Origin of the sequence: Clostridium sp. Marseille-Q2269 (assembly GCF_943736985.1) — a bacterium.
GTDB lineage: Bacteria > Bacillota > Clostridia > Clostridiales > Clostridiaceae > Clostridium_F.
Map to the genome: position 1 here is coordinate 1 of NZ_CALSFS010000020.1, position 57,671 is coordinate 57,671.

The following is a 57,671-nucleotide window of genomic DNA, read 5'->3' on the forward strand; positions in this document are numbered from 1 at the left end:
AAAATGTAAAATTTATTACAATGAACATAACGGGAATAGCAGATGTATTTGAAAAAAATGAAATAAGTAAGGTATATATAAATTTCTGTAATCCTTGGCCAAAAGAAAGACATAATAAAAGAAGATTAACACATACAAAATTATTAACAGAATACAAAAAGTTTTTAAAGCCAAATACTGAAATATGGTTTAAAACCGATGATACAGATCTTTTTAATGATTCACAAGAATATTTTAAGGAAAGTGGATTTAATATACAATACATAACATATGATCTTCATAACAGTGACTTTAAAGAGAATATAAAAACAGAATATGAAACGAAATTTCAATCTATGGGAATGAAGATAATGTTTTTAAAGGCTAAATTAATATAACATATTAATAATGAAATAGTTATATTATAAGATTTTTTTAAACTTAAGATAATAACAACGTATATTATAATAAAAGTATTTATACCAATAAAAATAATTTGTAAAAAAATTTAATACAAAAATTAAAATTAATGGTACAAATTTATTAAACAAATTTATTTTGGGTATAGATAAATAAATCTTTATTGGGGAACATAATAACATATCCTTAATTGGAGGTGTTATTATGATTGGTGGTAGCAATAATTTTGGTAAGGACATAGTGGCATTAGTAAAAGATGAAAATGATGCTGTAACTGGTTATAAACTAAATAATGGAGAAGTATTAACCAAAGAACAGGCAATAGAGAGAGCGGCAGAAGGGGAAATAAATGATGTTGTTATAGGCACAGCTAAAAACGGAGAGCAATATTTACATGGTATACCAGAAAGAACTGGTGGAATAGATCTTCAAAGTCTACCAAATATAAAAGAAAATTCCTTTAAATAAAATTTAGAACTTTTTAAAATAATATAAAAACAGGTATTTCTATAAACTAAGAAATACCTGTTTTTATATATAAATGCATAAATATGATTTAGTTTATGTTATTTAGCATTTTTAGCGGCTTCTAATATCTTATCAAAGTTAGGCTGATCTGTAACTTCAGGAACATATTCAACAAAAGTTACTTTATTGTTACTATCAATTACAAATATAGCTCTTGTTAATAAACCTAGTTCTTTTATATATGTGCCATAATTTTTACCAACTAATCTATCTTTAAAATCAGATAAAGTTATAACATTAGTTACTCCATTGGTTCCGCACCATCTAGCTTGGGCAAAAGGTAAATCCATTGATATAGTATAAATAGTTAAATTTGCAATCTCAGAAGCTTTTGAGTTAAAGGTTTTTGTTTCTAAATCACAAACTGGAGTATCTAAAGAAGGTACTACAGAAAGGATTCTTACTCCTTTAGTATCCTTTAAAGAAACTGGGTTCATATTATTGTCTATAGCAGTAAAGTCTGGTGCTGTATCTCCAACTTTTATCTCGTTTCCTTCTAGAGTCATAGTATTTCCCATGAATTTTATTTCCATTTATATCACCTCAAAATAATATATATTAAATAATAGTCAATATCTATAACAATATAATATCATAAAATTTTTTATATTGCAATAAATTTTTCAAGTTTTTAAAATAATCGGAAAACATTTATAGTATATTATAGATTTGCCAGCAAAAGAACTTAATGTTAATATAAATTTAATAAATAATGTAATTAATAGGTTGATTTGAGGACGTTTTTAGTATTATAAATTATATAAAATTAAGATAAAGATATGTTATAAATACAATGATAAAAAAATAATATTTAATTAAATTTAAAATTACACTAAAGAATTGGTGGATTTAATAGATAATTAAAGGAGGGACTATATAGTGAATTTAACAGGAAAAGTAGCAATAGTTACAGGTGGTTCTAGAGGTATTGGGAAAAGTATAGCTTTAGAACTTACAAGAGTTGGAGCTAATGTAATTATAAATTATAATAAAAATGAAGAAGATGCCATAAAAACTTTAAAGCTAATTAAAGATTTAGGGGGATATGGCTACATATACAAGGCAGATGTTTCAAATTATAATAGTTCAAAAGAATTAATGGAATTTGCAATAAGTAAATTTGGCAAGATAGATATTTTAGTTAACAATGCAGGTATAGCTAAGATAGGTTTGTTTATAGATATGGATGAAAATGATTGGAATAATATAGTTAATACAAATTTAAAAGGCGTATTCAATTGTAGTCACAATGTAGTTAAGTATATGTTTGATAAGGGAGAGGGAACTATTATAAATGTATCATCTATGTGGGGAAACGTAGGTGCATCTTGTGAAGTTATTTATTCAGCTTCAAAAGGAGGAATAAATGCTTTTACAAAGGCGCTGGCTAAAGAACTTGGTCCCAATAACATAAGGGTAAATGCTGTAGCCCCTGGAGTTATAAATACAGATATGAATAGTTGTATTTGTGAAGAAGATTTAGATAACCTTAAAAATGAAATTCCACTTATGAGATTAGGCGAAGGTGAAGAAGTAGGTAAGGTTGTAGCATTTTTAAGTAGTAAAGATTCTTCATATATAAATGGACAAATTATAACAATAGATGGAGCTATGTGTTAGTTAGAAATACATATGAAAAGGTTCTTAGGTTCAGGTGGAGTTGTATTATTAGAAATAGCTCTCTAACTGAGTATTATAAGAATTTATTAAAATTTATAGAAATGATTATATATAGTATAAGAATTCTAAATACTTAAAATTTAACAATTATGATATTCCTGAATTAAATATAATAAGGGCATATTGAAGATAGTGTAAAAATTATCAATTATAAAAAATAATTTAAGGTATGAGAGTGATAGATGTGCAAAATATTATAATATTAGATGATATGAGCTATATGCGATATAGAGTTAAAGAGCTTTTAGAAAAAAAAGATATAAGAGTTTATGAGGCTTCTACTTCTTTTGAATTTTTTAATAAGCTTTATGAAAAAAAAGATAACATAGATTTAATAATATTAGAAGTTGGCTTAATTAGAGAAGATGGATTTGAAGTTATAGAAAGAATAAGAGAGAGAAACATAGATATTCCTATAGTTATATTAACTAAGGTTAATACCAGGGATGCTTTTGCAAAGGTAATAAGAGAAGGGATTTCAGACTATATATTAAAGCCTTTCGATAATAGAATTTTATTAGATAGAATACTTAAGACTATAAAAGAAAGTAAATCTGATAAAGAAGAATTAAAAGAAAATAAAACTATAGAAATACATACTAATGAGGATTCTGTAAATGTTGTACAGAATAAAGAGGAGCTTATTAAGAAGAAGGAATCTATACATTTAGATGATAGGGAAAAAGAATTACCACAAGAATTTCAAATTTATTTCCTTGACGAGTTAAATATAGCTAAAAAAGATAATACAAAGATTTCTTCTATTGTATTTACTCTTATAAAAAATACAGATGAAGAAGAAAAAATAGATATAAAGGAAAGTTATATAACCCTTACAAATGTTTTTTATAAGGGAATAAAGGATATTTTTAAATCTCCAAATTTTATAACTAAACATGGTTTTTTAACCTTTGTAACTGTATTGCCAAATTGCAATGAGAAAAGTGTAGAAGAGATGAAAAAAAGAATAGAAGAAAAATATAATGTGCTTTCTTTAATATATCCTCAATTATCAGGATATCATGTGGAATATGGAAATGTAACATATCCAGAGGATGGAGATAATGCAGAAGAACTTTTGAATAAGCTTATGAATAAAATGAGAGAAAATATAAAATAATTTTTATATTTGATAATACCAATGAATTATGTGTAAACAAACAATAAGAAATAAACTTTAGGAAAATTATTTTCCTAAAGTTTATTTCTTAGAGAGTATAAATAAATTTATAAGCTGGTTTATATAAAAAATTATTTATTATCTTATTCGTCTTCCTGCATAAAAGCTCCATATAGAAGATATTTTTACTACGTCACCGCTTTTTGGAGAATGTATCATTTGGCCTCCACCTATATATATGCCTACATGGTGATCACTTGGGAATACCAAATCACCAGGTTGCAATTGATCACGTGAAACTGCAACTCCTTCATTAACTTGTCCATAAGTATCTCTGGCTAATTGTATACCAGCAGCATTTCTATACACATATTGTACAAATCCTGAACAATCAAATCCTTTTGGTGTAGTTCCACCCCAAACATAAGGAGTACCCTTAAACTGCATAGCATAAGATACTACATTTCCGTGTGTTGATGGTGCTACCTTTTTTTGGGCTTCTCTTTCAGCTTGTTGTCTTGCCGCTTCTCTTCTTTGAGCCCCTTCTCTTTCAGCTTGTTGTCTTGCTGCTTCTCTTCTTTGAGTCGCTTCTCTTTCAGCTTGTTGTCTTGCTGCTTCTCTTCTTTGAGCCGCTTCTTTTTCAGCCTGTTGTCTTTCTGCTTCTTTTCTTTGAGCTGCTTCTCTTTCAGTTTGTTGTTTTGCTGCTTCTTGTTTTTCAGTGTCTTGTTTTTTAACTTCATGTTTTACAGCTACTTGTTTTGAAGCTTCTTGATTTTCAGTTTGTTGTCTTTTAGTTTGTTGTTTTTGAATTGCTAATCTTTCTACTTCTCTTCTTTGAGAGGCTTGTTTTTCAGCTTTTTCTTCAGCTTCTTTTCTTTGTTGATCTTTTAAATTATTAGCCGCTATTTTTTGCTCGATTTCTTTGGATTCTGCACTAGCTAATCTTTTTTTGTTTTCTGGTTTAATGCGAACTACTTGGCTATCAGTATTTTTACCAACACCTTGGTTAGATTCCATAACTTTTTTTGATGTATCTGTTAAGTATTTGCTATATACGTAACCTGTAGTGTTATTGAATTTTATTTTGTACCAATCTCCAGAAGAGGATAATATCTCTACTTTACTTCCATAGCCTAAGGATGAAATTACACTACTATTTGTACCAGCATTTTTTCTTACATTTAAAGTAGAATATTTATCTAATAAATGTACAGTGCCAAATCTTTTATTGGTTACTGGAGGTTTAACACTAGTAGTTGAAGCTTTGGAAGTTGTTATATATTGGCCACTTACATAACCAATTTTTGAACCATATCTAACTTTATACCAAGAACCAGTTTTCTCTAGTATGTCAACAGAAGCTCCATTAGAAAGACTTCCTGATATGCTAGATGATAGGCTTGGGCCAGTTCTAAAGTTCAATGCAGAACTTGTATCAGATAGTTTTACAGTTCCTTTACCAGTTACAGTTACATTAGAGCTACTAGTAGGATTAGTTTTAGTACTAATGGTAGTTTTAGAGCTGTTGTTTGATGAAATATAATCTGAATTTACGTAACCAATTTTTGAACCATATTTAATCTTATACCATGATCCAGTTTTACCTAATATTGATACAGAAGATCCATGCTTAAGGGAACCTATTATACTGGCAGATAGACTTCCTGAATTTCTAACATTTAATGATGAATTTGTATTAGATAGTTTAACAAAACCTGGTTGTACAGTTTCATTGCTAGAAGAACCGGAATTGCCAGAAGGCCCACCATTATTGGAAGAACTACTAGTACCACCAGATAAATATTTAGAACTTACATAACCAATACCAGAGCTATATTTTATTTTAGACCAACCATTGCTTTCACTTATTATAGAAACAGTTTGGTTTTTTGAAACTCCACCTATGATAGACGAAGACAAAGATGGATTGTTTCTAACATTAAGGCTTGAACAAGAAACCTTAGATGTTTTTATGATATTATAGTTATTGTTATTATTGTTAGAGTTACTTGAATTACTACCTGGGTTGCCACCAACATAGATGTAGCCTTTTAAAAATAAGTTACCCCTATTTTTTATAGCTTGTTTAGATATGGTTTTTACATAACCATCATAATATCCTCTTTTCTCAACATTTCCTTCATTATAATAAATAGTGTCTCCTACAACTTTTTCTACAAAACCAACATGTCCAAATCCTTTTGGACCGCCACTCCATACTATTATAGAATTAGCTCTAGGTTGTGAATCATAGGAAAATATTCCATATTTTATATTAGAATACCACCAATCTATAGCATTACCATAGAATTGGCTTGGAAGTTTTGTACCTAATTTTTCTAAAACTCTTCCATAGGTAAACCAGGTACATTGTCCTTTATATCCACATTGAGTGAATATATTGTTGGAATTGTATGCACTACTACTTATATTAGGATTCATACTGCTAGCATCTACAATATTTTGAGAAAATAAGATGTTTTGGCCTAATAAGGCGGCGGACACAGCACAAGTAGCAAAAGCCTTTCTTGATTTGTTCAAAGAAAATCCTCCCTTCATATTTAATTTGTGTTTACTTATATTTATCGTTAATTTTCACAAATTTATTATAGTATATAAAGAAATAACATAAGATTTAAGATTAATATAACATATTATGGTAAAAAACTCAAAAAATATTTAATATATTATTAAATATTTTTAAATAAGGGAGATTGTTACTGGTATTTATTTCATAAATTCAATAGTGTATAATTATTGTAGATTAAAGCTTAATTATTATAAAAATTTTAAGGAGGCTCGTATGAATAGTAGTTGTTTTTCATTTCAAGGTAGAGAAAATGTAAAGATAAATGTATATAAATGGGAGCCGGAAAATAAAAAGCACATAAAAGGTGTTATACAGATAGCCCATGGCATGGCGGAAACTGCTAGTAGATATGAAAGGTTTGCTGCATATTTAAATGATAATGGATATATAGTGTATGCTAATGATCATAGAGGCCATGGTAAAAGTGCATTAAGCATAGATAGATTGGGGTATTTGGGAGAAGAAGATGGATTTATGTCTATGGTGGAGGATGTACACACATTAAATAGTAAAATAAAGTATGAGAATAAGGGATTGCCTGTATTTTTATTGGGACATAGTATGGGATCCTTTATAAGCCAAAGATATATACAACTATATGGAAAAGAACTTCAAGGAGTTATATTAGTAGGGACCAATGGTAATCAAGGCTCAATATTAAATCTAGCAATTTTAATATCTAAATTAGAAATGAGATTTAGAGGAAGAGAACATAAAAGTAATCTTTTAAACAACTTATCTTTTGGAGGGTTCAATAAAAGATTTAGACCTAATAGAACAGAATTTGATTGGTTGAGTAGAGATAATAAAGAAGTTGATAAATACATAGATAATAAATACTGTGGAACAGTTTTCCCTACATCATTTTTTCATGATTTTTTTAAAGGACTAAAATCTATATGGAAAGAGGAGAATAAAAGCAATATACCTAAAGATGTACCTATACTAATAGTGTCAGGAGATAAAGATCCTGTAGGAAACTTTGGTAAGGGCATATTGAATTTATATAATTTTTATAAAAATATAGACGTAGAAGATGTAAAGTATAAATTATATAAAGATGGTAGACATGAAATTTTAAATGAAATAAATAGAAAAGAAGTGTTTAAGGATTTGTTGGATTGGATTGAAGATAAATACAAGTTTTATAAAATAAATAAGGGATTATAAAAAAATAGAATAGATATTAAGGTTGTGGTGATTTTGTACAGTATTATGATCATAGAAGACGATAAAAAAATAGCTAATCTTATAAAAAATCATTTAGAAAAATACGGATATAATACATTTCTAATTAAAGATTTCTCAAATATAAAGGACGAGTTTCTAGAGAGTATGCCAGATCTTGTTTTAATGGATATAAATCTTCCTTTTTTTGATGGATTCTATTGGTGTAGCAATATAAGAGTTCATTCAAAAGTACCTATAATTTTTGTATCTGCTAGAGATTCAGACATGGATCAAGTTATGGCAATAGATAATGGGGGCGACGACTTTATAACAAAGCCTTTTTCATATGATGTATTATTGGCAAAGATAAAAAGTGTATTAAGAAGAGTATATGGGAGTTATTCGAAAGGTGACATAGATTTTGTAAGAATTGATGAGTTGATTTTATATACAAATAAGAATTCACTAGAGTTCAAAGGTAAAAAAGTTGAACTTAGCAAAAATGAATTTTCTCTTTTATTATGTCTTACAAAAAATATAAATAAAATTGTTTCAAGAGATGCTTTACTTGAAATTCTTTGGAGCGATACGAATTTTATTGATGATAACACTCTTTCTGTTAATGTTACAAGACTTAGAAAAAGACTAGAGGAAGTGGGTATTATTAATGCTATAGAAACAAAACGAGGACAAGGATATATGTTTATGAAGAATTGGTAAATTTAAAAGTGGGTGAGCAAGGTGAGATTTATAGATTTTCTAAAAGACAGGATAGCTTATATAATAGTGTATTTTGTAGGCATATCTTTATCTATTATAATAATGTATTTAACGTTATCCATAAAATTAATACAAGTTCCTATAGCAAACATATTGTATGCATATCTTATTGCTACAATAATATTTATTATATTTATCATATATGATTATTTAAAGGTAAAGGGCTTCTATAATGGTATTAATAAGGCTTTAAATTCAGAAGATATAATAGATGATATTGTAAGTGTAGGAAATGTTAAAACTATAGAACAAGAAGTTTTGGAAGATCTATTAATAAAGATACATAAGTCCTATAAAAATAGGGTTTATAAGTATGAAGATATTCAAAACCAGTATTCAAATTTTATAAACCAATGGGTACATCAGATGAAAACTCCTGTATCTGTAATTAATTTAATACTTCAGGAAGAAAACACATCTGAACTTAAGGAAGTTTTTGATAGTATTGATGAAGAAAATGAAAAAATATCACAGGGTCTTAATATTATGCTGTATAATGCAAGAATAAATGAATTTAACTATGATTTCAATGTAGATCATATAGATATATTAATAATTTTAAGAAAAGTTATAAATGACAATAAAAAATTGCTTATTAAGCATAAAATATTTCCACAAATAATAGGTGAAAGTGCTTTTGTTCAGACAGATAAAAAGTGGATTTACTTTGTTGTAAATCAAATTGTAATTAATGCAATAAAATATACTACTGTAACAGAAAAAAATAAAAAAATAATAAATTTTAATATAAAAAAACATTCACAAAAGATAATTGTAAGTATAGAAGACAATGGTATTGGTATACCAAAGGAAGATTTAGACCGAGTTTTTAATGCTTTTTTCACAGGGAAAAATGGTAGAAAAACATCAGAGTCCACAGGTATGGGAATGTATTTAGCTAAACGTATTTGCAGTGAACTTGGAAATGAATTATATGTTGAATCAGAACAGGGAAAAGGAACAACATTTTATATTGTTTTTTATAAAGGTAAAAATATATTTAAAATATAATCTTTCTAATTAAGTGATTGTCTTTTATTAAGAGTACAAAGAGAAGTTAAGAACATGTTTAAAATATAATCTTTCAAAATTGTAAGATTTATATTGTAAATGAAAGAGAAATCGATAGCACGATTTCTCTAATTTTTTTATAATAAAAGCATAGTAATTGAGAAAGATATGAGACGGAGGTTTTTAATATGTCAATTTTAAAAGTTGAAAATATAACTAAAATATATGGTGGAAAAAAAGGTGGAATGAAATTTAAAGCTCTAGATAAGTTTAGTTTAGAAATTGAAAAGGGAGAATTTGTTGGAGTAATGGGGCCATCTGGTAGTGGCAAGACTACATTATTAAATATAATGGCAACTATAGATACTCCTACATCAGGAGAATTATTTATAAATGGTACTAATCCTACAAAATTGGATGAGAAAAAAATAGCTATTTTTAGAAGAAAAGAGCTAGGATTTATATTTCAAGATTTTAATTTATTAGATTCTTTATCTGTTAAAGAAAATATAATATTACCACTTATACTAGAAAAGGCTCATGTACATGGAATAGAAAAAAAATTAGATGAAATTACAACTCTTTTAAATATAAAAGATATTTTAAATAAAAAACCATATGAAATTTCAGGAGGACAGCAGCAAAGGGCAGCTTGTGCCAGAGCGCTTATTCATAATCCTTCTATAATTTTGGCAGATGAGCCTACAGGAAACTTAGATTCAAAAGCTTCACAGGATGTTATGGAAACTTTGACAAATCTAAATAATGAGAAAAAGGCAACAATAATGATGGTTACACATGATCCTTTTTCTGCAAGTTTTTGCAAAAGAATAATTATGATAAAAGACGGAAAATACTTTTTAGAAATTGTGAATGGGGGAAATAGACAGGCATTTTTTAAAGAAATTATGGACTCTCTTTCATTATAGGAAGTAGATCAAATAATTATACATTATAGGAGGATTGAGATGACAATTAATAATATAGCTATTAAAAATATTAAAGGAAATCTAAATAAATACATTATGTATTATTTAAGTAATGTAATAGTTGTAACTATATTTTTTATGTTTGCTAATTTTATATATAATCCAGGGGTTGGTAGTGGGAATGTAGCTGATAAGATTATGAGTCAAACTGCCAGCAGGTTAATGTTTCTGTGTGAAATTGTAATTGTAATTTTCACGTTTGTATTTTCAACTTATTCCATATCTAACTTCTTGAAGTATAGAGAAAAAGAATTTGGACTTTTATCCATGTTTGGTTTAACTAAAGCACAAATAAGAAGATATGTTATGTTTGAAAATATAACAATTTCAATTGCTTCTATTATTACAGGATTATTATTTGGAATTCTGTTTTCAAAATTGTTTTTTATGGCTGTATCTTCAATATTAAATTTTAATTTGGAAATTCCATTTTTAATATCAAGTAAAGCTATAAAAGTAACGGCAATAAGCTTTTTAATACTTCTTAATGCAATTAGTTTCGTTACAAGTTTTAAAATAAAGAACAATAATATTGCACAACTATTAAAAGGGGAAAGAATACCTAAAACAATACCAAAATTTTCTAAAATAAAATCTATGCTTTCAATATTACTTATAATTTCTGGATATGTTGTAGGTGTATTATCTGGAACCGCTATTATAATTACAATGATACCTATACTTATAGTTGTAATAATAGGAACTAAATTACTATTTTCTCAATTTAGTGTGTATTTTACAAATAAGCTTCAACATAATAAAAAAGTTTATTATAAAGGTATAAATCTAATAACATTATCTCAAATTATATACAAATTAAAAGATAATGCTAAGGTATTATTTATAACTTCTATACTTAGTGGAATTACTTTAGCATCAGCTATATCAGTTTATTCTCTTCAAAAGGTAAGTCTATCTTCCATGGAACAAAATTGTCCTCAGGATATAGGAGTTATGGAACAAGGTGTGAATTCTCATAAAGTTATAGCTGATGGAAAAGTTGAAGAAATACTAGGAAAACATAAATTTGATATAAAATATAAAAATAAAGTAAATATAATAAAAGCAAAAAATAATAAGTTAATGAACCAAAATAATAAAAAACATAATTACGGCATGAGAGTTAACAAAGTTGACTTTAATATAATATCAGAAGATAGTTTTAATGAACTAGCAAAACAATATAATAAGAATCCTGTAAATATAAAAAATGGAGAAGCAGTAATATATGTATATGATTTTTCTGATGGTTTACTAAATCAAAAAACAGAGTATCCTTTTAAAAATGAGGAAAACTTAAAGTTAAATATTGAAGGCAAAATGAAAAATTTTAGTGTATCATATGGTGTAAAGGGTGGAATTATAAATACTGATGAGAAAAGTACCAATACTATAGTTATTAATAATGGTGATTTTAAGAGATTATGGAATGATGGTTCAGACAATAATAAATATAATTATTATGGATACAATATAAAGCATAATTTAAAAGCTGTTAATGCAGTAAAAGAGATAAAAAACTCAGTCAATAAAGGGCAAGAATCTTTCTTTAATGAAAGAGTAACAAGTGCAGCAGGGCTTATGCAAATGTTATCTGTAATCTTATTTATAGGAACTTTTATTGCAATGATATTCTTTATTGCAACAGGAAGTATATTATATTTTAAGATGTTTAATGAAGTTCAGAAAGATAAACAAGATTTTATAGGACTAAGAAAGATAGGCGTTACACAGGAGGAAATAAAAAAGATTGTCAGTATTCAAAGTTTTATAATGTTCTTTTTACCACTTATAGTAGCAACTCTTCATGCAGCATTTGCTGTTAAATCTATAGGCCTTTTGCATACAAAATATTTTATGCTCATTGGAGGAATATATTTAATTTTGCAAATCATATATTATTTATTTGCTAAATGGATGTATGTAAAGCAAATTAATAGTTGGAGTCTTTAAGAACATTACAATTAAAAAATAAGTTTATTATTGATTTTAATATAAATTTACTATATGAAGTTAATTATTAGAAAGTTATGATATAATTTGTATTAATAAATTATATTGAAAAGGTTGATTTGCATGGAGATCATAGGAGAAGTAAATATATCCGTTAGAAATCTTATAGAGTTTATATTGAGAAGCGGAGATATTGATATTGGATATTTAGGAGGAAGTAGAGCTCAAGAAGGAATAAAGGCACATAAAAAAATACAAAAAATGAGAATGGAAAGTTCTACTCCATTACTTATGATGAAATATGAAAAAGAAGTTTTATTAAAATATGCAGTAGAGTATAAAGATTTTTTATTTAATATAGAGGGAAGAGCTGATGGAATTATTATAGAAAATAATTCTGTTACCATAGAAGAAATAAAAACTACAACTAGAAGCTTAGATGAAATAGAAGATAATTTATTACATTGGGCTCAAGCTAAATGTTATGGATTTATTTATTCTAAAGAAAACAATATTAAAACAATAAATATAAAGTTAACTTATTATAACATTAGAAATGAAAATATAAAAAGTATAGATAAAAGTTTTGAATTTGATGAATTAAAAGAGTTTTTTTATGATGTTATACATAAATACTATGTGTTTATGAATTTTAATATTAAATTTAAAAAGAAAAGGAATAAACAGATTAAATCATTGGTCTTCCCATTTAAAGAATATAGAGAAGGACAAAGAAAATTAGCTGTATCTGTTTATAAAACTATAAGTGAAAATAAAAATATATTTATAGAAGCTCCAACAGGAATAGGTAAAACTATTTCTACTATATTTCCTAGTATAAAGGCTATAGGAGAAGAGAAAATAGATAAAATTTTTTACTTAACTGCAAAGAATACCACAAGAGATTTTGTATTAAGTAATTTTAAAAATATAATAGATAAGAATATTTCTTTTAAAGTTATTACTTTAATTTCTAAGGAGAAAATCTGTCTTAATGATGAGCTGAAATGTAATCCAGATAAATGTGAATTTGCCAAGGGACACTTTGATAGGATAAATGAATCTATATTAGATATTTTGAATAATGAAAATATTATAGATGAAGAGGTTATTAAAAAATATTCTTTAAGGCATAAGGTTTGCCCATTTGAATTTTCTTTAGACATAAGCTTATGGTGTGATGGAATAATTTGTGATTATAATTATGCATTTGATCCAAGGGTGTATTTAAGAAGATTTTTTTCAGAAGGAAAAGGAGATTTTGTATTACTAATAGATGAGGCTCATAATTTGTTGGATAGATCAAGAGAAATGTTTTCTTCTACTATATCAAAAGAGAGTGTTTTAAATGTAAGAAAGTCTATAAAAGATAAAAATAAGAGTTTATATAGAACTTTAGGCAAAATAAATAAAGAACTTTTGGATATAAAGAAATTATATGAAGTAGATAATTATTATATGAACAAAGAGAAACCAGAAAAATTACAGATATTATTAAGTAATTTTACATCAGAGATTGAGATTCTTATGATGAGAGGAAGTTTTCAAATGAATGATGAACTTCTAAATTTTTATTTTGAAGCTCTATACTTTTTAAAGATATGTGATATGTATGGGGAGAATTATATAACTTATGGGGAAGAGTATAATGGGGATTTTTTAATTAAGCTTTTTGCTATAGATACTTCAAAATTATTAAATGAAACTTTGAAAAAGTCAAAGTCTAGTATATTTTTTTCTGGAACGCTGTCTCCTACAAAATATTTTAGAGAAGTTTTAGGTGGAGAGAATGAAGATTATATTTTAAAATTAAATTCTCCATTTTCAATAGAAAATCATAGGATTTTGATAGGAAATAATATATCTACAAAATATAAAAATAGATGTAAAAGTTATGATGATATTTGTAATTATATAAATACAGTGTGCAAAATAAAAAAGGGAAATTACATGGTGTTTTTCCCATCTTATAAATATATGAATGAAGTATGTTTATTGTATAAGGAAAAGTATCCAGAAGAAAATATAATAGTTCAAAATTCTTCTATGGACGACAAAGAAAGAGAACAATTTATAAAGAAATTTGACAAAGAAAGAGAAAATACAATAGGATTTTGTGTATTAGGAGGTATTTTTTCTGAAGGTATAGATTTAACAGGTGATAAAATAATAGGAGCTATAATTGTGGGAGTTGGATTACCACAAATATGTGTGGAAAGAAATTTAATAAAAAATTATTATGATGACAAAGAGAAGTCTGGTTTTGAATATTCATATATTTATCCAGGGATGACTAAAGTTATGCAGGCTGGGGGAAGAGTAATTAGGACGGAGAAAGATAGGGGAATAATATTATTAATTGATGAAAGATTTAATAGTAATTCTTATAAAAAATTATTTCCTAAGCATTGGTTTCCTAATATTAATGTGAAAAACGAGAAAGACTTAGAGAAGATATTAAAAAATTTTTGGGATTAAAAATTCATTAGTGATATTTTTTATTAATAATAGCCTTTAAAGATATTATAATTAAAAATATATTTATAAAAAATAATTAGAATACTTAATTTGTGATCTAATATATAAGCGATAAATAAGAGAGGAATTTTTGCTATTTTATTTTGCTTAAATATTGGTGCATAAATACGAGTATTCTTTATCTTTATAATTAAATGCTATTTAAAAATTTACTGATTTTAATTATTAATTTTTAAAGGCTATTAAAATATAATTTTGTACTATTTATATGTTTTAATAAGAATCATATTTGTCTAATACATTACGAAGTTTTTTTGCTTGAATAGCTTCATTTTCTGCAAATTCTCCAAAAAGATCAGCCACATCTTTGTCATCTATTTTATGAGAATACATTTGATAGTCTCTCACATTTTCTTGAGCGTCTAATATTTTTTTCTTAATAATATCTTTAGTTGTTAAATCCATGTTCATTCCTCCTTTTTTATTAGTTTTCTCTTTTTTGAATTTATTATGTAAATATTTAATTAGTAATAAAATAATAAATAAGTAAAAGAATATAGTAAAAATAAATAAGTAAAAATAAATAAGTAAAAATAGATAAGTAAAAATAGATAAGTAAAAATAGATAAGTAAAAATAGATAAGTAAAAATAGATAACTTTAGTTAGGCAATTTCAAAAGCTAAATTACCTATTGAGACGATATTATACTTATTATGATATATTATCCATATAATATGAAAACACTTGCCCAATTTTATATGATGAATTTTTAAAAACTCTAAGGGATTTTTAGCTCAGATAAAATATCTTTTAGTTCAATATTCTGTTTTGATTTTTCATATATAAAGCACACAAGTGCTTTTGCCGTCAGGCTGTTTAGATATTTCTGAGTTTCACCTATAGTCTTAAAATCTCCGTGGTTGGAACTAACTCTAAATAATTCTAAAAAATTATAGATTAAGAATACTATAAGAAAATATCGTTCTATAGACAAAATGCTACGCATTCTATATTTATCAAAAGCTAAATTGCTTTTTAAATATTTATATGAAGTTTCTATAGTCCATCTGTGAGAATAATATTTAATTATAGTTTCTGCATTTAATAAGATGTCGGTAGACAGCAAATATACTGGGTTCTTGAATCCATCATGGGTGACTTCATAGCAAATAAGTATTTTAGCATAAGGGAATTTAGAAACATTACCTTCATAGGTATATACTCTATAGTCCTTACCTTCAACTGTAACAAGGTCTAAGGTGTTAGGACTAAGGAATTTTTCAAATTTTGATAACTGCATTGAAATTCCTAATGGAGATATTTTTCTGTTAGATTTAATTGCTCCTATTAGGTGGTAGCCCTTTGCTAAAGATGCTTCTATTAAATTATTATTTGTATACCATGAATCCATAAGACAATACATTTTTTCACAATTAGATGGAGTTTTAAAAGAAGTTATAAAATTTTTTGCAATATCAATCTTAGATTTAAAATTTTTATTTAAATCTTTGCAAAATTCCTTTTTATAGTAAGGTTTATATTGTAAAGGAATAGATTTATCATTTACAACAAAATTTGAAGTAACCACACAATGTGACCAAATATTTTTGTCTTCTGTATGAGAGTAATTATAAGATAATCCTTGCATTTTCTTTGCTGATTTCTTGGGATTTACAGTATCATCTATAATCAAAAATCCTACGGATTTAGGTTTAATATTATGCTCAAGGAAAAAGTTTAAATAGCTAATTCTATTGTTGTTCAGAAGACTATGGTCCCATTTAGAATGGCTTAAAAATCTATAAATACAACTTTTATCTTTTGATGACAACACATTTTTAGCAATTTCAGATAAAGTTTTAGTGCCAGGTAAATTAATTAATCCATTGGCAATATTGGTTAAATGATTAAATTGAGGCTTAGACATTCCATAATTTACATCATTTAAGTAATTGTAAAGTTCATTATTAATGGATACAATATTAGTACTTGGCATACTTCTTACCTCCTGTGTTTGTATTTGTATGGTAACTTTTATATAACACAGTGAGAGAAAGTATGCCATATTTATTTTTTGGTAGTTTTACCAATTTAGATTTTTATTTTGCATAACTAAAGTAGATAAGTAAAAATAGATAAGTAAAAATAGATAGTTTCAAAATTACAGAAATTTTGAAACTATCTATATGAAAATACAAATTAAATGTATAAGTAGATAAAATATAATTAATTTTTAAAATTATTAATACAATAAGATATTAGATACATAGTTTCTTAATGCATTATTAATCTTATGTGTATTTACTTTTCATATAAAAAGTTATAAACTTTCTTGTAAACATTAGAAGAACCGATTACAACAATAATATCACCTTTTGTAAATATATAATTTGGACCAGGGGATATTATAATTTCTTTTCCTCTTCTATATGCTACCATAGTTGTCCCAGTCTGTTGCCAAAACTTAACTTCATTCACTTTTTTACCAATATATTTGCAGTTTTCTTCTATAGCTACTTCTATTAAAGTAAATGGGGAAATGTTTTCAAAACGATCCATTAAGTCTAACATTTTGTTAAAATTTTCTTGAAGCTCTTCATCTAAGCTTTTTTTTCTTAAAAGAATGTCTTCTATATTCTCTTTAACTGTAGCTAAATATACATTAGACTTATTTCGTTCTATAAATTTTTCAGCGGCAGATATAGAGAGTATTTCTATCCCACTACCTTTAGTAGATTTTACCACACTCATATCTTCTAATAGTGCAATAGCTCTTCTTATAGTTTCAGGAGATACATTATACATACTAGCTAAAGTAGATCTGCCACTTATCTTTTCATCGCTTTTCAATTTTCCTCTAACTATGCGGTTAGCTATGTCTAAGGCTATATTTTTGTATAAAGGACCAGTACTATTTTTCATAAATGATTCCTCCTAATATGCATAATTAAGAATATGAGTACTATATATGGTATCCCTATAACATATTACTATATTTTCAATATTAATGCCACTAGTATAACTAATATTTTTGACACAAAAATTCTTATAGTGTATAATATTATGTATGTTCACCAACTTTATATTTAATATAAAGTTGTAACTATAATAAATATTGGTTAATATTATAGTTATTGTAAGATTAAATAAAGGAGGTTATATATGAAATTAGGATTTTTAATACCACATCATCCAAATGAAAAAAGAGTTGGTTTATTACCACAACATGTTAAAAATTTCAGAAATGAAATAGTAGTAGAAACAGGTTTTGGTGAAACTCTAGGAATTTCGGATGAGGAGTATGTAAATGCAGGTTGTAGCATAAGTTCTAGAGAAGATATATTTAGAACTTGTGAAGGTGTATTTTTACTAAAAGTTTTAAAACCTGAGGACTACCAATATATAAGAGAAGGACAAATTATAGTTGGTTGGACTCATCCAGAAGGATCAGGAAAGACATTTATGGAAGAACAAGGCATACCTAAGAATCTAATTGTAGTAGATTTAGATAACATCCATCCTTCAATCTATTATAAGAACTATGTAATACCAATGGATTGGATTCCATCTAATTTTGTAAGAAAAAACAGCTATATAGCAGGATATGCATCCACTATGCATGCAATTATGAACTATGGAAGCATACCAACTTCAGAAACTAAGGTTGCTATATTAGGATCAGGGAATGTATCTCAAGGGGCTTTTTCTGCAATATCTAAATTTAACCCAGACATAAGAATGTTTTATAGAAAAACAATGAATCAGTTAAAAGATGATTTAAGTGAGTTTGATATAATAATAAATGGTATAGAAATGGATAATCCACATACTCATATATTAACTTTAGAAGATCAAGGTAAATTAAAGAAAAATTGCCTAATAGTAGATGCAGCAGCTAATCTTGGGAAAGCTATAGAAGGTGCAAGACATACAACAGCATCAGATCCTATATATAATAAGGATGGCAAGTACTACTATGCAGTTAATAATTCACCATCCATATTTTATAGACAATCTAGTAAAGCTATAAGTGAAGCTTTTAGCAAATATGTATATAGCAAAGAATTAGAATTCTATTTGGATGTTATTGCAGAAGTAGAAGAAATGATAGTATAAAAATTTATTTTGGAAAATAGACTAAAAGACCTTATAAATTATATGAATGGTAGTATTTATGTAATATAAATACTATACACTATAAAAATAAAAAGGTAGGTAATATTTATCAGTTATTTACGGAGAATTGAAATATAAAAGACCACTTGTATGTTATAAGACATCAAGAGGTCTTTTTGTTTCTATTTTATAAATTGGAGTTTAACGTTCATTAACATATGGTATGAGTTTCATTTTCTTCTTTTATAAGACCTTTTCTATAAGCCACCAAAAGCATTTCTAAATCACAGATTTGTTTTTTTATTTCCTTACCAATATCTGTATCTAATACTCTTTTTCTTGATGATACATGCTCTAATATTATAGTAGATGAAAGTATATCATTCCCTTCCACTATAGCCTTATGTATAGAGCTAAAAGGCTCATGAGAGGTCAATAGCAATCCATAGGAGTTATATATTAATGTGTATCCTGCAATGCCTGTCTGTGGCTGATAAGCTTTACAGAAGCCGCCATCTATAACTAATAGTTTACCATTAGCTTTTATAGGGTTTTCGCCTTCCTTAGTTTTTACGGGAATGTGTCCATTTATTATATGAGAATTATCAATATCTAAATCAAATTCCTTAAATATCATTGTACACATTTTTTCATCATTTCTATATTTATAATAAGGATTTTTTTCTTCTTTATGTGTACTTTTATCATCTAAAAAATATCTTTCGAAAGTCGTCATCTTTGCTTTACCAAACAAAGGAGAATTAGGACCACACCATAAATACCACATCATATCCATACCATATAATTTTGATTCAGGATCTTTTTTAAAAAAGTAAGCTTCTCTTGCTAAGTGATCCAGTTTATCTAAAAGTGATTTTCCTTTTAAAGTTTCACCACATATATTTACTTCTTTTAAGGAACCATCATGATTTAAAGGTATACATCCATGATATAACAAATTAGAATTACAGTTTAGATACATACTTCCATTGCTATACAAGAACTTTATATGTCTTTGAAATTTTTCACTAATAACAAAAGAGTTTGAAAGTTTTTCTACTAAATCTTTTTCTCTTTCATTTAGTTCATAAGGGTTTTCTATATCTACTGTAGGGAAATTATTGTTGTTTAATTTATAGACATTGCCATTTAATTTAATGGTACCTGTTTTTAGGTCTATTTTGTGTAAAAGTAATCTTTCTTCCATTTTAAATTCAGGTCTTCTTTTAATTATTTGCCCCTCTAATTTAAATTGTATTATAGATATAGCCTTGTGCATTTTTGATAAAAGTTTTATATCTGTTTCATTTAAATTTTTATCTATAGTCCTAGGCTTAAAATTATTACAATTATCTTCTTTATAAAAATCCATAGCAAAAGTAGCTAATGGCATTAAATTTATACCATAACCATCTTCTAATGTGGATAGGTTTGCATAACGAAGGGATATTCTTATTACATTAGCAATACAAGCTTCACAGCCAGCAGCAGCACCCATCCATACAATATCATGATTACCCCATTGAATATCTATAGAATGATGTTTAGTTAGGGCATCAATTATAATTTCAGCTCCAGGTCCTCTATCGTATATATCACCTATTATGTGAAGTCTGTCTACTACTAATCTTTGAATAACCTTTGATATGGCTATTATAAATTCGCAAGATCTATCAATATCTATAATAGTTTCAATTATACCGTTGTAATATTCTTGCTTATCTACTCTATCCCCTTGCTCATTTAATAATTCTTCAATAATGTATGCAAAATCAGAAGGGAGAGCTTTTCTAACTTTAGATCTAGTATATTTAGATGAAACTATTTGACATAATCGTATTAATCTATATAAAGTTATCTTATACCAATCATTTAAATTTTTTTCTGATTTTTTTATTAAATCTAATTTTTGCTCAGGGTAGTATATAAGTGTAGCTAAATTTTTTTTATCACTTTCTCTTAGAGAAGTACCAAAAATATCATCTATTTTTCTTTTAATAACTCCTGAAGCATTTTTTAACATATGAGTAAAAGATTCATATTCTCCATGAACATCGCTTATAAAATGCTCTGTGCCTTTAGGTAAATTAGAGATAGCTTGAAGATTTATAATTTCAGAACTAGCACTTGAAATGCTAGGATACTGTTTGGACAACAATTTTAAATATCTCAAATTATTTTTTATTATATGTAGGTTATTCTCATCATATAAAGTCATGATTTTTCTCCTTTTATATTAATATATAATCAAGTATCATATACTACTAATTATATAAATATGATATATATACAATAATGTGCATGCTAAATTGCTTAAAATATGTTAAATAGTATATACTTTATCATATAAGAAAACATATATTTATACAACCCATAAAAACATTCAATATAAAGCTAAAATATAGTTTAATAATAAAAATCTTTTCACTATAATAATTATATATAGTTTTTAGATAAAAATCATCAAATTTTAGTTAATAAATCATATAAATAGGAGGTCCTTATGAACAAATTAAGTAAATTTATAAAGTCTACTGGAGCTTTTTTAGGTGATAATATGGAAAATGTATGTGAAAATACGGGGAAAATTTTATATAAAAATTTAAAAAAGAGTGACCACACTAATATAGCTAAAGGAGCAAAGAACGGTGGAAAGTTATTGGGGAAGATAGGGTCTTTGGCAACTAAATCTATTTTTAATGTGGCAGGAATGACTTTAGATGGTGGTGTAAAATTGAGTAAGTTTACTGGAAAAGTTATAAAACAAAAGGCTATAAAAGAAGAAGTTAGAGTATATGGTGAGTCAAAAGAATTTTATAGAGGTAAATTTGTAGAGGCAGAATATAAAATTGTGGATAAAAAGTAAATTTAGATATTTTAAAAGTAATATAATAGTTATTTGTATATTTTTAGTATTGTAATATTTGGTTAATTAGTTTATATTTTTTTATATATCTATATTTATTTTAAATCATTGGTATATTAAAAAATAGCAATATTGATAATATTAAAAGGGGGATATTAATGTTTAAATGGAAGGACAGTTATAGCTGTAACATAAGACAAATTGATGAACAACACAAGAAGTTATTTGAGCTTGCAAATAAAATTTATAGTATAGTGTTACTTGATGACAAATATGATCATTTTGATGAAATTGTAGGCACTATAAGAACATTAAAAGAATACACAGTATTTCATTTTTCTTATGAGGAAGAGGTAATGAGAAAATATGAGTATGGGGATGTGGACAATCATAAAATAGAGCATGAAGCATTTATAAAAAAAATAAGTTCTATAAATGAAGAAAAAATAGATGAGAAACAAAAAAGTTTCTTAATGGATTTATTAGAATTTGTTGTGAATTGGATAGAGAATCATATATTAAAATCAGATTTAAAATATAAGGACTATTTAAATGGTTTAGGAGTATATTAATATATCCTATGGGGAAATCATTGAATGTTATAAATATATTTTTATATTTGTAGAGTAATTAAGAAGCACTATCATGAATAAATTTTGATAGTGCTTTTATTATGGACGAAGGTTTGATTTGATAGTTATTTTCTTCTTTTTTTATTTTTTTTCTTATCATAATAGTAATTATTGTTATTTCTTGTGTGGAAAAATAATAAATATATGCATAGAGCTATAAAGAATTTGTCAAATTCACTATTGCTTATATTATTAGTTTTATGAGAATTGGTAGGTTCGATTTTTTTATAGGTCTTTAGAGAGTCAACACCAATATATTCTGCAAAGCTTTCAACTTTTATATGATCTATTATGTTATTTCCCATATCTATATCTAAATTGGAAAGTTCAGCATAACCTTTTTCATCAGACCAATTTTTTTTACCTTCCATAACCTTTAACACATTGTTATTTGAATCAAAAGCTGTTATTTTAACTGGAAAAAATGAAAGGTATTTTAAAGAAAAAGAGCAAACTGGATTTTCAAAATTAATATATCTGTAATTATCAGGAAAGTTTTTTTCTTTAACCCACGTTGCTATGCTATGTTGAGAAAAAGAATTGTCTAAATTTTTATGTTCTTTTAAAGTAATCCAGCCAGGAAATTCTATTTTACCTAAATTAGTTTTAATATCTAAAATAGTGTTAAAATCTTCTCCACCTTTAAAATCTATAATACATCCTTCTAAATTATTTTTTTCCATGTCTTTTGTATAAGATAGAATTTTTTTAGAGATTATTATATTTATTAAGCTATGGTTTAAAAAAATTTTTTTATATTTATCCATTATATTCCCCCAAGAATATTACTATATATAGTCTATGAAATAAGATAAAATTTTGTGAATAGGTTAATATTAAATTGTATGATTATATAATTATAATTAATATAGAAATATAAAAAGCTATCAATTTGTGTAGAAGTAATAGAAAATAAAATTATTTATTTACATGTGAAATAAAATAATAAAATGTACTTAAAATAAAATACACCTCCCTGTGCTTATTTTAGAGGAAAATAAACACAGGGAGGTGGTGATTTCAAATAATGTTTTTATCTAAGTCCAGCGCTGGAACTTTGCCAGATCATTATTCGTATTTAATTACCAACAACAATGATTACGGCGTTGACAATTACAGATTATTGCAAATATTATAATCAAAGCTATTAACCAGCATATCCAAGCACAACCCCACATAAAGATACCTCCTTTGTGTACAAATTAGCCTGTCAATATATAATATTCAATTAACAAAATTTTGTTTATGTTTAAAGTAATATTTTTATTTATATTAGAATATAATGATAGTTTTATGGAAAGTTATTTTAAATCCAATAATTATATGGAGTATTTTTACAATATTAATGTGATTTATAGAAAGGTATTTTAAAACACTAATTTAACTATCAGTAAGATTGGTTCAAAGTTTAACTTAGAAAAATATGACTTCTAAAGTTACTTTAACTAGCACAATGGATTGTAATACTATTAAAATATAAAAATAGGGTGGTGCAGATGAATAAAGTGAAGAAAATAAAATTTTTGAAATTAATAAAAAATAAGAGAAAACTTAATATTATAAATGGAATACTGTGAGTTCATGGATGATAATGGTTTTATATGAATGAATAAAAAAAGAGAATAATAGTAATATTAAATGTAAGGTAGTAACATTTTTTATAAATAATAATATAATGTATAGAACAAGAAACTATAGAATGGACAACCTTAAAATTTACAGTTAAAGGTGATAAAAATATGAATATATTTGATTTACTCCCTATAAGTATATCTTATTTTGATATTGGTGATATTGAAAAAAATCAGTTAAAAGAAGAATATACAAGATTCATAACTAATATAAAGAGCATGAATTATGAAAATTTAGAATCGGAAAATTTTACAGCCAAAATTCCATTGGATGTATTTTCTATAGGTTTTAAAGTAGATGAGGATATAAGCACATTTTTAAAATATGAAAATTATATTCTGCAAAAAAAAGAAATGGATCCTTACAATCCATTAAACAAAATCTGTGTAGACACAGGAAAAGAAAAACTAAATTTAATGTTAGAGTTAGTAAGTCTAAAACCCTATAAAGTAAAAATAAGTGGAGACTCATATAAAAAATATGATAAAAAGTGGGAAGTGAAAAAATTCAATCAGGTTATTGTATTATAAGATTAAGCAAATTCCCATATTATTGATTAATAGCCTAAAGGTTTGGATGGAGGTTCTTTATAACAAAGATATAACTCCATCTGAATCTTAATAAGATATTTATTGATATTTCCCTCCCACATTTCTTCCAATAAAAAGATTTCTTAGGAGCTTGTTATTTAAGGATGGGCTGCTTAGAAATCTTTCTTTTCATATGATAATTAAAAAGAATTATTATAAATATTAAGAATGAAATTTAGTAGAACATATTTCTATAATTCATAGTATTAGTCAAAAATATGTTACTATTTATGGCGTTTATTATAGTATAGTACATTCCTAATCTCTCATTTATCAAATTCCAGTTTACATTTTGAAGAAAAACATCCATATATTTAGTTTTATCTGTACCAAAATCCATAAAATAAGCATGTTCATATACGTCCATTACAAGCAATGGATAAGATAGCCATAGTGCACCATTATCATGAGCATCGGACCCAAAGATATGAAGCTTTGTATCCATAGGATCAATACCTAATACAACCCATCCCCTCATTGATTTTCCAGTTTCTTTAAATAGCTCTGTGAAATTTTCTACAGAATTAAAATCCTCTAGAATTTTATCTAATATAGCTCCATTCATAGGTACATGGCCAGAAGTCATGTTTTCAAAGTATAGTTCGTGCAATTTAACGCCATCTAAAGCATAGCTTTCTCCTCGTTTTATGCATCTTAACCTACTAAAAGTAGCATTACTATTTTTAAAATCTTCAGCATCGTTAGGTATACTCCAAATTTCATTTATGTTATTTACATAACCTGTGTATAGTTTATAATGTTCAGTCAACTGTCTAGAAGTCATTCCAGTTACATTATTAAAATTATATTCTTTAGCAACAACCATTTAAATATCTCCTAAAAACGTTTTATCAATATTATTATATTTATATAAATCAATTTGGACACATAATATGATAAAAAATAAAGTCTTTATTAAGAAAATAATATAAAGATATTTTAAATATATAAATTTGTGGTAGAATTATAGTGTATTTGTAATTACTTTACAATTATAACTTATTGGGGGGAGAATTATATGAGTGTCAAGATAACTACCTTAATAGAGAATTCTAAAAAGGATGGAAGCCAACTTATAGAAGAACATGGACTCTCTATGTACATAAATACTCCAAGATGTAATATAATATTTGATACTGGTTCTTCTGGAGATTTTATAAAGAATGCTAATGAATTGAACATTGATTTAGAGGAAACTAATTATATGATACTAAGTCATGCTCACTATGATCATTGTGGAGGGGTAAAGACTTTTATAGAAAACATAAAATGTTATCCAGAACTATATGTAAGTGATAATTTCTTTAGAAACAGTAATAAATTTAAAATAGGAAAAGAAAGAGAATATAAATATTTAGGCATAGATTTTCATGAAACATATCTAATAGATAAGGGTATCCCGGTAAACTATGTTGAAGAAGACATCTTAGAAATAGAACCAGATATATTTATAGTTACAAATTTTAAGAATAATAATAATTTTGAAGAGTTTACAGCCAATATGGTAATAAAGAAGGGTGAAGGGTATATATTAGATGATTTTAATGAAGAAGTTGCACTAGTTATAGATACATGTAGAGGATTAGTGGTTTTAGTAGGATGTAGTCATATTGGAATTATTAATATATTAAATAGTATAAGCGAAAGATTTAATAAGAAAATATATGCTGTCCTAGGAGGAACTCATCTTGTTAAATGTGACGAGAATAGAATAAATAAGACTATAGAAGCTTTAAATAAATTAGATATTGATCTTATAGGTGTATCACATTGCACAGGGGAGCTTGCTATAGAAAAATTAAAAGAATTAAAAGATAGGTTTTTTTTAAATAATACAGGGACTATATTAGAAATATAAAGCTATAGGAGTAGATAAAGTTTTAATATTATCTATTCCTATAGCTTATTTTTTATGTTTTTAATTTAAAAGCGTAAAATTTATATTTGAATTAGAATTAAACTTCTTTATAATCTACATCAATTACATTTTCTTGAGAAATATCAGGAATATCACCTGTGGTAACATCCTCAAATTTTTCAAAATGTTTTTCACTTTGTTTATTATTTTTAAAGCCTTTTTTATTTATTTTCCATGATTTTATATAGTTAACTAATTTATATACTCCAAATAATACTATGCCTGCTACTATAACTATAGGAAGTGCAGTGAAAATTAAAAAATTAGCTAAAATCACGATTAATACCAACAACAAAATTCCACTTATTTTCCAAGGACTATTGCTTGTGAATGGCATAAAAACATTAACTCCTTTTATATAAATTTAATTTATAATTCATTATAGCATAATTGAAAAAACAAATAATGCTATTTATCTTAAAATTGTATTAACAAAGTATTAATATAAGAAAATCACCACTTAAAGTAAGATTACAACCATTAGGTAAAAAAAGGAATACTTTTAGGGAAAATAGATATCTAGAAAAATAATTAGAATACTTTATTTGTAAACTAAGATTTAAGCGTAAAGTAAACAGGACGTTTACTTAGGCCTAGTTGCCACAGGACGTGGCATTAGGCCGTTAGCTTAAATCTTAGGATACAAATATTAGTATTCTTTATTTTTATAGCCATCTATTGACTAAAAGTATTCCTTGTTTTAATTTTTATCCTTTAAAGTCTGTTATGTCGCAATTTACTTATTATATGTTTATATTTCTATCTATTAGTTGAGATAAAGAAATAAAAGTATCCGTTCTTTGAATTCCTTCAACCTTTTGTATTTTATTCATTAGTAAGTCTTGTAAATGAGTAATACTCTTGCATATTACTTTTACAAATATAGAATATTGACCGGTTGTGTAATGAAGTTCCGTTATTTCTTTAATTTCATCTAATTCTTCCAATACAGAATTAAAGTAAGAGGCTTTGTCTAAAAAAATGCCTATAAAACAACAAACATCATAGCCTAGTTTAGAGTTATCTATTATAAGTTTTGTTCCTTTTATTATTCCTATATCATGCATCTTTTTCATTCTAACATGTATTGTACCGCCACTAACATGACATTTTCGGGCTATTTCTAAAAAAGGAGTTCTAGAATCTTTGATTAAAATCTCAAGTATCTGCAAGTCCAGCTCATCTAAACCATCTATATTAAAATCCACGTCAACACCTCCAAGTTATGATTAGTTTAATTAAACTAATATACTTTTATTTTATTACTTTATAAATATTATACCAGAAATAATTATGAATTTGTTAAATTTTGAAACGTCACTTTACTAATAACATTACTTAATAAACAAATAAATAAAAATTCAGCTATAGATTATGATTTTAACAAAAGTTATTAATCTAAAAAAACAGCAAGAATTTTAATGTTAAAAATATTATAACACAAATAGAAATTTAAGAAATAGTATTATATTGGAATTCAAGTATTATATTTGATAATATGCAAGGCAATTAGGTATGGCTATATAATAAAAAAGGATTGTAAATTTTAGAGGGGGAATTATTTACAATCCTTTTTATGTTAGAATTTTTATTCTCTAATATAATATGTTATTATATTGTATGTTGTTACATATTTATAATATAAATTTGATATAACTATATTAAGTATAAGTATTTATATCAAATATATTGATATATTATTTTAAATATATAATAATAATATAGTATGAAATTTAATTAGGGGGGAAAGTCATGCCAGTTTGGTTAAAGTTTATTTTACAAGTAATTTTCTTTTCTGTTGTAGTTATAATTGGCTACACTGCTCTTAAAATTTATGTTTTAGACAAAGTTAAGATTAATAAATGGATAGTACTTGGACTATCTGTATTTGCACTATTTTTACCTGTACTATTGAAAGTAAATATTAATGGTACCGTATGGCAGTATGTTCAATCTGCTGCAGTTATAATTCTTACGTTATGGTTTTTGGATCTAATAGGGTTAGGTGGCGGCAGAAGGCCTAAAAAGAAAAAAGATGATATGGTTATTAGGCCTAAGGCTAAGCCTAATAGAGCAAAAAATGTTAAAAAAGAAAAGGATAACAAAAAAAATAATAAGAAAAAATAAACAAAGATTTGTTTAGCTAAAAGCACACTAAAAACTAAGTTTTTAGTGTGCTTTTAGCTTTAATCAACATGTATATTGTATAGGATTCATTGAAAAAAATGATGGTATATTAAAATAAATTTCTTTAAAATTGCCATGTATATTTATTGAATGATTGCTGTAGATTATATGGTAAAAAATTCAATAAATAGAATTGATATATAATGATATTTATAAATTAATCATTACAAAAACCTTATAGATGCTATAAAAAAGTATTATAACTTTAGTTAGGCAATTTCAAAAGCTAAATTACCTATTGAGACGATATTATACTTATTATGATATATTATCCATATAATATGAAAACACTTGCCCAATTTTATATGATGAATTTTTAAAAACTCTAAGGGATTTTTAGCTCAGATAAAATATCTTTTAGTTCAATATTCTGTTTTGATTTTTCATATATAAAGCACACAAGTGCTTTTGCCGTCAGGCTGTTTAGATATTTCTGAGTTTCACCTATAGTCTTAAAATCTCCGTGGTTGGAACTAACTCTAAATAATTCTAAAAAATTATAGATTAAGAATACTATAAGAAAATATCGTTCTATAGACAAAATGCTACGCATTCTATATTTATCAAAAGCTAAATTGCTTTTTAAATATTTATATGAAGTTTCTATAGTCCATCTGTGAGAATAATATTTAATTATAGTTTCTGCATTTAATAAGATGTCGGTAGACAGCAAATATACTGGGTTCTTGAATCCATCATGGGTGACTTCATAGCAAATAAGTATTTTAGCATAAGGGAATTTAGAAACATTACCTTCATAGGTATATACTCTATAGTCCTTACCTTCAACTGTAACAAGGTCTAAGGTGTTAGGACTAAGGAATTTTTCAAATTTTGATAACTGCATTGAAATTCCTAATGGAGATATTTTTCTGTTAGATTTAATTGCTCCTATTAGGTGGTAGCCCTTTGCTAAAGATGCTTCTATTAAATTATTATTTGTATACCATGAATCCATAAGACAATACATTTTTTCACAATTAGATGGAGTTTTAAAAGAAGTTATAAAATTTTTTGCAATATCAATCTTAGATTTAAAATTTTTATTTAAATCTTTGCAAAATTCCTTTTTATAGTAAGGTTTATATTGTAAAGGAATAGATTTATCATTTACAACAAAATTTGAAGTAACCACACAATGTGACCAAATATTTTTGTCTTCTGTATGAGAGTAATTATAAGATAATCCTTGCATTTTCTTTGCTGATTTCTTGGGATTTACAGTATCATCTATAATCAAAAACCCTACGGATTTAGGTTTAATATTATGCTCAAGGAAAAAGTTTAAATAGCTAATTCTATTGTTGTTCAGAAGACTATGGTCCCATTTAGAATGGCTTAAAAATCTATAAATACAACTTTTATCTTTTGATGACAACACATTTTTAGCAATTTCAGATAAAGTTTTAGTGCCAGGTAAATTAATTAATCCATTGGCAATATTGGTTAAATGATTAAATTGAGGCTTAGACATTCCATAATTTACATCATTTAAGTAATTGTAAAGTTCATTATTAATGGATACAATATTAGTACTTGGCATACTTCTTACCTCCTGTGTTTGTATTTGTATGGTAACTTTTATATAACACAGTGAGAGAAAGTATGCCATATTTATTTTTTGGTAGTTTTACCAATTTAGATTTTTATTTTGCATAACTAAAGTTATAAGAAATTTTAAAGGTTTACCTAAATTAATATTTAATTTAAAAGAATTTATTAAGAATTATAAAAAACAATTAATAAAGATGATGAAAATCTATGTAATTTTATTAAAACACTGTATATTTATGAATTTACCGGTATAATTAAAAATATAGCCTTTTTCTTATTACTTTTAGTTGGTTTAAAAAATATAGAGAAACTTATTACAACATTTTTATTGTTCACCCTTATTTCCCTAATATATTAAAATTATTGACAAATTTATCACATAATATAAAATATAAAGTAACAAAGCTTCTTTTTAGGAAGTTGGAGGTTGGGAGGAACTAAAAAATGGATAATGAAGGTCATAATCACAAAAAGATAGGCCTACTTGCAGCTACTTGCGTAGTTGCGGGAAATATGATTGGATCAGGAGTATTTATGTTACCTGCTAGTTTGGCAGCAGTGTCTGGTCCAGGAACTACTCTATTAGCTTGGTTAGTGACGGGTATAGGATCTATATTTATGGCACTATCCTTTGGTAGATTAGGAAGTAGAATTCCTAAAACAGGAGGACCTTATGAATTCGGAAAATTAGCATTTGGCGATTTTATAGGATTCTTGAATGCTTGGCTTTATTGGAGTGCTACATGGATATCTAATGCAGCAATTATAATAGCTATAGGAAGTTATGCATCTTATCTTATTCCAGCTTTAAATAATGGCTTTAACGCCCTTTTATTTAATAGTGCTATATTATGGATATTTACGTTTTTAAATATTAAAGGAGCAAAAGAAACTGCTAGCTTTGAAACTGTTATTACAGTATTTAAATTTTTAGTATTTGTATTTTTTATAGTTTTTGCAGCTACTCACTTTAATGTGGAAAACGTTACACCAATTATGCCAAAAGGGAAAGGAATAAGCACTCTACCTTTAGCAGCTGCTACTACATTATGGGCTTTTACAGGATTTGAATCTGCCGCAGTAGGAGCAGGATCAATTAAAGATCCAGAAAAAAATATAAGAAGAAGTACAATATTAGGTCTTTTAATAACTATTATTTTTTATGTATTAATAAGCATTTTCGCTATGGGAGCTATACCTCAAGAAGTGTTGGCTAAGAGCCCTTCACCAATGACAGATATATTAGCTCAGTTTTTTGGTAGCGGAATAGTGAAAACATTTAATTTAGTTATAGTTATAACCATATTAGGTACTATTGCAGGGTGGATAATGATTGCAGGTCAGATGAGCTATGCAGTGGCTAAGGATGGGTTGTTTCCAGCAGTGTTTGCAAAACTACATCCTAGGTATAAAACTCCATATAAGGGATTAATAATAAATGCTATATTGACTAATATATTATTAATATTAAATTCATCAAGGGGAATGGTATCTGCTTATAATTTCATGATACTTTTAGCAACTTTATCATATTTACCTGTTTATGCCACAACTTCTGCATCTGATATATTATTGTTATTTAAATGCAAAGGACAATTAACTGTAGGTAAATTTATAAAAATAGCTATAATACCATTAATAGGATTTATATATGCCTGTTGGGCCATATACGGCTCAGGAGCTGAAACTGTATTATACGGATTCATGTTAATGTTAGCAGGAGTTCCGTTCTATACATACATGAAATTAAAAAGCAAAAAGGATATTTCAAGGGATGCTATTGATGTAGAAAATATATAAAATTATTTTTAATTTAATAAAATAAAGCTATGGATTTTTAAACTTAGAGTTTTAAATTCATAGCTTTTATTTTTAGCTGTTTATGTTTAAATGCAAATATATTTATTTTGAAAATATATTTTACTAGATTCTATATAGTGTATATGATGTTTTTTATTTTAAAATAAGCTAATATTACTGTTAGTTTATTTAGCATTGACTTAATGTGGAAAATATGATTCTGTAAGTTCAATTTAACTAGCACAACAAGTCAAATTAAAAATAATAATAAATTTTAAAGGGAAATTTTAGATAATATATTCTGAAAACAAGGTAAAATATGGTGAAATATTAAAAATGTATTTATTTAGAAGTAATAATTTTTACACAACAAATAAATAATAGTATTAATGGTTATAAATAATTATATGAAAATTTTAATTATAGACTAGTCTGTAATTTTTACTAAAGATAAAAGGAAAGGAGTTTTAATATGGAGAGCAATAATAAATTAAAAAAAGAAATAGGACTTTTTGCTGCTACATTTATAGTGGCTGGTAATATAATTGGATCAGGAATATTTATGCTTCCAGCTACTTTAGCTGCAGTATCAGGACCAGGAGCTACTATGGCAGCTTGGATTATAACTGGTGTAGGCTCTATATTTTTAGCATTATCTTTTGCACGATTAGGATCAAAGATTCCTAAAACAGGAGGGCCTTATCAATATGCTAAAATAGCTTTTGGAGATTTTGTAGGTTTTACTAATGCATGGCTTTACTGGAGTGCTACCTGTATAGCTAATGCGGCTATAATAACGGCTATAGCAAGTTATACTTCAAGTTTAATACCAGCTTTGAAAACTAATGGAGTATATGCTTTTTTATATACATCTGCTATATTATGGGTATTTAATATATTAAACATAATAGGGGTAAAACAAGCCAGTGCTTTTGAAACTATCATAACTATATTTAAATTAGGGGTGTTTTTAATATTTGTAATAATAGGCTTTGCTAATTTTAATCCACAATATATTACTCCAGCTTTTCCAAAAGGAAAAGGTTTTAGTACTGTACCTTTAGCTGCAGCAACTACTTTATGGGCATTCTCTGGATTTGAATCCGCTAGCATAGCAGCAGGTGAAATAAAAAGTGCTGAAAAAAATGTTAAATTAAGTACTATTTACGGACTTTTGATATCAGTTGTTGTGTACTTAGTAATAAGCTTTGTAGCTATGGGTGGATTACCACAGGACATATTAGCAAAAAGTAATTCTCCTATGAGTGATATATTAGCCCTGCATTTAAGTAGCGGAGCTGTAAATGCATTTTTATTATCTATTGTTGTAACAATTTTTGGAACTATATCAGGGTGGATAATGTTAACAGCTAGGATTTCTTATGCAGCAGCTATAGACGGAATGTTTCCAGAAGCTTTTGCTAAAGTTCATCCTAAATATAGAACACCTTATGTAGGCATTATAATAAATGGAATATTGACTAATATTGTTCTTCTGATGAATTATGTAGGATCTATGACTGCTGCTTATAATTTTATGATTTTGCTTGCTACATTAGCATACTTACCTGTATATGCTATAACTAATGCTGCAGATATATTGCTTTTATGTAAAAGACAAGAGAAGTTTAATGTTGGGAACTTTATTATAAACTCAATTGTTCCATTAATAGGATTGGTTTATGCTATTTGGGCAGTTTATGGAGCAGGGCCTGAATCAGCCTTATACGGATTAATATTAGGATTTATAGGTGTACCGTTTTATCTTTACATGAAAATGAAGGATAAGCAGCAACTAGATAATTTGAGAAAACAAAAGTGAATTTTGTAATATAATAATAGTTTTAATAAAAAAGTGTAATAAATTTTATAATAATGTTATAATAGATGTATTAAAAGCCCTGTGCCAGTGTGCAGGGCTTTATGATTTAAAGATTTGTTTATTTTATAAGCTTAAGTTAAATATAATCTTAGATTTTATTTTGTTTTATATACTTATCTTAAATATAATTTAGAATTTTATTTTGTTTTATATATTTACTTTAAATATAATTTAGAATTTTATTTGTTTTTTTAGATTTAATTTAAATATACTCAATAAATTTAAATAGCCTAATGAAATGGTACTTAATATATTAATTTTACAAAAGGGAGGTGAATCCGTTAGTAAAATTTATAAGGTTTTGCTTAACGGCTTGGGATGATTTATAAATACAATGGAAAAACACCTATAATAAAAGAAAATGTTTTTGTAGCTAATAGTGCAGATTTGATAGGGAATATAATATTAGAAGAAAAATCTACTGTATTGTTTGGAGCAGTTTTAAGAGGAGATATAAATAGTATACATGTAGGTTATGGCTCCAATATACAAGATAATTGTGTTCTTCATGTAGATGAAGGTGATAGACAAGTATACATAGGAGAATATGTAACTGTAGGACATGGTTCTATATTACATGGATGTAAAATAAATGACAATTCTTTAATAGGAATGGGTTCTATCATATTAAATGGAGCGGAAATAGGATCAAATACTATTGTTGGAGCTGCAAGTTTAATAACATCCGACAAAAAAATACCTTCAGGAGTATTATGTATAGGATCACCTGCCAAAGTAATAAGAGAACTTACGCAGGAAGAAATAGCAAGTATAAAAGAGTCAGCAGAGGATTATATAACCTTAAATGAAAATTTTAATAGAGGATAAAATATAATTTACTACAAAAAATAAACACATAGCAAGGAGGTGTATTATGAAGATAAAAGCACCTAAGGTTTTATTAGTGTTTATTGTTGTTGTAGTAAGTTTTTTTTGCATAAAAGCTTCCGCAAAGGAAGGAAATATAGAGGTACATTTTATAGATACGGGTCAAAGTGATTGCATATTAATTAAAACAGGAGAAGAGAACTATTTAATTGATACTGGGTGGAGATATTACAGTGGAAAAGTTTTAAGATATTTAGATTCTAACAATGTGGATAAAATAGATGGTATTATATTAACTCATTATCATGATGATCATTATGGTGGTTTAAATCTACTTTTAAAAACAGGTAGAGTAAAAAAGGTTTATTTACCCAAACATGATGGGGGAGATAAGAAAAAAGTAATGAATATAGTAAAAAAGCATAAGGCTAAATATGAATGGATAGAACATGGATTTGAACTTAAAGGGGCACATTTAAATTTAAAAGCAATAGTTCCAACTTGTGTAGATTGTAAAAATGAGAATAATAATTCTATAGTACTATCTGGTAAAATAGATGGAATAAAATATTTATTTTTAGGAGACTGTGAAAAAAAAGAAGAAGAAGAGATGTTATATAATGAACAAATAAAAAAATGTGATATTGTAAAAGTTTCTCATCATGGATTTAAGACTAGTAATACTTTACAACTTTTGGATAAGGCAAAGCCTAATGTGGCTATTGTCACTTGTGATGGAAGATATAGTCCAGATAAAGTTGTGCTGGATAGATTAAAGAATAAAGGAATAGAAGTGTTTACAACAAGTAATAAGGGTACTTTAGTGATTAGAGATAATAAAGTTATTTGGAGCAAATATGTTTATTATATAAACAAGGGAAAAAATTTTATAGGAAATATATATTATAAAATGATATCTTAAAATTAAATTATTAAAATTTAAAATTGTGTACAAAATATTATCTGCCAAAACTTAGTTTTTATAGACTAAAGTTTTGGCAGTATTTTTTAAGTAAATATATACTTTAAATTTAAAAAATTTTTAGTAAATCCTATATTTGAATGGATTGAAGTTTTACATTTTCTTTACCAAAGATGGTATTTTAAAAATAAATCTAATATATTAATATTTTATTTATCTTTTAATCTTTTAAAGAATTTAATTATTTCATTTATTATTAAAGGTATTACAGATAAAGCACCTACAAATATCCAATCCTGAGCTGTTAAATCAAAAACTTTAAATACAGAAGCTAAGAATGGAACTGTTATAACTATATCCTGTAGTAATATTCCAAAGATTACAGAAGCAAATAAATATTTATTTGAAAATAACCCCAATTGGAATATAGATTTTTTAGGGTGTCTCATATTAAATGAGTGGAATAATTGAGATACACTTAATACAACGAAAGCCATAGTTTGAGCATGCATTAATGAGTTAGCATATCTTATTCTTCCAACTTCAAAAGCTATTAATGTAAGAATACCTATTAATAAACCATTTAATATAAGAGAAACGCCTGCACCACCTGCAAATAAACTTTCTTTAGGATTTCTTGGCTTTTCTTTCATAATATCAGGATCACCATGATCTACACCTAAAGATAAGGCTGGTAAACTGTCTGTAATTAAGTTAACCCACAAAAGATGTATAGGTCTTAATGGAGCTGGCCATCCAAGAAGTATACCTATAAATAGAGCCAAAATTTCTCCAAGATTACAAGATAAAAGGAATATAATAGATTTCTTAATATTATTATATATATTTCTTCCTTCTTTTATTGCAGATACGATGGTAGAGAAATTATCATCAGTTAAAACCATGTCAGAAGCTCCCTTAGCAACATCTGTACCTGTTATACCCATAGCTACACCTATGTCTGCTGCTTTTAGAGAAGGGGCATCGTTAACTCCATCACCTGTCATAGAAACTATATTTCCTTTAGATTTTAAGGCTTTTACTATTTTAACCTTATGCTCTGGAGATACTCTGGCAAAAACTCTCAAATTTTCAATTTTGGAACTTAGTTGTGAATCAGACATATCATCTAATTCATATCCAAATATAGCTTGAGATTCATCTTCTGCTATGCCTAGTTCCTTTGCTATAGCAAAAGCTGTTACTTTATGATCTCCTGTAATCATTATAGTTTTTATACCTGAGTTTTTACATTCTGCAATAGATCCTTTTACAGATTCACGAGGAGGGTCTATCATACCTACTAAGCCTATAAAGGTTAAATCTGATTCTAGATATTCTTTATTATAATCATTATCTGCTAATGTTTTATATGAGGCGCCTAGAACTCTAAGAGCATTTTTAGACATTTCATTAGATGCATTCATTATATTTTCTTTTATCTCATCTGTTAAATTAACTGTTTCTCCATTTATATAAGCTTTTTTACTAATCTTTAATAGATTATCTATAGCACCTTTAGTCATTACATAACTTTTATTATCAAAGTTGTTTACAGTGGTCATTAATTTTCTATCAGATTCAAAAGGAATCTCATCTATTCTTTTATATTCATTTTCTATATTATTTTTAATAATATTATATTTAGCTCCTGCTTCTAATAAAGCTATTTCAGTAGGATCTCCAGTGCTAGAATCATTTGAAAAAGTAGCATCATTACATAAAACTAAATTTTGAAGGAGTAATTTATGAACAGGATCTTCTCCATTTAGTTTATCTATATCTTGAGTTTCATTATTAGCATAAAATTTAGTTACAGTCATTTTATTTTGAGTTAAAGTACCGGTTTTATCTGAGCATATAATATTAACGGCACCTAAAGTTTCAACAGCAGGAAGTTTTCTGATTATGGCATTTTCCTTTATCATTTTTTGAACCCCTATAGCCAAAACTATAGTTACTATAGTAGGTAGACCTTCTGGAATAGCAGCAACTGCAAGACTGATAGCTGTTAAAAACATTTCTAGAATGTCTCTTTTTTGCAATAAAGCAATAACAAACATTAAAGCACATATACCTAGAGCAGCAATACCTAAGATTTTACCCAATTCAGCTAACTTTTTTTGCAGAGGAGTAAGTTCTTTATCTTCTCCTTCAAGCATTTTAGCTATTTTACCTATTTCAGTATCCATACCTGTACCTACAGCTATACCAATACCTCTTCCATAAGTAGATAGTGTAGACATAAAGGCCATATTTTTTTGATCGCCTAAAGGAGTTTTAGGATCTTCTAACTTTCCTTCTGCACGTTTTTCTACAGGAATAGATTCACCTGTAAGAGCAGATTCTTCTATTTTAAGATTGGCAGTTTCTATAAGTCTTAAATCACAGGGAACATATCTACCTGCATCTAGAACTACTACATCTCCAGGAACTACATCTTCTGATGGAACTTCCATGTTTTCTCCATTTCTTTTTACTAAAGCTTTAGGAGTTGAAAGTTGTTTTAATGCCTCTAATGCTTTTTCAGCTTTTGATTCTTGAACAACTCCAATAATTGTATTAATGATGATTACTATAGCTATTATTACTGCATCACTAACTTCACCTAAAATACCAGAAATTATGGCTGCGGCAAGTAGTATGTAAATTAGTATGTCATTTAGCTGTTCAAAAAACATTTTTAATAAAGATTTTTGCTTTTTAGAATTTAATTTATTCAGGCCATACTTTTCTTTTCTTTTTTCTACTTCTTCAGAACTTAACCCATTAGTAGGATCCACATTAAGTTCTTCCAGTATTTCCTGAGAAGTTTTGTTAAACCACATAATATTCACCTCTCTATTATTGTTTGTAAAATTATTATATAATATAAATTAAGTTTTTATAAATAAAAAGACCTTTGCCCTATATTTAATATAGGACAAAGGTCTTGCAATCTCTTAAAGAGCAAACTATCCGGGATTTAAGTCCGTAATGACGAATAGTTTAAAGTACTTAACTTTTGCTACTCCCCTTTGTCTTCATGACATTTCAAATTATAGCATATTATTCTAACTTCCACAACATTTATTAAAAGATTTTAAAAGGGAATAATTCCATAAAACACTATTCCTAAAAGTCCTGCTATTACAATGATTACAATAGGGTGTATTTTTTTTGAAAGCAATAGCATAAAGGTGATTGTTCCTATTATTACACTTTTTAAGTCCACATAGGATTCAGATGCTAGGTTTAAAAAAGCATATATTATAAGGCCTATAAGAACTGGCCTCATTCCCATCAAAGCTGATTTTAAAATTTTTGATTCTTTAAATTTAATAATAAAATGGGTTGCTAGAGTAACTAAAATAAAGGAAAAGGTCACAACCCCTAAGGTAGCCATTATGCTTCCTTTTACTCCAGCTACAGTGTATCCTACAAAGGTAGCAGAATTTATAGCTATAGGTCCAGGAGTCATTTGAGATATCCCTATAATGTCTATAAACGATTTATAACTCAACCAATGCTTGTTGTTTACAATCTCCCTCTCTATAAGTGGGAGCATGGCATAGCCACCTCCAAAACTAAACATACCTATTTTAAAGAAAGAAAAAAATAATTTTAGCAGTTTGCTCATTATTCCACCTTCTTTCTAAAAAAAGTGTAACCGTATATACCAGAGATAAGTACTATTAAAACAGGATGAATTTTAAGAAATTTTAGAAGTACCACAGTTAAGGCAATTATGGTATAATTAATATAATTTTTTTTAATAGATTTAGAAAGACTTATTACAGCTACAAGTACAAGTACAGGAACTGCACCATTTATTCCTTTAAACACTAAGTCTACATAATAATTATTTCTAAATTGCATAAAAAAAGTTACAATACATAAAATTATAAAGAAGGAAGGCAGTATAGTTCCTAGAAGCGCAAGCAGTGCTCCAGGTAAATTTCCTAGTCTATAACCTATGAATGTAGAACAATTTACTGATAAAGCACCGGGGAAGGATTGTGATACTACTAATATATCTAAAAACTCCTCTTTAGATATCCAAGAGTTTTTATTTACAACTTCTTCCTCTATAAGTGGAATCATTGCATAGCCTCCACCAAAAGTAAATGCACCTATTTTAAAGAAGGTCCAAAACATTTTTAAATACTTAAGCATTAATATCACCTCATAAAAAAATAAAAGACAAATTAATTATAACCTATGAATACTATATTTTCTAATAGAATAATATAAATAAAGTAGGTAAATGATAGATAAATAGATTATTTATAAATTTTATTTCTCTTTCAAATTTTGGTATTATATAATTGTTATAGGGGGAAAGAGCAATGAAGAACTTGAACGATATGAATAGCCAAGAATTAGCCAAATACATAAAAGATACAGAAAATCAAATACATAACTTATTAGATGAATACATAAATAGGGTTAACAATAGAATAGATAAAAAGAAAAGCGCCAAAACTTTAAAAGAGAAAGCATACGCATTAAGTAAATTATATAAATATGTGGAATGGGTAAATGATGGTATAGAAATGAATAATAATGTCAAGAATAGGATTAGGATAGTTCCTAAACGAGGTGAAGTTTGGACTTGTGAACTAGGTCAGAATATAGGATCGGAAGAGAATAAGATTAGACCAGTTATTATTATACAAAATGACACAGGAAACCAAAATGCACCTACAACCATAGTAGTACCTATTTCTAATAGACCAAAGAAAATAGCTGTACATATTTCCATAAGAAATGGAGATTTTGAATTAGTTAAAGGTGAAAAAATGGAAATAACAGGAACAGTTTTAGCAGAACAGATACGAATAGTGTCAAAAGCTAGATTAGGAAGACATGTAGCTACTTTATCAGACAAATTTATGGAACTTTTGGATTCCAAGATAAAAATTTCGCTGGATTTGTAGTAAAAATAAAAAATATAAAGAAATTTATAAAAAAATATTAAATTTTTATAAATTAATGTTGTATAATTTTTCGGTTAATGCTATAATAACAATTGTGTTAAAGCGAAACATACCTAGCAGAGGTTAGGAGATTATATCTCATATATCCTTTCTTAAAATTGAATAACATACTCGGCATAGGTCGAGAGATTATATAACATATCATAGGACTGATTCTAAATCAGTCTTTTTTGCTTTTTTTATTTATTATTAAGATATTTTTACTAATTGTCAAGGCATTCCTATTATTTATAGTGCCTTTTAAAATCATAAGTAAACAATTCTCGAAAAAATAGAAAATATTGGTTCGAATTTTAAACATTTTGTAATATAAATTAAACTTCTTTGTAACAGAGTTCTTCAAAAAAACTAGTATTATTAAACTATGAAATACATTTGATGATGAATTTGAGGAGGTAGATATATATGAATAGACAGAAGATAGCTTCAATAGTATTATCAGCAGCAATATTATCAGGAGCAGCAGCTACTCAAGTTAATAATGTAGTACACGCAAGTAATATCAGTGTCAGCTGTAAGCACAAACAATAAGGTAGGAACAGTAAGTGCACCGTCAGGATTAAATGTAAGAAATGCTTTAAATATAAGAAAAGGTTCAAATATAAACTCACAAGAGTAGGAACTTTAAAAGCGGGCACTAGGGTTACTATATTAGGAGAAGAAAATGGTTGGTACAAAATAAAATTCAATAAAAGCTTTGGATATGTATCAAAAGCTTTTATAAAATAGTTAAATATAAGACAATAGTTTGAAATGTAAAATTTATATTAGAATATGGTATAAGATATTTAAAATAAAAAAAGAAATTTTATTTTAAAACTAAAACCCAAAACATTATATTAAAATATAAATAGACCATTATAATAAATAAATATATATATATACCAGCAACATTAAAAATAAGTTCTTTGCATAATCAGAGAGCTTATTTTTAATGTTACTGCTATATTTTTATAGGAATTTTAGTTATAATAAATATATCATACAAATAACTAATGAGGTGATTTAGTGGAAATTAAAAGAGTAGGTTCAAATTCACCTATACAATCAGAAAATAAAAGATCAGTAGAAAATAAAAGAGGATTTTCACAAAATTTTAATTTTGCTCGCCAAAAAAAGTCAGAGCAAGAATTAAAAAATATGTTAGATAGTATAAAGAAAAAAGGAAATAGATTAGCTATAACAAAATGCTATGCTGATGTTAGGGCATATAAAAGAATGATAAAAGAATATTTGAAATCTGTTTTGGAGTATATGTATTCTGTAAAAAAGGATATAAGTTTTTGGCAAACTCAATATTTTATTACAGTAGAAACTGTAGATGAAAAATTAGAAGAATTAACAGAGATGCTTATAAGTTCAGAAAAAGAAAATTTAGATATAGCTAGAACTATAGATGATATAACAGGACTTATTGTAGATATATACAAGTAATTATTGTTAGGTATATACTATAAATATATTATTATTTTTTATATTGACTTTATTAAAAAATACTGTTCAGATTGCAACAATATTAATGGAAGTCTTAGTAGACCTCCATTAATATATATTTAAATTTTTTAGATAAAATAAATAATTATCACTCATATAATTCAAAACCATAAAAATTCTTTATTATGAAATGGGCTTTTCCCTATACTATTTTATCTTTATTTATTAATAGGTTAGTTCTTGTTTTGTTTCCAAAGGTTAAAGCTTGCATCAGATGGCATTCTCCAATCTCCTCTAGGAGATAAACTTATAGTTCCTACCTTTGGTCCATCTGGTATTGCAGAACGCTTAAATTGTTGAGTAAAAAATCTTCTTACAAAATAAGAGAACCATTTATTTATAGTTTCCCTGTCATAGGAATCCTTAAAAGCTATTCTAGCTAATTCTTTTATTTTATCAGGTTCAGCTCCTTGACGGATAAAGTAATAAAGGAAAAAATCATGTAGTTCATAAGGCCCTACTATATCTTCAGTTTTTTGAGCAATATTACCTTCTTTATCCTTTGGTAATAGTTCAGGGCTTACAGGTGTATCTAATATATCTATAAGTATTTCAGATATTTCTTTAGTCACTTGATTTTCAGCCACATATCTTACTAAATATCTTACTAAAGTTTTAGGAATAGAACAGTTTACGCTATACATGGACATGTGATCTCCATTATATGTGCACCATCCCAAAGCTAATTCAGATAAGTCACCAGTTCCTATAACCAATCCGCCTTCTTTGTTAGCCATATCCATAAGTATCTGAGTTCTTTCTCTTGCCTGAACATTTTCGTAAGTTACATCATGTATATCTTTATTATGACCTATATCTTTGAAATGTTGTAATGCTGCATCTACTATATTTATTTCTTTTAAAGTTGTATTTAAGTGATTACATAAATTTACTGCATTGTTATAAGTCCTGTCTGTAGTTCCAAAACCAGGCATTGTAACGGTTATTATATTTTTTCTAGGAATATTTAATTTATCAAAGGTTTTAGCTATAACTAGTAGGGCTAGAGTAGAATCTAATCCTCCAGAGATACCTATAACTGCTTTTTTCATGTTAGTATGAGTAAGTCTTTTAGCTAAAGCTGATGTTTGTATATTAAATATTTCTTTACATCTTATTTCTCGCTCTTCTTGATTAGAAGGAACAAAAGGATATTTATATACAGGTCTATCAAACTCACCAATATCGTTAATTGAAAATTTAAATTCAATCTCCTCAAATTCCATATTTGCATTTATTGAATTATCTGTGAAACTTACATTCTTAAGTCTTTCATTGTTAAGTTTATCTATATCTATAATACTTGAAATAACTTCATTTTCTCTTTGGAATCTTTCATTTTCTTTTAATATAGAGCCGTTTTCTCCAATTAATAAATGACCGCTAAATACCAAATCTGTGGAAGATTCATATACACCTGATGATGAATATACATAAGAAGCTAAGCATCTACCACTTTGAGACGCAACTAAATTTCGTCTATAATCTGATTTACTAACTATCTCATTAGATGCAGAGAGATTTCCTATAATATTAGCACCCATTAATGCAAGATAACTGCTAGGTGGAATTGTAACCCAAAGATCCTCGCATATTTCAAAAGCAAATTTAAATATATTATTGGAAAATATAAGATTAACACCAAAAGGAATATTTTTTTGGAATGGTAAATCAATGTTCTCACTTTTTATCTTATATCCTTCAGTAAACCATCTTTTTTCATAGAACTCTGAATAATTAGGTAGGTAACTCTTAGGTACAATGCCCAATATTTTTCCAGCAAATATTATAACAGCACAATTATAAAGGCTATTTCTGTATAATAAAGGAGCTCCTACAGCTATTAAAACATCTTTATCCATAGAATATTTACATATACTATGAACTCCCTCTAATGCTTTAGATATTAATAGTCTTTGTGAAAAAAGTTCACCACAGGTATAAGAGGTTATAGAAAGCTCTGGAAAAACTATTAATTTTGATTTTTGTTCTATACACATATCTACACATTTTTTTATGTTTTCTATATTGAAATCTATATCTGCTACATTAGTTATTGGACAAGCAGTAGATACTCTTATGTAATATTTTGAGTTATTCATGTAAAATCCTCCATTTTAAATATTATTACCCTATGATTATATCAAATAAAGGCTAGTTAATTAAACTTTTTAAATGTAAATAATTAAAATTTCATATAAATTATAAATAAAAATTATGTAAAAGATATTTCATTATAAAACTATATCATATATTATATAGTTTTATAAATTTAATAACTATTTATATCTATTATTTCTAAAATTTTGAGGTATAATAATAGTAATAATTAAATTATGGAGGGAAAATATGTGGAATTTAAACATTATGATCTGGGTCATAATTGGAACTGCTGCTTTGACAATTGATCTTGCTACTAGTTCATTTTTATTTGTTTGGTTCACTTTAGGTTCCATAGGTGCGCTTGTGGCTCAAATATTAGGATGTTCCTTGCCCATACAGATTATTATCTTCGTAATTATTAGTCTTATATGTATGATAATAGGTTATCCAATAGTAAAAAAGATTATTAAAAAACAACAAAATTCTTTACTAGCTATTGAAAAAAATTATGTTGGAGAAACTTTTACTGCAGATAAAGATGTAAAAGATGAAGGTGTACTAAAATTTCAAGGTGTATATTGGAGAGTAATAAATACTGGCAGTTATGTGAAAAAAGGAGACAAGGTAAAAATAATGTCAGTAGAAGGTAACAAAATTTTTATTAAAAAAGTTGAGGAGGAATAACCATGGGAATACTACTAATAATACTTTTAGTAATTATATTAATAAGTTTTTTACTATCCATAAAAGTTGTAAATACGGGGTATGTTTCAATTGTAGAAAGGTTTGGTAAATATCATAGAACCTTAGAACCAGGATGGCATGTAATTGTGCCTTTTGCTGATTTTGTTAGAAAAAAAGTTTCTACAAAACAACAAATTATAGATATAGATCCACAGAGTGTTATTACACAAGATAACGTAAAAATTTCTATAGATAATGTTATATTCTATAGAATAATGAACAGCAAGGATGCAGTTTACAACATTGAAGATTATAAATCAGGTATAGTATATTCCACTATAACAAATATGAGAAATATAGTAGGTAATATGACCTTAGATGAAGTACTATCAGGTAGAGATAAAATAAACTCAAAATTACTTCAACAAATAGATGAAGTTACAGATGCTTATGGTATAAAAATTTTATCTGTAGAAATCAAAAACATAGATCCACCAAGAGAAATACAAGAAGCTATGGAAAAACAAATGAGAGCGGAAAGAGATAAGAGAGCTGCTATACTTCAAGCAGAGGGACAAAAACAATCTGACATAGCAAGAGCAGAAGGTGAAAAACAAGCAAAAATACTACAATCAGAGGCAGAAAAGGAAGCTAATATAAGAAGAGCAGAAGGACTTAGAGAATCTCAATTATTAGAGGCAGAAGGTAAAGCTAGAGCCATAGAGCAAATAGCTAATGCAGAATCAGAAGCTATAAGAAAAGTTAACGCATCTATAATAGAATCTGGAACAAATGAAACTGTTATTGCTTTAAAACAAGTAGATGCATTAAAAGAAATGGCTAAGAATCCGGCTAATAAATTAATATTACCAAATGAAACATTATCTTCTTTAGGTAGCATTGCTGCAATTGGTGATTTGTTAAATAAAAACAAAGAAGCTAAATAGAGCATATAATTATATAAAAATAATAATTACTTTGTAAAGTTATCATAAAAGAACAGGATATTAATACCCCTACCTTGAAATTATAGGTAGGGGTATTAATATTAGCTATGATAGGATATAAAGTTTCAAAAGGCATATTTGTTATGGTTATAATAAATCTTCATAAATTACTAAAGATTATTTATATATTTTAATAAACCAAATAGGGGGGATTTTTGTGGATAAAGAATTTTTTAAAAGAAACAGAAAAAATCTAGGAAATACCATAAAAGAGGGGATAATTATAATATTTGCAGGCAAAGCACCTTATAAGTCAGCAGATGAAACCTATCCTTTTACACCCAATAGGAATTTTTACTATTTAACAGGCATAGAAGAAGAAAAGATAATATTAGTTATCACTAAGAAAAATGATAAAATAAATGAGCATTTATATATACAAAGACCTGATCCAGTAATGGCAAGATGGGTAGGAGAGACCGTTAGTGAAGACAGAGCTAAAAAAGTTAGTGGTATAGAAAATATAGAATATATAGATAAGTTTTTTGATGATTTTCCATCTCTTATAAATAGAAGTGGATTTAAAAAAGTGTACTTAGATTTAGAGAGGAGAGAGTGGGAAGAAAACTTTACACCTGCTCAAATCTTTGCAAGTGAATTAAAAAACAAATACCCTTATGTAAAAATAAAAAATATATATAAAGATATATGCCATTTAAGAGCAATAAAGAGTAAAGAAGAAATAGAATTAATAAAAAAAGCTATAGATATAACTAAAGAAGGCATATATAACATGATGAAAAATATAAAGCCAAATATGATGGAGTATGAGGTTGAAGCATATTTTGATTTTTCATTAAAGAAAAATGGAGTCACAGATTTTGCTTTTAAAACTATAGCTGCATCAGGAAAAAATGCAACAGTTTTGCATTATAGTAAAAACAATTGCAAAGTACAAGATAAATCTTTAATGCTTTGTGATCTAGGAGCTCAATATAAATATTATAACGGTGATATAACGAGAACTTTCCCAGCTAACGGGAAATTTACAGAGAGACAAAAGGAAGTATATGAAGCGGTTTTAAAAGCTAATAAAGCTATAATTGAAAATGCAAAGCCAGGAATAACATTTAAGGAAATGGAAGACATAACTAAAAAAATATTGACAGAAGGGTGTAAAAAATTAGGTATATTAAAAGATGAAAAAGAATTAAGAAAATACTATTTCCACAGCTTCGGTCATTACTTAGGATTAGATACTCATGATGTAGGAAGCTATGATTTGGAATTAAAGCCAGGCATGGTTATAACTAATGAGCCAGGTCTTTATATAGAAGAAGAGGGCATAGGCGTAAGAATAGAGGATGATCTTTTAATAACAGAGAATGGGTGTGAAGTTTTAAGTAAGGATATAATTAAAAGTATAGAAGAAATAGAAAACTTCATGAAATAAGTAAATTACGACGTAAAAGGTTACTATCTTAAATTAAAAAAGGGATATGTGGCTTGAAAGGCAGGTCAATTTGCTAAGAAGTTCTAATTTGATTTTTTAAGATATATGGTCCAAAATATAAATAATAAATAATAAATTCTAAAGCTTTTTCCAATGCCTTTTGCACCACATATACCAATTTTTTAACTTAAAGGAAGATATTAAACTATTTAAACGTAATTTTCTATGTAAGAGGAAGTACTAAAGGATGATTTTACTATTTTTGTTACGTAAAATCTACAATTATATTTTTATGATTAAAAGAAATGACTTTAAAAAAATTTTGGTTACAAAATAAATGCATAACATGTGTAATAAGTGTATCATTCATAAACTTTAACTATATTGATTCTTATGCTAAATATTTATGTGTGTTAGCAAACAAATTTTATATTTCAATTTAAAATCTTTATATGAAACTAAAAATTTATATAACATCTTTTAAAGATATTAAAACAAGAAATACTTTTAAAGAAAATAGATATCTAAAAAAATAAATAGAATACTTTATTTGTGTCCTAATATTTAAACGTGAAGTAAACAGGGCGTTTACTTAGCCCTGTCGGCACAGGACGTGGCGTTAGGGTGTTAGTTTAAATATTAGAGCACAAATATTAGTATTATCTATTTTTATAGCCACCTATTGACTAAAAGTATTTCTTGTTTTAATTTTTTGTTATGTGGTAATTTTCTTATAAAGGGTAGTATTATTTTAATATTTTATTCCAATCTTTTTCTCTTATAACACCATCTGCACCTGCAGCACTCCATATACCAGCTTTTATTTGCCATTGACGTACTCTTTCTTTCATGTCATTATCATAAACACCGTTTTTAGGACTGCCAATCCACCATTGTAAAAATCTTGTAGCATATTTAAGATTTGTATTTACTGATACTGAAGGTTTATGAACAATCTGATTTAATGCATCCACAACTGAAGCATCTAAAGTATCATTAACTGGTAATCCCATAGTACTTTTAAAGTTTTTTATAGCATCTTTTGTTTTTCCATCTGTAATTCCTGTTGCTGGTCCAGAATAAAAACTACATCTTGCTAAGTCTCTTTGAACTGATGCAACAAAATCTTTTGTATAGCCACTTTGATCTACTTCTCTTAGAATTTTACCCCAATCTTTTTCTCTTATAACACCATCTGCACCTGCAGCGCTCCATATACCAGCTTTTATTTGCCATTGACGTACTCTTTCTTTCATGTCATTATCATAAACACCGTTTTTAGGACTGCCAATCCACCATTGTAAAAATCTTGTAGCATATTTAAGATTTGTATTTACTGATACTGAAGGTTTATGAACAATCTGATTTAATGCATCCACAACTGAAGCATCTAAAGTATCATTAACTGGTAATCCCATAGTACTTTTAAAGTTTTTTATAGCATCTTTTGTTTTTCCATCTGTAATTCCTGTTGCTGGTCCAGAATAAAAACTACATCTTGCTAAGTCTCTTTGAACTGATGCAACAAAATCTTTTGTATAGCCACTTTGATCTACTTCTCTTAGAATTTTACCCCAATCTTTTTCTCTTATAACACCATCTGCACCTGCAGCGCTCCATATACCAGCTTTTACTTGCCATTGACGCACTCTTTCTTTCATGTTATTATCATAAACACCGTTTTTAGGACCGCCAATCCACCATTGTAAAAACCTTGTAGCATATTTAAGGTTTGTATTTACTGATACTGAAGGTTTATGAACAATCTGATTTAATGCATCCACAACTGAAGCATCTAAAGTATCATTAACTGGTAATCCCATAGTGCTTCTAAAGTTTTTTATGGCATCTTTTGTTTTTCCATCTATAATTCCTGTTGCTGGTCCAATGTAAACACTGCATCTTGCTAGATCCCTTTGAACTGATGCAATAAAATCTTTTGTATAATTATTTGAAGCTATTCCAGGTATTCTTCTTCCAGCATAAAAGTCGTACACATCAGAAATTTTTAAAACATCACCAGTTTGTGGGGAATGGATCATTTTTCCACCACCTATATATATACCTACATGATGTGTACTAGGAAATACTAAGTCTCCTGGTTGTAATTGACTCTGTGATACTGGAGTACCTACTCCAATTTGACCATATGTATCTCTTGGTAATTCTATACCTGCTACATTTCTATATACATATTGAACAAACCCTGAACAGTCAAATCCACTTGGGGTTGTGCCTCCCCACTTATATGGAATTCCCTGAAATTGTTTAGCATAGTTTATTATGTCTTGTCCTGTTGCTGCGGCTTTTGCATTATTTATATTTAACGCTAAAATCATAAAAGCAGCTAAAAAAATACTTAATATAGTTGTCCTTTTTTTCATTTTGATTTTTCTCCCTATTTATAATTGTTTTATAAAATATAATATTTCTACATAATTCCTTAAATTCCTCTTTTTATTATAATTTTAAATTTGTATATGACAACTATATTCTAACAAGGGTTGATGATATTTTTAATAAATAACCATATATTGTAAAAAAGTATTTTCTATATGTATCCATTGGCAATTCTATACATGTAGGATATATATTGAATAAATCATGAAAAGTAAAAGAATGATAACTCTGTTATTCTTAAGATGTATTGATGTCTATATATGTTTTCTGCATAATTTACTACATTTCATGTTGATACTAATGAGTTAGAGGTACATATATTTAATAAAAAGATCATAAATATATCCAATATCTTTGGGTAACCCTTCCTCCTTCTAAGATTTCATTTTCAAGTATACCACCATTGTGAATTATAGTTTTTGCTGATGGAATATTTTCTTTATTGCAAGTAATGAGGACTTTTTTCATGTTCATATCTCTACATTTTTCTAAAGCTAGGCGGAGTATTTCTTTTGCATAACCTTTTCTTCTTTCGGATTTTCTTACACTATATCCAATGTGTCCACCAAAGTTATATAAAAAGTCATTTATCTCATGACGTATATCTATCATACCAATTACTTTATTATCATGAAGTCTTACGGATAAATATGTGGAAGATAGTACCTAACCTTTTTTTACAGTTTCTTTTTTGGAAGTATTAATTATACTAGACAGCCACTCATCGAAGCTTGTATATTTTTGACTACTAGATTCTAATACAAAAATAGATTATAATATTAATTATTAGTAAATAATATATATGAATAACTTATAAGGAGAAAAGATAATAATGAATAATAATGCAAATGAACAAATAATGGATAAATTAAAGAAAGTGTGTATATGTAGAAATATAAATAGATTAACTATAAAAAATGCTATAAAAGCAGGAGCTAAAACTGTAGAAGAAGTTAGAAAAGCCACTGGTGCAGGTACTGGGGCTTGCAAGGGGACAAGATGCACATACACTATAGAAAAATTACTAGAAGAATATTCAAAATAATATCTAATACAAAGTATTTTGATTTATAAAGATGAAAGTACTATAAAAATTTAAAATTAATAATAGGCACTATCATAAATTATTTATTTCAGTAGTTTAGGATAGTGCTATTATTATTCTATAATATAGTAAGAATTAAATTTATGTAAGTTAGTCTATTATGCTAGCTAAGTTATATTTTAGATATAGGTATTATGATCTCAAATTACAAGTTGGGACCCTAATAAGAGTAATAGTTTTTTTATCTATGAAATATATTTAATAATTAATAGTATATACAATTTAAAAGATAGTATATGTTGACCTTTGGTTCAATATGGAATAAAATGTGGACATATTAAACATGGTAGGAGGACAATATGAATTTGGCATTATTGATTTTTTTAGTACTAATATTAGCTGCAATTTTTGTGGTATCTTGGAGATTAACTAATATAGTTATATATCCAACAGTCAGAAATCCACAACATACTTATGAAAAAGAAATAGAGCAGGGTGGATTTATAGAGGAAGAATTTAATAAATTAGAAAGAGAAGAAATTACTATAAAATCTCCCTTTGGTTATTATTTAAAGGGAATGTATTTCCCAGGAAAAAGCTCGAATAAAACTGTAATAATATGTCATGGGATAAAATGTAATTTATATAATTCCGTAAAATATATGAAAATATTTATGGATAAAGGGTTTAATGGAGTAATATATGATCATAGAAATCATGGAAACAGTGGTGGTGAAAATACTACTTTTGGATACTATGAAAAACAGGATCTAAAAGCTGTTTCTGATTGGGTGTTTCAAAGAAATGGTGATGATTCTATAGTTGGAATTCATGGAGAATCTATGGGTGCAGGGACTATACTTCAAAATTCAGCTATGGATAAAAGAATAGCTTTTTATGTGGCAGATTGCCCTTATTCCAGTATGAAAGGTATATTGCAGTTTAGATTAAAGGAAGATTATAAGTTGCCAAGCTTTCCATTTATACCTGTAGCCAGTCTTATAAGTAAATTAAGAGTAGGATTATTTTTCTCACAGGTATGTCCTATAAAGAATATAGAAAATGTAGAAACACCAATACTTTTTATACATGGTATGGAGGACGAATATATACCAAAGGAAATGAGTATAGATATGTATATAAATAAAAAGAGAGGTATAAAGGATTTGTATATAGCTCCTAATGCAGATCATGCCGAATCATATATAAAAAATAAAAAACAATACAAAGAGCATATATATAAGTTCTTAGAAAAGATAGGTCTGTAGTTAAGAATGCATTATTGTATAAATAATTTAAAAATTTCCATACAACAGTTAAAAAGAATAAACTTATAGTAGAAGATTTAATTTTAATATTATTTTTATGTTGCAAGTATTAAAATTGAATCTACTTTATTTTTTGAGGTACTATAATTATTAAAATCAATATAAAATATCGGAATATACAGATAATTTTTAAAATTAAAAATTGTATAGGGGAATTTCGACATAAACAGCGCTATAAGAAGTTTGATTAATGTTTATCAAAATGATATGATTTACTTAAATTGGGAGGAGGAATATTGATGAATGGAAATTTGTATATTAACAAGTTAGAAGACTCCTATAAAACCCATTTTAAAATAAAAAAAGATACTTATTTTTTAGAAAATCATTTAGATATATTAGCTCATTGTAAATTGGTTAATGTTCGAACTATGTTAACAGAAAACGATATTATAGATAGCTTTGAAACCAATGAGTTTTGTTTTGTAAAACACTTAGATAACATTTCAGAAGAAACACTCCAAAAGCACATAAATATGCTTATAGAAGGGGAAAAACTTTGTGTAACACCTCATAAAGATCATAAGAGTTCGTATTTAACAGGAATATTAATAAGTGAAAATTCCGTTGAAGATAATATAAAAAAATATGTTAAAAAGTTTAAATTTGCAAAAGCCTATAAATTTTATTGGTTTGGATGGTGTGATATAAGACTAATTTTAATAGATTTAAAGAATCAAGAGGTTATAACAAATAAAGCTGGTAAATTTGTTAAAAAAGTGTATGAAAAGCACTTTAATAATAATTAGGAGGGTTTTATATGAATTCAGTAGTGTTACTTTTGAGTGGTATTATTCTATTTTTGATTGCTTATTTAACTTATGGTAGATGGCTTGCTAAACACTGGGGAATAGATATAAGCAAAAAGACTCCAGCTCACACTAAATTTGATAATGTAGACTATTGTCCAGCAGATGCTAAAATTTTATTGGGTCACCATTTTTCATCTATTGCAGGGGCGGGCCCTATAGCTGGACCTATACAAGCCGCTATATTTGGATGGGTGCCTGTAATGTTATGGATTGTTATAGGAAGTATTTTTATCGGTGGAGTTCATGATTTTGGTTCTTTGTTTGCATCTATAAGACATGGAGGTAACTCCATAGGTGAGATAATTCGTGTTAATATAGGTGAAAAAGGTAAAAATCTATTTAATATTTTTGCTTGGGTTACATTAGTTTTGGTTGTAGCGGCCTTTACAGATATTTGTGCTTCTACTTTTGCATATAATCCACAAGCACCAGAACTTTTAACAGGAGCACGTTCTGGAACAGCATCAATTCTATTTATATTCTTAGCTATGGGATTTGGATTCTTTGTTTATAGAAAAAATGCTCCCATTGCATTATCTACAATAGTTGGAGTTGCTCTACTGTTTTTCTGCATATATATAGGATATAAATTCCCAGTATTAAAATTAAGTAAATTACAATGGCAAATAATACTTTTAATATATATTACAGCTGCATCTACTATGCCAGTTTGGTTACTTCTTCAACCAAGAGACTATCTTTGCTCTTTCTTGTTATATGCTATGCTTTTAGGGGCTTTTTTAGGTATATTAATTCTTCATCCAACAATGCAATTAGCACCAACTACTTCTTTTAGTGTAGATGGTAAAACATTATTCCCATTCTTATTTGTAACGGTAGCCTGTGGAGCAGTTTCAGGATTCCATTCTCTAGTAAGTTCAGGAACATCTTCAAAACAGTTAAATAGTGAAAAAGATACTCAACTTATAGGTTATGGTTCTATGTTAATAGAAGGTGTTGTAGCTATTATAGCTTTAATTGCTGTGGGATACGTTGCCAAAGCAAAAGGAACACCAGCAGAAATTTTTGCTAATGGCTGTGCAAACTTTATGAATTCTTTTGGAATACCATTAGCTATAGGTAAAGTATTTGTAACATTATCTTTTTCTGCTTTTGCTTTAACAAGTTTGGATACAGCTACAAGAATAGGAAGATATATATTCCAAGAATTTTTCCAAGGATTTAGTGAAAAACAGGGAGAAAAGAAATCAATTTTTACTAATATGTATGTATCTACTCTAATAACAGTAGCTTGTGCATTAGGTTTAATATTATATGGATATGAGAAAATATGGCCTATATTTGGTTCAGCAAATCAACTTTTAGCTGCATTAGCATTATTGTCATTAACAGCGTGGCTTGCAAGAAGGGGAAAGAGAACAGTAATGATAATAATACCAATGATATTCATGTTTGCAGTAACATTGTCAGCATTATTTTTAATAATAAAATCATATTTATTTGGAGCAAAACCAAATTATATATTAGGAATAATGGCTATAATATTATTAGTATTGGCTGTAGTACTTGCAGTAGAGGCATATAATACTTTGGCTAAAAACAAGAAGACTAATACAAATGTAGGAGCTTAATAAATATATAATTATGTTTGTAAGTGATGTTTAATTAATAGTGACTTTGGTCATAAAGTTTATTACATTAAGTACTAACATATAATCTGTTTTTCCTATATAATTATATTAACAATCAACTGATATATTGTAATTTATAAATTTTATAAGTTGATTATAAATTGTTAAATGGAGGAATAGATAATGAGAGGTAAAAGTACTACAGGAATTATATTTCTTTTTATAGGTTTAGGATTATTTTTAGAAGCTTTAAATTTATGGGATTTTGAAAATATTATAGGTGTTTATTGGCCACTTATATTAATAATCATTGGGGCTAAAAAGCTTATAGAAAGATCATCTTCTTATATAAACGGGATTATATTAATATTTTTAGGTGTACTTATACAGCTAAGAAATCTAGATATTTTATATAATGCTTCTAAATTCTTTTGGGCAGGTGTTTTTCTTTTAGTAGGTATTTATTTATTGTCTTGCAAAGAAGTATTTACATTAAGACATAAAGATTTTTTTAAATCAGGTAATGGAGAAGATACTATAAAGGCAGGAGCATTATTTTCTTCATGCAAAAGTAGAAATTATTCTAAGGCATTTAAAGGTGGAAGTTTAACATCTTTATTTGGATCAGTAGAATTAGATTTACTAGATGCTGACATGAGTCCAGCTGGTGCATATATAGATGCATTTGTTGGATTTGGTGGAATAAATATAGTTGTTCCAGAACATTGGAAGGTAGTTATAACTGGAATGCCAATAGCAGGTGGATTTAGTAATAAGACTAGGAATAGAGATACAAATGATGGGAGACCAATTTTAAAAATAAACTGCATAGCAATATGTGGGGGAATGGATATAAAAAATTATTTTAATTAAATTATAATAGATAAATTAGTTTGATTTTACATTTTATTATAGTACAATAAAAAGTACAAATTAGTTTTACAATTTACTATATTTTTACAAATCAAATAAATTTATTTTAATTTATAGTATGTTCAAATAAGTATTATAGATTAATTTAACATTTTGTTATAGTAAATATCATAAATATATTTTAATTTTGACCATATTTTAATAAATATAAATAAATATTAGTACTATAATTTAGTACAAAATTAAGATCAGGAAGTCTGTTAGATTGCCTGGTCTTAATTTTATAAATTAATACTTTGTTTTAATTAAAGTTAATATAAAAAATTATTTATTTTACTATATGTAAAAAATAAAAACAGTTTATTTTTAAACATATTATTTGAAATATATTTAAAAATAATATTATAATTCATAATTTGAATAAATAATTATAAAGATTACGGGACAAAATATGAGGGAAGGGAATTAATAATTACAGTAGAGTATCTTATGATATAAAAATATTAAAAAATTTTTAAAGGGTTAGATTTTATATGGTTTAATTGTTATAGAAATATTATTTTAATATTTTTATAAACGGATATCTTTTTAAAGCTATATTAAATTTTATAAAATGGATTTAAATTTGATTAATATTTTTAGAATTTCTTCTGTCTACTAAAGGAAATGTAGAAGAAATATATAGCTAAATTCGAACCATATTTTTAAAAATTTTCTCACTACTAAAGTTATTGTAGAAGAAGGATGGATCTAAATCCAGTTAACATTTTTAGAATTCATTATTTCTTTCAGATTTAATACCAAAAAATAATTATAATTAATTATTTTTTAGGGTTAATATGAAAGGTTAACTATAATTTATTGTTTCTTTTAAAGTTAGAGTAGAAGAATAAATGTAATTAATAGTTGTAGTTATAGAAACACTTACCAATGATAAAGTAGCAAAATTAAACTATTTTTCATTGCTATAGGATGAATTTAAATGCAGCTTTAAAAGGTTAGATGAAGTTTTGCGTATTGAGCTTTAGTGTATTATTAATATCCCTTCAATTTTATATTTTATATAATTGTCTACATTTCTAAAAATATCTTTTCTTTAAGATGTTATATATAAAGTAACATACTGCTATCATAATAATTATGTATATTTTATTACAAATTAATACTACAGATTTGACAAAAACCTCTCATTATAATGAATATTTTTAATTTGATAAATTTTACCATTATACAATTTACAATTAAGTTATAATTAATTTATAATAGAGTGTATTAACAAATATTCCAATGTAATTTATAAAATGTATTTAAGTTCTATAAAAATATTAATATTACAAATTATATTATTTATAGTATAATATTATATAATTTACTAATATTTTTTACATAATAGGGGGGAAGTTTTATGAAAAATAAATATGGGAAAAGTAAAAGTATAAAATACATAATTTCTAGATTGCTTATATTTGTGGCTTTAATTCCTATAGTTATTATTGGGTTATATACTAACTATCAAGCTAGTAAATCTTTAAAGAGCGATTTTGAATCACTAACCAGGGATACTGTTGTTAATTTTAGAGATATGATTGCTCAAAAGAATAAGAGTAGTATTGAAACAGTCAATACTTTAGCACAAAATGAAGATGCTAAACATGTATTTAAAGATAAGAAAAGTCCAACCTGGGTTTTTTATACATTAGAATCTTTTAGAAGTAATCATTCTGAAGTTACTAACATGTATTTAGGAACATCTAAAGGAACTACTATAATATCTCCTAAAACTAATGTAGTTAACAATATTGATCCAAGAACAAGACCTTGGTATAAACAAGCTGTAGAAAACAAGGGACTAGCTATAATATCAGAACCATATAGAGATACTGCCGGAAGTAATAGTTTTATGGTAACTGTAGCTAAAGCTGTTACTGATGATAAAGATTCATTAGTGGGAGTAGTTGGCATGGACATAAAATTAGATGATGTATCTGCTCTTCCACGAAAAACCCATATCGGTAAAAACGGATTTGTTGTAATAGCAGATAAAGATGGTTTAGTAATAGGAGACAAAAATAAGGATAGACTAGATAAGAATATTAAACATTTAAATTGGCCTAAAGAGATATTAAATAAAGGAACTATAGATAAAATAAAAATAAATGGAGAATATTATAAGGTTATAACAGAAAAAGAACCGGGTACATCTTGGAGTATTATAGGATTTTTGCCTTATAGCGAAATACAATCTCAACTTAACAAAAATTACTTAATTTTTGCTGTAGTAGCTATTTTATCTTTGATTGGCGCACTTGCATTAGGGGCGCTATTGTGTAAACAA

General features: G+C 26.8%; 49 protein-coding genes and 2 pseudogenes (1 of these 51 running past the window's edge). 33 read left to right on the forward strand and 18 right to left on the reverse strand.

Features of this window, described 5'->3' with window-relative positions; translation table 11 throughout:
- Both trmB and NGI68_RS16105 read left to right on the forward strand, forming a co-directional pair.
- On the forward strand, positions 1–377 hold a 377-nt coding region (trmB, locus tag NGI68_RS16100), incomplete at its 5' end, for a tRNA (guanosine(46)-N7)-methyltransferase TrmB (protein ID WP_251862462.1).
- Positions 378–603: 226 nt separating this feature from the next.
- Positions 604–867, forward strand: a complete 264-nt coding sequence (locus tag NGI68_RS16105) for a DUF3892 domain-containing protein (protein ID WP_251862463.1) — start codon at positions 604–606, stop codon at positions 865–867.
- A 98-nt stretch (positions 868–965) separates the two neighbouring features.
- Here NGI68_RS16105 and tpx read toward each other — a convergent pair whose 3' ends face one another.
- Complete coding sequence (gene tpx / locus NGI68_RS16110) at positions 966–1,460, reverse strand: thiol peroxidase (RefSeq protein ID WP_251862464.1); 495 nt, start codon at positions 1,458–1,460, stop codon at positions 966–968.
- 343 nt (positions 1,461–1,803) lie between these two features.
- Between tpx and ymfI the strand changes: the two genes are divergently transcribed.
- Entirely contained in the window at positions 1,804–2,547 is a 744-nt protein-coding gene (gene ymfI, locus NGI68_RS16115; protein WP_251862512.1) for an elongation factor P 5-aminopentanone reductase, read from the forward strand.
- A 244-nt stretch (positions 2,548–2,791) separates the two neighbouring features.
- On the forward strand, positions 2,792–3,727 hold the full coding sequence (locus NGI68_RS16120) for a response regulator (protein WP_251862465.1): 936 nt from the start codon (positions 2,792–2,794) through the stop codon (positions 3,725–3,727).
- 138 nt (positions 3,728–3,865) lie between these two features.
- Here the strand turns inward: NGI68_RS16120 and NGI68_RS16125 are convergent, their stop codons facing one another.
- Entirely contained in the window at positions 3,866–6,268 is a 2,403-nt protein-coding gene (locus NGI68_RS16125; protein ID WP_251862466.1) for an SH3 domain-containing protein, read from the reverse strand.
- Positions 6,269–6,530: 262 nt separating this feature from the next.
- On the opposite strand from NGI68_RS16125, the gene NGI68_RS16130 reads away from it, so the two are divergent.
- The 6 genes from NGI68_RS16130 to NGI68_RS16155 all read left to right on the forward strand — a co-directional run bounded on the left by NGI68_RS16130 (position 6,531) and on the right by NGI68_RS16155 (position 14,698).
- Positions 6,531–7,487, forward strand: a complete 957-nt coding sequence (locus tag NGI68_RS16130) for an alpha/beta hydrolase (protein ID WP_251862467.1) — start codon at positions 6,531–6,533, stop codon at positions 7,485–7,487.
- Between the two features lie 45 nt (positions 7,488–7,532).
- A complete protein-coding gene (locus NGI68_RS16135) occupies positions 7,533–8,207 on the forward strand; it encodes a response regulator transcription factor (protein ID WP_286010128.1) in 675 nt (224 codons plus the stop codon).
- 21 nt (positions 8,208–8,228) lie between these two features.
- Positions 8,229–9,278, forward strand: a complete 1,050-nt coding sequence (locus tag NGI68_RS16140) for a sensor histidine kinase (RefSeq protein WP_251862469.1) — start codon at positions 8,229–8,231, stop codon at positions 9,276–9,278.
- A 188-nt stretch (positions 9,279–9,466) separates the two neighbouring features.
- Positions 9,467–10,207, forward strand: a complete 741-nt coding sequence (locus NGI68_RS16145; protein WP_251862470.1) for an ABC transporter ATP-binding protein — start codon at positions 9,467–9,469, stop codon at positions 10,205–10,207.
- Between the two features lie 39 nt (positions 10,208–10,246).
- Complete coding sequence (locus NGI68_RS16150; protein WP_251862471.1) at positions 10,247–12,220, forward strand: FtsX-like permease family protein; 1,974 nt, start codon at positions 10,247–10,249, stop codon at positions 12,218–12,220.
- Between the two features lie 123 nt (positions 12,221–12,343).
- Entirely contained in the window at positions 12,344–14,698 is a 2,355-nt protein-coding gene (locus tag NGI68_RS16155) for an ATP-dependent DNA helicase (protein WP_251862472.1), read from the forward strand.
- A 273-nt stretch (positions 14,699–14,971) separates the two neighbouring features.
- Here the strand turns inward: NGI68_RS16155 and NGI68_RS16160 are convergent, their stop codons facing one another.
- The 3 genes from NGI68_RS16160 to NGI68_RS16170 form a co-directional block, all read right to left on the reverse strand.
- Positions 14,972–15,163, reverse strand: coding sequence for a hypothetical protein (locus tag NGI68_RS16160; protein ID WP_251862473.1), 192 nt, complete (start codon positions 15,161–15,163; stop codon positions 14,972–14,974).
- Positions 15,164–15,477: 314 nt separating this feature from the next.
- Positions 15,478–16,695, reverse strand: coding sequence for an IS701 family transposase (locus NGI68_RS16165; protein ID WP_251860972.1), 1,218 nt, complete (start codon positions 16,693–16,695; stop codon positions 15,478–15,480).
- A gap of 305 nt (positions 16,696–17,000) precedes the next feature.
- A complete protein-coding gene (locus tag NGI68_RS16170) occupies positions 17,001–17,621 on the reverse strand; it encodes a TrkA C-terminal domain-containing protein (protein WP_251862474.1) in 621 nt (206 codons plus the stop codon).
- Positions 17,622–17,861: 240 nt separating this feature from the next.
- Here NGI68_RS16170 and NGI68_RS16175 point away from each other — a divergent pair, with 240 nt between their 5' ends.
- Positions 17,862–18,815, forward strand: coding sequence for a N(5)-(carboxyethyl)ornithine synthase (locus tag NGI68_RS16175; protein ID WP_251862475.1), 954 nt, complete (start codon positions 17,862–17,864; stop codon positions 18,813–18,815).
- A gap of 211 nt (positions 18,816–19,026) precedes the next feature.
- Here the strand turns inward: NGI68_RS16175 and NGI68_RS16180 are convergent, their stop codons facing one another.
- Entirely contained in the window at positions 19,027–21,033 is a 2,007-nt protein-coding gene (locus tag NGI68_RS16180; protein ID WP_251862476.1) for a fructose-1,6-bisphosphatase, read from the reverse strand.
- A 285-nt stretch (positions 21,034–21,318) separates the two neighbouring features.
- On the opposite strand from NGI68_RS16180, the gene NGI68_RS16185 reads away from it, so the two are divergent.
- Together NGI68_RS16185 and NGI68_RS16190 are read left to right on the forward strand one after the other, a co-directional pair.
- Entirely contained in the window at positions 21,319–21,681 is a 363-nt protein-coding gene (locus tag NGI68_RS16185) for a hypothetical protein (protein WP_251862477.1), read from the forward strand.
- 158 nt (positions 21,682–21,839) lie between these two features.
- Positions 21,840–22,253 (forward strand): bacteriohemerythrin, encoded by a 414-nt coding sequence (locus tag NGI68_RS16190; protein WP_251862478.1) that lies wholly within the window; start codon positions 21,840–21,842, stop codon positions 22,251–22,253.
- A gap of 125 nt (positions 22,254–22,378) precedes the next feature.
- Here the strand turns inward: NGI68_RS16190 and NGI68_RS16195 are convergent, their stop codons facing one another.
- The gene (locus tag NGI68_RS16195) at positions 22,379–23,080 is read right to left on the reverse strand and encodes a hypothetical protein (protein ID WP_251862479.1); all 702 of its coding nucleotides are present in this window, start codon (positions 23,078–23,080) and stop codon (positions 22,379–22,381) included.
- 972 nt (positions 23,081–24,052) lie between these two features.
- On the opposite strand from NGI68_RS16195, the gene NGI68_RS16200 reads away from it, so the two are divergent.
- Positions 24,053–24,475, forward strand: coding sequence for a hypothetical protein (locus NGI68_RS16200; RefSeq protein ID WP_251862480.1), 423 nt, complete (start codon positions 24,053–24,055; stop codon positions 24,473–24,475).
- Between the two features lie 235 nt (positions 24,476–24,710).
- Here the strand turns inward: NGI68_RS16200 and NGI68_RS16205 are convergent, their stop codons facing one another.
- Positions 24,711–25,361, reverse strand: a complete 651-nt coding sequence (locus NGI68_RS16205) for a superoxide dismutase (protein WP_251862481.1) — start codon at positions 25,359–25,361, stop codon at positions 24,711–24,713.
- 192 nt (positions 25,362–25,553) lie between these two features.
- On the opposite strand from NGI68_RS16205, the gene NGI68_RS16210 reads away from it, so the two are divergent.
- On the forward strand, positions 25,554–26,393 hold the full coding sequence (locus NGI68_RS16210) for an MBL fold metallo-hydrolase (protein WP_251862482.1): 840 nt from the start codon (positions 25,554–25,556) through the stop codon (positions 26,391–26,393).
- A gap of 97 nt (positions 26,394–26,490) precedes the next feature.
- On the opposite strand, the gene NGI68_RS16215 is transcribed toward NGI68_RS16210, so the two are convergent.
- Together NGI68_RS16215 and NGI68_RS16220 are read right to left on the reverse strand one after the other, a co-directional pair.
- Positions 26,491–26,790 carry a hypothetical protein gene (locus NGI68_RS16215; RefSeq protein WP_251862483.1) on the reverse strand — a complete coding sequence of 100 codons (300 nt, stop codon included), beginning with the start codon at positions 26,788–26,790 and terminating at the stop codon, positions 26,491–26,493.
- Positions 26,791–27,196: 406 nt separating this feature from the next.
- Positions 27,197–27,661: an Lrp/AsnC ligand binding domain-containing protein gene (locus tag NGI68_RS16220; protein WP_251862484.1), complete on the reverse strand. Its 465-nt coding sequence runs from the start codon at positions 27,659–27,661 to the stop codon at positions 27,197–27,199.
- A 544-nt stretch (positions 27,662–28,205) separates the two neighbouring features.
- Here NGI68_RS16220 and NGI68_RS16225 point away from each other — a divergent pair.
- Positions 28,206–28,580, forward strand: coding sequence for a hypothetical protein (locus tag NGI68_RS16225; RefSeq protein ID WP_251862485.1), 375 nt, complete (start codon positions 28,206–28,208; stop codon positions 28,578–28,580).
- A 385-nt stretch (positions 28,581–28,965) separates the two neighbouring features.
- Here NGI68_RS16225 and NGI68_RS16230 read toward each other — a convergent pair whose 3' ends face one another.
- A complete protein-coding gene (locus NGI68_RS16230) occupies positions 28,966–30,183 on the reverse strand; it encodes an IS701 family transposase (protein ID WP_251860972.1) in 1,218 nt (405 codons plus the stop codon).
- Between the two features lie 455 nt (positions 30,184–30,638).
- On the opposite strand from NGI68_RS16230, the gene NGI68_RS16235 reads away from it, so the two are divergent.
- The 4 genes from NGI68_RS16235 (at position 30,639) to NGI68_RS16250 (ending at position 35,626) form a co-directional block, all read left to right on the forward strand.
- Positions 30,639–31,994, forward strand: a complete 1,356-nt coding sequence (locus NGI68_RS16235) for an APC family permease (RefSeq protein ID WP_251862486.1) — start codon at positions 30,639–30,641, stop codon at positions 31,992–31,994.
- A 472-nt stretch (positions 31,995–32,466) separates the two neighbouring features.
- On the forward strand, positions 32,467–33,816 hold the full coding sequence (locus NGI68_RS16240; RefSeq protein ID WP_251862487.1) for an APC family permease: 1,350 nt from the start codon (positions 32,467–32,469) through the stop codon (positions 33,814–33,816).
- A 378-nt stretch (positions 33,817–34,194) separates the two neighbouring features.
- On the forward strand, positions 34,195–34,704 hold the full coding sequence (locus NGI68_RS16245) for a gamma carbonic anhydrase family protein (RefSeq protein WP_251862488.1): 510 nt from the start codon (positions 34,195–34,197) through the stop codon (positions 34,702–34,704).
- Between the two features lie 46 nt (positions 34,705–34,750).
- On the forward strand, positions 34,751–35,626 hold the full coding sequence (locus NGI68_RS16250) for a ComEC/Rec2 family competence protein (RefSeq protein ID WP_251862489.1): 876 nt from the start codon (positions 34,751–34,753) through the stop codon (positions 35,624–35,626).
- A 209-nt stretch (positions 35,627–35,835) separates the two neighbouring features.
- Here NGI68_RS16250 and NGI68_RS16255 read toward each other — a convergent pair whose 3' ends face one another.
- The 3 genes from NGI68_RS16255 to NGI68_RS16265 form a co-directional block, all read right to left on the reverse strand.
- Positions 35,836–38,454 (reverse strand): calcium-transporting P-type ATPase, PMR1-type, encoded by a 2,619-nt coding sequence (locus tag NGI68_RS16255; protein ID WP_251862490.1) that lies wholly within the window; start codon positions 38,452–38,454, stop codon positions 35,836–35,838.
- A 254-nt stretch (positions 38,455–38,708) separates the two neighbouring features.
- Positions 38,709–39,245 carry a chromate transporter gene (locus NGI68_RS16260; RefSeq protein WP_251862491.1) on the reverse strand — a complete coding sequence of 179 codons (537 nt, stop codon included), beginning with the start codon at positions 39,243–39,245 and terminating at the stop codon, positions 38,709–38,711.
- Positions 39,245–39,781 (reverse strand): chromate transporter, encoded by a 537-nt coding sequence (locus NGI68_RS16265; RefSeq protein WP_251862492.1) that lies wholly within the window; start codon positions 39,779–39,781, stop codon positions 39,245–39,247. Before NGI68_RS16265 ends, NGI68_RS16260 begins: the two co-directional genes overlap by 1 nt.
- 173 nt (positions 39,782–39,954) lie before the next feature.
- On the opposite strand from NGI68_RS16265, the gene NGI68_RS16270 reads away from it, so the two are divergent.
- The 4 genes from NGI68_RS16270 (at position 39,955) to NGI68_RS16275 (ending at position 42,039) form a co-directional block, all read left to right on the forward strand.
- A complete protein-coding gene (locus NGI68_RS16270) occupies positions 39,955–40,545 on the forward strand; it encodes a type II toxin-antitoxin system PemK/MazF family toxin (protein ID WP_251862493.1) in 591 nt (196 codons plus the stop codon).
- Between the two features lie 465 nt (positions 40,546–41,010).
- The gene (locus NGI68_RS17000) at positions 41,011–41,136 is read left to right on the forward strand and encodes a hypothetical protein (protein ID WP_286010129.1); all 126 of its coding nucleotides are present in this window, start codon (positions 41,011–41,013) and stop codon (positions 41,134–41,136) included.
- A gap of 27 nt (positions 41,137–41,163) precedes the next feature.
- Entirely contained in the window at positions 41,164–41,334 is a 171-nt protein-coding gene (locus NGI68_RS17175) for an SH3 domain-containing protein (protein ID WP_353505417.1), read from the forward strand.
- A gap of 279 nt (positions 41,335–41,613) precedes the next feature.
- Positions 41,614–42,039, forward strand: a complete 426-nt coding sequence (locus NGI68_RS16275; protein ID WP_251862494.1) for a YaaR family protein — start codon at positions 41,614–41,616, stop codon at positions 42,037–42,039.
- A 233-nt stretch (positions 42,040–42,272) separates the two neighbouring features.
- Here NGI68_RS16275 and NGI68_RS16280 read toward each other — a convergent pair whose 3' ends face one another.
- Positions 42,273–44,201, reverse strand: coding sequence for an NAD(+) synthase (locus NGI68_RS16280; protein WP_251862495.1), 1,929 nt, complete (start codon positions 44,199–44,201; stop codon positions 42,273–42,275).
- 247 nt (positions 44,202–44,448) lie between these two features.
- Between NGI68_RS16280 and NGI68_RS16285 the strand changes: the two genes are divergently transcribed.
- The 3 genes from NGI68_RS16285 (at position 44,449) to NGI68_RS16295 (ending at position 47,286) form a co-directional block, all read left to right on the forward strand.
- A complete protein-coding gene (locus tag NGI68_RS16285; RefSeq protein ID WP_251862496.1) occupies positions 44,449–44,886 on the forward strand; it encodes an NfeD family protein in 438 nt (145 codons plus the stop codon).
- A 2-nt stretch (positions 44,887–44,888) separates the two neighbouring features.
- Positions 44,889–45,833: an SPFH domain-containing protein gene (locus NGI68_RS16290; RefSeq protein WP_251862497.1), complete on the forward strand. Its 945-nt coding sequence runs from the start codon at positions 44,889–44,891 to the stop codon at positions 45,831–45,833.
- Between the two features lie 217 nt (positions 45,834–46,050).
- Positions 46,051–47,286 carry an aminopeptidase P family protein gene (locus NGI68_RS16295; RefSeq protein ID WP_251862498.1) on the forward strand — a complete coding sequence of 412 codons (1,236 nt, stop codon included), beginning with the start codon at positions 46,051–46,053 and terminating at the stop codon, positions 47,284–47,286.
- A 746-nt stretch (positions 47,287–48,032) separates the two neighbouring features.
- Here NGI68_RS16295 and NGI68_RS16300 read toward each other — a convergent pair.
- The 3 genes and pseudogenes from NGI68_RS16300 to NGI68_RS16310 form a co-directional block, all read right to left on the reverse strand.
- Positions 48,033–48,854, reverse strand: a complete 822-nt coding sequence (locus tag NGI68_RS16300; protein WP_251862513.1) for a peptidoglycan-binding domain-containing protein — start codon at positions 48,852–48,854, stop codon at positions 48,033–48,035.
- Positions 48,849–49,670 (reverse strand): annotated as a pseudogene (locus tag NGI68_RS16305) (NlpC/P60 family protein); the annotation flags it as partial. The pseudogene NGI68_RS16305 and the gene NGI68_RS16300, both read right to left, overlap by 6 nt.
- Before the next feature lie 349 nt (positions 49,671–50,019).
- A pseudogene (locus NGI68_RS16310) lies at positions 50,020–50,322 on the reverse strand (GNAT family N-acetyltransferase); the annotation flags it as partial.
- 196 nt (positions 50,323–50,518) lie between these two features.
- Between NGI68_RS16310 and NGI68_RS16315 the strand changes: the two are divergent.
- From NGI68_RS16315 to NGI68_RS16340, 6 genes are all read left to right on the forward strand, one after another.
- Entirely contained in the window at positions 50,519–50,731 is a 213-nt protein-coding gene (locus NGI68_RS16315) for a (2Fe-2S)-binding protein (RefSeq protein WP_251862500.1), read from the forward strand.
- A 359-nt stretch (positions 50,732–51,090) separates the two neighbouring features.
- Complete coding sequence (locus NGI68_RS16320; protein ID WP_251862501.1) at positions 51,091–51,999, forward strand: alpha/beta hydrolase; 909 nt, start codon at positions 51,091–51,093, stop codon at positions 51,997–51,999.
- A 299-nt stretch (positions 52,000–52,298) separates the two neighbouring features.
- Positions 52,299–52,808 carry a DUF8052 family protein gene (locus NGI68_RS16325; RefSeq protein WP_251862502.1) on the forward strand — a complete coding sequence of 170 codons (510 nt, stop codon included), beginning with the start codon at positions 52,299–52,301 and terminating at the stop codon, positions 52,806–52,808.
- Between the two features lie 11 nt (positions 52,809–52,819).
- Positions 52,820–54,463, forward strand: a complete 1,644-nt coding sequence (locus tag NGI68_RS16330) for a carbon starvation CstA family protein (RefSeq protein WP_251862503.1) — start codon at positions 52,820–52,822, stop codon at positions 54,461–54,463.
- A gap of 183 nt (positions 54,464–54,646) precedes the next feature.
- The gene (locus NGI68_RS16335) at positions 54,647–55,336 is read left to right on the forward strand and encodes a LiaF transmembrane domain-containing protein (protein ID WP_251862504.1); all 690 of its coding nucleotides are present in this window, start codon (positions 54,647–54,649) and stop codon (positions 55,334–55,336) included.
- 1,405 nt (positions 55,337–56,741) lie between these two features.
- Positions 56,742–57,671: the 5' portion of a methyl-accepting chemotaxis protein gene (locus NGI68_RS16340; protein ID WP_251862505.1), read on the forward strand. Its footprint extends 1,077 nt past the window's final position; the window shows 930 of its 2,007 coding nt (coding positions 1–930); its start codon is at positions 56,742–56,744; its stop codon lies off the right edge, out of view.

Coding starts and splice junctions, on each gene's coding strand:
- NGI68_RS16105 (WP_251862463.1), top strand. CDS start 604: ATGATTGGTGGTAGCAATAATTTTGGTAAGGACATAGTGGCATTAGTA.
- tpx (WP_251862464.1), bottom strand. CDS start 1,460: ATGGAAATAAAATTCATGGGAAATACTATGACTCTAGAAGGAAACGAG.
- NGI68_RS16130 (WP_251862467.1), top strand. CDS start 6,531: ATGAATAGTAGTTGTTTTTCATTTCAAGGTAGAGAAAATGTAAAGATA.
- NGI68_RS16135 (WP_286010128.1), top strand. CDS start 7,533: ATGATCATAGAAGACGATAAAAAAATAGCTAATCTTATAAAAAATCAT.
- NGI68_RS16145 (WP_251862470.1), top strand. CDS start 9,467: ATGTCAATTTTAAAAGTTGAAAATATAACTAAAATATATGGTGGAAAA.
- NGI68_RS16150 (WP_251862471.1), top strand. CDS start 10,247: ATGACAATTAATAATATAGCTATTAAAAATATTAAAGGAAATCTAAAT.
- NGI68_RS16155 (WP_251862472.1), top strand. CDS start 12,344: ATGGAGATCATAGGAGAAGTAAATATATCCGTTAGAAATCTTATAGAG.
- NGI68_RS16160 (WP_251862473.1), bottom strand. CDS start 15,163: ATGGATTTAACAACTAAAGATATTATTAAGAAAAAAATATTAGACGCT.
- NGI68_RS16165 (WP_251860972.1), bottom strand. CDS start 16,695: ATGCCAAGTACTAATATTGTATCCATTAATAATGAACTTTACAATTAC.
- NGI68_RS16170 (WP_251862474.1), bottom strand. CDS start 17,621: ATGAAAAATAGTACTGGTCCTTTATACAAAAATATAGCCTTAGACATA.
- NGI68_RS16175 (WP_251862475.1), top strand. CDS start 17,862: ATGAAATTAGGATTTTTAATACCACATCATCCAAATGAAAAAAGAGTT.
- NGI68_RS16180 (WP_251862476.1), bottom strand. CDS start 21,033: ATGACTTTATATGATGAGAATAACCTACATATAATAAAAAATAATTTG.
- NGI68_RS16185 (WP_251862477.1), top strand. CDS start 21,319: ATGAACAAATTAAGTAAATTTATAAAGTCTACTGGAGCTTTTTTAGGT.
- NGI68_RS16190 (WP_251862478.1), top strand. CDS start 21,840: ATGTTTAAATGGAAGGACAGTTATAGCTGTAACATAAGACAAATTGAT.
- NGI68_RS16195 (WP_251862479.1), bottom strand. CDS start 23,080: ATGGATAAATATAAAAAAATTTTTTTAAACCATAGCTTAATAAATATA.
- NGI68_RS16200 (WP_251862480.1), top strand. CDS start 24,053: ATGAATATATTTGATTTACTCCCTATAAGTATATCTTATTTTGATATT.
- NGI68_RS16205 (WP_251862481.1), bottom strand. CDS start 25,361: ATGGTTGTTGCTAAAGAATATAATTTTAATAATGTAACTGGAATGACT.
- NGI68_RS16210 (WP_251862482.1), top strand. CDS start 25,554: ATGAGTGTCAAGATAACTACCTTAATAGAGAATTCTAAAAAGGATGGA.
- NGI68_RS16215 (WP_251862483.1), bottom strand. CDS start 26,790: ATGCCATTCACAAGCAATAGTCCTTGGAAAATAAGTGGAATTTTGTTG.
- NGI68_RS16225 (WP_251862485.1), top strand. CDS start 28,206: ATGCCAGTTTGGTTAAAGTTTATTTTACAAGTAATTTTCTTTTCTGTT.
- NGI68_RS16230 (WP_251860972.1), bottom strand. CDS start 30,183: ATGCCAAGTACTAATATTGTATCCATTAATAATGAACTTTACAATTAC.
- NGI68_RS16235 (WP_251862486.1), top strand. CDS start 30,639: ATGGATAATGAAGGTCATAATCACAAAAAGATAGGCCTACTTGCAGCT.
- NGI68_RS16240 (WP_251862487.1), top strand. CDS start 32,467: ATGGAGAGCAATAATAAATTAAAAAAAGAAATAGGACTTTTTGCTGCT.
- NGI68_RS16245 (WP_251862488.1), top strand. CDS start 34,195: ATGATTTATAAATACAATGGAAAAACACCTATAATAAAAGAAAATGTT.
- NGI68_RS16250 (WP_251862489.1), top strand. CDS start 34,751: ATGAAGATAAAAGCACCTAAGGTTTTATTAGTGTTTATTGTTGTTGTA.
- NGI68_RS16255 (WP_251862490.1), bottom strand. CDS start 38,454: ATGTGGTTTAACAAAACTTCTCAGGAAATACTGGAAGAACTTAATGTG.
- NGI68_RS16260 (WP_251862491.1), bottom strand. CDS start 39,245: ATGAGCAAACTGCTAAAATTATTTTTTTCTTTCTTTAAAATAGGTATG.
- NGI68_RS16265 (WP_251862492.1), bottom strand. CDS start 39,781: ATGCTTAAGTATTTAAAAATGTTTTGGACCTTCTTTAAAATAGGTGCA.
- NGI68_RS16270 (WP_251862493.1), top strand. CDS start 39,955: ATGAAGAACTTGAACGATATGAATAGCCAAGAATTAGCCAAATACATA.
- NGI68_RS17000 (WP_286010129.1), top strand. CDS start 41,011: ATGAATAGACAGAAGATAGCTTCAATAGTATTATCAGCAGCAATATTA.
- NGI68_RS16280 (WP_251862495.1), bottom strand. CDS start 44,201: ATGAATAACTCAAAATATTACATAAGAGTATCTACTGCTTGTCCAATA.
- NGI68_RS16285 (WP_251862496.1), top strand. CDS start 44,449: ATGTGGAATTTAAACATTATGATCTGGGTCATAATTGGAACTGCTGCT.
- NGI68_RS16290 (WP_251862497.1), top strand. CDS start 44,889: ATGGGAATACTACTAATAATACTTTTAGTAATTATATTAATAAGTTTT.
- NGI68_RS16315 (WP_251862500.1), top strand. CDS start 50,519: ATGAATAATAATGCAAATGAACAAATAATGGATAAATTAAAGAAAGTG.
- NGI68_RS16320 (WP_251862501.1), top strand. CDS start 51,091: ATGAATTTGGCATTATTGATTTTTTTAGTACTAATATTAGCTGCAATT.
- NGI68_RS16325 (WP_251862502.1), top strand. CDS start 52,299: ATGAATGGAAATTTGTATATTAACAAGTTAGAAGACTCCTATAAAACC.
- NGI68_RS16330 (WP_251862503.1), top strand. CDS start 52,820: ATGAATTCAGTAGTGTTACTTTTGAGTGGTATTATTCTATTTTTGATT.
- NGI68_RS16335 (WP_251862504.1), top strand. CDS start 54,647: ATGAGAGGTAAAAGTACTACAGGAATTATATTTCTTTTTATAGGTTTA.